This window comes from Bowmanella pacifica, from assembly GCF_014645355.1.
Classification (GTDB): Bacteria; Pseudomonadota; Gammaproteobacteria; order Enterobacterales; family Alteromonadaceae; genus Bowmanella; species Bowmanella pacifica.
In genome coordinates this window covers 747,707-805,377 of record NZ_BMLS01000002.1, presented here as the reverse complement: position 1 = coordinate 805,377, position 57,671 = coordinate 747,707, and the positions used below count along the sequence as shown (strand labels likewise).

At 49.3% G+C, this 57,671-nt stretch carries 52 protein-coding genes (1 of these 52 cut by a window edge); 25 read left to right on the top strand and 27 right to left on the bottom strand.

Annotated features, from left to right (window positions below):
• Positions 1-616, bottom strand: the 5' portion of a protein-coding gene (locus IEX02_RS09705) for a glutamate synthase small subunit GltD family protein (protein WP_188693838.1). The gene continues 800 nt to the left of window position 1, outside the view; 616 of the gene's 1,416 nt are visible here — the first part of the coding sequence; it begins with the start codon at positions 614-616; its stop codon lies off the left edge, out of view.
• A 15-nt stretch (positions 617-631) separates the two neighbouring features.
• On the bottom strand, positions 632-5,098 hold the full coding sequence (gltB, locus tag IEX02_RS09700; RefSeq protein ID WP_188693835.1) for a glutamate synthase large subunit: 4,467 nt from the start codon (positions 5,096-5,098) through the stop codon (positions 632-634).
• Positions 5,099-5,809: 711 nt separating this feature from the next.
• Between gltB and arcB the strand changes: the two genes are divergently transcribed.
• The 3 genes from arcB (at position 5,810) to IEX02_RS09685 (ending at position 11,966) form a co-directional block, all read left to right on the top strand.
• The gene (gene arcB, locus IEX02_RS09695; protein ID WP_188693833.1) at positions 5,810-8,158 is read left to right on the top strand and encodes an aerobic respiration two-component sensor histidine kinase ArcB; all 2,349 of its coding nucleotides are present in this window, start codon (positions 5,810-5,812) and stop codon (positions 8,156-8,158) included.
• A 384-nt stretch (positions 8,159-8,542) separates the two neighbouring features.
• Entirely contained in the window at positions 8,543-10,852 is a 2,310-nt protein-coding gene (locus IEX02_RS09690; protein WP_188693830.1) for a TonB-dependent receptor, read from the top strand.
• Positions 10,853-10,946: 94 nt separating this feature from the next.
• The gene (locus tag IEX02_RS09685; protein ID WP_188693827.1) at positions 10,947-11,966 is read left to right on the top strand and encodes a LacI family DNA-binding transcriptional regulator; all 1,020 of its coding nucleotides are present in this window, start codon (positions 10,947-10,949) and stop codon (positions 11,964-11,966) included.
• Positions 11,967-12,011: 45 nt separating this feature from the next.
• Here IEX02_RS09685 and pgmB read toward each other — a convergent pair whose 3' ends face one another.
• Both pgmB and IEX02_RS09675 read right to left on the bottom strand, forming a co-directional pair.
• Positions 12,012-12,668, bottom strand: a complete 657-nt coding sequence (gene pgmB / locus IEX02_RS09680) for a beta-phosphoglucomutase (RefSeq protein ID WP_188693824.1) — start codon at positions 12,666-12,668, stop codon at positions 12,012-12,014.
• Positions 12,665-15,001, bottom strand: a complete 2,337-nt coding sequence (locus IEX02_RS09675) for a glycoside hydrolase family 65 protein (RefSeq protein ID WP_188693822.1) — start codon at positions 14,999-15,001, stop codon at positions 12,665-12,667. The genes pgmB and IEX02_RS09675 overlap by 4 nt, the downstream gene beginning before the upstream one ends.
• 142 nt (positions 15,002-15,143) lie before the next feature.
• Here IEX02_RS09675 and IEX02_RS09670 point away from each other — a divergent pair, with 142 nt between their 5' ends.
• Positions 15,144-16,379, top strand: coding sequence for an MFS transporter (locus IEX02_RS09670; protein WP_188693820.1), 1,236 nt, complete (start codon positions 15,144-15,146; stop codon positions 16,377-16,379).
• Positions 16,380-16,386: 7 nt separating this feature from the next.
• Here the strand turns inward: IEX02_RS09670 and IEX02_RS09665 are convergent, their stop codons facing one another.
• The 3 genes from IEX02_RS09665 to IEX02_RS09655 form a co-directional block, all read right to left on the bottom strand.
• A complete protein-coding gene (locus IEX02_RS09665) occupies positions 16,387-18,369 on the bottom strand; it encodes a methyl-accepting chemotaxis protein (RefSeq protein WP_188693817.1) in 1,983 nt (660 codons plus the stop codon).
• 127 nt (positions 18,370-18,496) lie between these two features.
• Positions 18,497-19,858: a magnesium transporter gene (gene mgtE / locus IEX02_RS09660; RefSeq protein WP_188693814.1), complete on the bottom strand. Its 1,362-nt coding sequence runs from the start codon at positions 19,856-19,858 to the stop codon at positions 18,497-18,499.
• Positions 19,859-19,967: 109 nt separating this feature from the next.
• Positions 19,968-20,819, bottom strand: coding sequence for a carboxylate/amino acid/amine transporter (locus IEX02_RS09655; protein WP_188693811.1), 852 nt, complete (start codon positions 20,817-20,819; stop codon positions 19,968-19,970).
• Positions 20,820-21,028: 209 nt separating this feature from the next.
• Between IEX02_RS09655 and IEX02_RS09650 the strand changes: the two genes are divergently transcribed.
• The 5 genes from IEX02_RS09650 to rluF all read left to right on the top strand — a co-directional run bounded on the left by IEX02_RS09650 (position 21,029) and on the right by rluF (position 24,973).
• On the top strand, positions 21,029-21,940 hold the full coding sequence (locus IEX02_RS09650) for an AEC family transporter (protein ID WP_188693807.1): 912 nt from the start codon (positions 21,029-21,031) through the stop codon (positions 21,938-21,940).
• A gap of 38 nt (positions 21,941-21,978) precedes the next feature.
• Entirely contained in the window at positions 21,979-22,461 is a 483-nt protein-coding gene (locus IEX02_RS09645) for a GNAT family N-acetyltransferase (RefSeq protein WP_188693804.1), read from the top strand.
• Between the two features lie 128 nt (positions 22,462-22,589).
• Positions 22,590-23,495 carry a hypothetical protein gene (locus IEX02_RS09640; RefSeq protein ID WP_188693801.1) on the top strand — a complete coding sequence of 302 codons (906 nt, stop codon included), beginning with the start codon at positions 22,590-22,592 and terminating at the stop codon, positions 23,493-23,495.
• 7 nt (positions 23,496-23,502) lie between these two features.
• Positions 23,503-23,817 (top strand): cupin domain-containing protein, encoded by a 315-nt coding sequence (locus IEX02_RS09635; RefSeq protein ID WP_188693798.1) that lies wholly within the window; start codon positions 23,503-23,505, stop codon positions 23,815-23,817.
• Positions 23,818-24,235: 418 nt separating this feature from the next.
• Positions 24,236-24,973 (top strand): 23S rRNA pseudouridine(2604) synthase RluF, encoded by a 738-nt coding sequence (rluF, locus tag IEX02_RS09630; protein ID WP_188693795.1) that lies wholly within the window; start codon positions 24,236-24,238, stop codon positions 24,971-24,973.
• Positions 24,974-24,983: 10 nt separating this feature from the next.
• Here rluF and IEX02_RS09625 read toward each other — a convergent pair whose 3' ends face one another.
• The 10 genes from IEX02_RS09625 to IEX02_RS09580 form a co-directional block, all read right to left on the bottom strand.
• On the bottom strand, positions 24,984-25,256 hold the full coding sequence (locus IEX02_RS09625; RefSeq protein WP_188693793.1) for an HPr family phosphocarrier protein: 273 nt from the start codon (positions 25,254-25,256) through the stop codon (positions 24,984-24,986).
• Positions 25,253-26,101: an RNase adapter RapZ gene (rapZ, locus tag IEX02_RS09620; RefSeq protein ID WP_188693790.1), complete on the bottom strand. Its 849-nt coding sequence runs from the start codon at positions 26,099-26,101 to the stop codon at positions 25,253-25,255. The genes IEX02_RS09625 and rapZ overlap by 4 nt, the downstream gene beginning before the upstream one ends.
• Positions 26,098-26,541, bottom strand: a complete 444-nt coding sequence (gene ptsN / locus IEX02_RS09615) for a PTS IIA-like nitrogen regulatory protein PtsN (RefSeq protein WP_188693788.1) — start codon at positions 26,539-26,541, stop codon at positions 26,098-26,100. The genes rapZ and ptsN overlap by 4 nt, the downstream gene beginning before the upstream one ends.
• 60 nt (positions 26,542-26,601) lie before the next feature.
• Positions 26,602-26,889 (bottom strand): ribosome hibernation promoting factor, encoded by a 288-nt coding sequence (gene hpf, locus IEX02_RS09610; RefSeq protein WP_188693785.1) that lies wholly within the window; start codon positions 26,887-26,889, stop codon positions 26,602-26,604.
• Positions 26,890-26,916: 27 nt separating this feature from the next.
• Entirely contained in the window at positions 26,917-28,392 is a 1,476-nt protein-coding gene (locus tag IEX02_RS09605; protein ID WP_188693782.1) for an RNA polymerase factor sigma-54, read from the bottom strand.
• Between the two features lie 89 nt (positions 28,393-28,481).
• Positions 28,482-29,207: an LPS export ABC transporter ATP-binding protein gene (gene lptB, locus IEX02_RS09600; RefSeq protein ID WP_188693779.1), complete on the bottom strand. Its 726-nt coding sequence runs from the start codon at positions 29,205-29,207 to the stop codon at positions 28,482-28,484.
• 4 nt (positions 29,208-29,211) lie between these two features.
• Positions 29,212-29,730 (bottom strand): lipopolysaccharide transport periplasmic protein LptA, encoded by a 519-nt coding sequence (lptA, locus tag IEX02_RS09595; RefSeq protein WP_188693775.1) that lies wholly within the window; start codon positions 29,728-29,730, stop codon positions 29,212-29,214.
• Entirely contained in the window at positions 29,714-30,277 is a 564-nt protein-coding gene (lptC, locus tag IEX02_RS09590; RefSeq protein ID WP_188693772.1) for an LPS export ABC transporter periplasmic protein LptC, read from the bottom strand. The genes lptA and lptC overlap by 17 nt, the downstream gene beginning before the upstream one ends.
• Positions 30,274-30,828 carry a 3-deoxy-manno-octulosonate-8-phosphatase KdsC gene (gene kdsC, locus IEX02_RS09585; RefSeq protein ID WP_188694173.1) on the bottom strand — a complete coding sequence of 185 codons (555 nt, stop codon included), beginning with the start codon at positions 30,826-30,828 and terminating at the stop codon, positions 30,274-30,276. Before kdsC ends, lptC begins: the two co-directional genes overlap by 4 nt.
• Before the next feature lie 22 nt (positions 30,829-30,850).
• Positions 30,851-31,807 (bottom strand): calcium/sodium antiporter, encoded by a 957-nt coding sequence (locus IEX02_RS09580; protein WP_188693770.1) that lies wholly within the window; start codon positions 31,805-31,807, stop codon positions 30,851-30,853.
• A gap of 281 nt (positions 31,808-32,088) precedes the next feature.
• On the opposite strand from IEX02_RS09580, the gene mlaF reads away from it, so the two are divergent.
• From mlaF to murA, 7 genes are read left to right on the top strand one after another with little or no spacing between them, the layout of a single operon-like run.
• Complete coding sequence (gene mlaF, locus IEX02_RS09575; protein ID WP_188693764.1) at positions 32,089-32,886, top strand: phospholipid ABC transporter ATP-binding protein MlaF; 798 nt, start codon at positions 32,089-32,091, stop codon at positions 32,884-32,886.
• The gene (mlaE, locus tag IEX02_RS09570) at positions 32,886-33,662 is read left to right on the top strand and encodes a lipid asymmetry maintenance ABC transporter permease subunit MlaE (protein WP_188693762.1); all 777 of its coding nucleotides are present in this window, start codon (positions 32,886-32,888) and stop codon (positions 33,660-33,662) included. The genes mlaF and mlaE overlap by 1 nt, the downstream gene beginning before the upstream one ends.
• Before the next feature lie 13 nt (positions 33,663-33,675).
• The gene (gene mlaD / locus IEX02_RS09565; RefSeq protein ID WP_188693759.1) at positions 33,676-34,143 is read left to right on the top strand and encodes an outer membrane lipid asymmetry maintenance protein MlaD; all 468 of its coding nucleotides are present in this window, start codon (positions 33,676-33,678) and stop codon (positions 34,141-34,143) included.
• A gap of 40 nt (positions 34,144-34,183) precedes the next feature.
• Complete coding sequence (locus IEX02_RS09560) at positions 34,184-34,831, top strand: ABC transporter substrate-binding protein (RefSeq protein ID WP_373284984.1); 648 nt, start codon at positions 34,184-34,186, stop codon at positions 34,829-34,831.
• Positions 34,828-35,127, top strand: a complete 300-nt coding sequence (locus IEX02_RS09555) for an STAS domain-containing protein (RefSeq protein WP_188693753.1) — start codon at positions 34,828-34,830, stop codon at positions 35,125-35,127. The genes IEX02_RS09560 and IEX02_RS09555 overlap by 4 nt, the downstream gene beginning before the upstream one ends.
• 30 nt (positions 35,128-35,157) lie before the next feature.
• Positions 35,158-35,415 carry a BolA family protein gene (locus tag IEX02_RS09550; RefSeq protein WP_188693751.1) on the top strand — a complete coding sequence of 86 codons (258 nt, stop codon included), beginning with the start codon at positions 35,158-35,160 and terminating at the stop codon, positions 35,413-35,415.
• Between the two features lie 3 nt (positions 35,416-35,418).
• On the top strand, positions 35,419-36,675 hold the full coding sequence (gene murA / locus IEX02_RS09545; protein WP_188693748.1) for a UDP-N-acetylglucosamine 1-carboxyvinyltransferase: 1,257 nt from the start codon (positions 35,419-35,421) through the stop codon (positions 36,673-36,675).
• Positions 36,676-36,722: 47 nt separating this feature from the next.
• Here murA and IEX02_RS09540 read toward each other — a convergent pair whose 3' ends face one another.
• From IEX02_RS09540 to IEX02_RS09530, 3 genes are all read right to left on the bottom strand, one after another.
• Positions 36,723-37,814: a trypsin-like peptidase domain-containing protein gene (locus IEX02_RS09540; protein ID WP_188693745.1), complete on the bottom strand. Its 1,092-nt coding sequence runs from the start codon at positions 37,812-37,814 to the stop codon at positions 36,723-36,725.
• 147 nt (positions 37,815-37,961) lie between these two features.
• Positions 37,962-39,335: a DegQ family serine endoprotease gene (locus IEX02_RS09535; protein ID WP_188693742.1), complete on the bottom strand. Its 1,374-nt coding sequence runs from the start codon at positions 39,333-39,335 to the stop codon at positions 37,962-37,964.
• An 81-nt stretch (positions 39,336-39,416) separates the two neighbouring features.
• Positions 39,417-39,854 (bottom strand): ZapG family protein, encoded by a 438-nt coding sequence (locus tag IEX02_RS09530; protein ID WP_188693739.1) that lies wholly within the window; start codon positions 39,852-39,854, stop codon positions 39,417-39,419.
• A 233-nt stretch (positions 39,855-40,087) separates the two neighbouring features.
• On the opposite strand from IEX02_RS09530, the gene zapE reads away from it, so the two are divergent.
• The 8 genes from zapE (at position 40,088) to IEX02_RS09490 (ending at position 46,341) form a co-directional block, all read left to right on the top strand.
• The gene (zapE, locus tag IEX02_RS09525; RefSeq protein ID WP_268237406.1) at positions 40,088-41,191 is read left to right on the top strand and encodes a cell division protein ZapE; all 1,104 of its coding nucleotides are present in this window, start codon (positions 40,088-40,090) and stop codon (positions 41,189-41,191) included.
• 274 nt (positions 41,192-41,465) lie between these two features.
• Positions 41,466-41,894 carry a 50S ribosomal protein L13 gene (rplM, locus tag IEX02_RS09520; RefSeq protein WP_188693734.1) on the top strand — a complete coding sequence of 143 codons (429 nt, stop codon included), beginning with the start codon at positions 41,466-41,468 and terminating at the stop codon, positions 41,892-41,894.
• Between the two features lie 13 nt (positions 41,895-41,907).
• Positions 41,908-42,300, top strand: coding sequence for a 30S ribosomal protein S9 (rpsI, locus tag IEX02_RS09515; RefSeq protein ID WP_188693731.1), 393 nt, complete (start codon positions 41,908-41,910; stop codon positions 42,298-42,300).
• Between the two features lie 242 nt (positions 42,301-42,542).
• Positions 42,543-43,136, top strand: a complete 594-nt coding sequence (gene petA, locus IEX02_RS09510; RefSeq protein WP_188693728.1) for a ubiquinol-cytochrome c reductase iron-sulfur subunit — start codon at positions 42,543-42,545, stop codon at positions 43,134-43,136.
• A 1-nt stretch (position 43,137) separates the two neighbouring features.
• Positions 43,138-44,403, top strand: coding sequence for a cytochrome b (locus tag IEX02_RS09505; protein ID WP_188693725.1), 1,266 nt, complete (start codon positions 43,138-43,140; stop codon positions 44,401-44,403).
• Positions 44,403-45,140: a cytochrome c1 gene (locus IEX02_RS09500; protein WP_188693722.1), complete on the top strand. Its 738-nt coding sequence runs from the start codon at positions 44,403-44,405 to the stop codon at positions 45,138-45,140. Before IEX02_RS09505 ends, IEX02_RS09500 begins: the two co-directional genes overlap by 1 nt.
• A 158-nt stretch (positions 45,141-45,298) precedes the next feature.
• Entirely contained in the window at positions 45,299-45,931 is a 633-nt protein-coding gene (gene sspA, locus IEX02_RS09495) for a stringent starvation protein SspA (protein ID WP_188693719.1), read from the top strand.
• Between the two features lie 20 nt (positions 45,932-45,951).
• Complete coding sequence (locus IEX02_RS09490; RefSeq protein ID WP_188693716.1) at positions 45,952-46,341, top strand: ClpXP protease specificity-enhancing factor; 390 nt, start codon at positions 45,952-45,954, stop codon at positions 46,339-46,341.
• A gap of 172 nt (positions 46,342-46,513) precedes the next feature.
• Here IEX02_RS09490 and IEX02_RS09485 read toward each other — a convergent pair whose 3' ends face one another.
• The 6 genes from IEX02_RS09485 to IEX02_RS09460 all read right to left on the bottom strand — a co-directional run bounded on the left by IEX02_RS09485 (position 46,514) and on the right by IEX02_RS09460 (position 55,166).
• Positions 46,514-48,472, bottom strand: coding sequence for a S9 family peptidase (locus IEX02_RS09485; RefSeq protein WP_188693713.1), 1,959 nt, complete (start codon positions 48,470-48,472; stop codon positions 46,514-46,516).
• Positions 48,473-48,555: 83 nt separating this feature from the next.
• A complete protein-coding gene (locus tag IEX02_RS09480; RefSeq protein ID WP_188693710.1) occupies positions 48,556-51,549 on the bottom strand; it encodes a TonB-dependent receptor domain-containing protein in 2,994 nt (997 codons plus the stop codon).
• A 309-nt stretch (positions 51,550-51,858) separates the two neighbouring features.
• Entirely contained in the window at positions 51,859-52,437 is a 579-nt protein-coding gene (locus IEX02_RS09475; RefSeq protein WP_373284983.1) for a BON domain-containing protein, read from the bottom strand.
• A gap of 5 nt (positions 52,438-52,442) precedes the next feature.
• Positions 52,443-53,036: a phosphoheptose isomerase gene (locus tag IEX02_RS09470; protein WP_188693705.1), complete on the bottom strand. Its 594-nt coding sequence runs from the start codon at positions 53,034-53,036 to the stop codon at positions 52,443-52,445.
• Positions 53,033-53,392, bottom strand: coding sequence for a YraN family protein (locus tag IEX02_RS09465; RefSeq protein ID WP_188693702.1), 360 nt, complete (start codon positions 53,390-53,392; stop codon positions 53,033-53,035). Before IEX02_RS09465 ends, IEX02_RS09470 begins: the two co-directional genes overlap by 4 nt.
• A complete protein-coding gene (locus IEX02_RS09460; RefSeq protein ID WP_188693700.1) occupies positions 53,379-55,166 on the bottom strand; it encodes a penicillin-binding protein activator in 1,788 nt (595 codons plus the stop codon). The genes IEX02_RS09465 and IEX02_RS09460 overlap by 14 nt, the downstream gene beginning before the upstream one ends.
• Positions 55,167-55,292: 126 nt before the next feature.
• On the opposite strand from IEX02_RS09460, the gene rsmI reads away from it, so the two are divergent.
• Entirely contained in the window at positions 55,293-56,144 is an 852-nt protein-coding gene (rsmI, locus tag IEX02_RS09455; protein ID WP_188693697.1) for a 16S rRNA (cytidine(1402)-2'-O)-methyltransferase, read from the top strand.
• Here the strand turns inward: rsmI and IEX02_RS09450 are convergent.
• Complete coding sequence (locus tag IEX02_RS09450; protein WP_188693695.1) at positions 56,141-57,595, bottom strand: hypothetical protein; 1,455 nt, start codon at positions 57,593-57,595, stop codon at positions 56,141-56,143. The two genes, rsmI and IEX02_RS09450, sit on opposite strands and share 4 nt — an antisense overlap.
• Positions 57,596-57,671 lie beyond the last annotated feature (76 nt).

Here is a 57,671-nt window from a genome sequence, read left to right as displayed (position 1 = left end):
AGATTTCACGGCGTAGCTGAATGACGTCTTTTTCCAGCTTAAAGGCAGGGATGCCGAAGGTCAGCAGCCCCCCGATTTCCGGATACTTATCGAATACCACCGGAGTGACACCGTTACGCACCAAAATATCGGCGCAGGCCAGACCGGCTGGACCAGCCCCGACAATGGCCACCCTTTTGGTGGTTTTGACCACGCCGGACATATCCGGTCGCCAGCCCATTTTAAATGCGGTGTCGGTAATAAATTTTTCGATGGAGCCGATGGTTACTGCACCAAAGTCGTCACTTAAGGTACAGGCACCTTCGCACAGGCGGTCCTGTGGGCAGACTCGACCACAGACTTCCGGCAAGCTGTTGGTTTTATGTGACAACTCGGCGGCTTCCAGAATCCGGCCTTCATTGGCCAGCTTCAACCACTGTGGAATATAGTTGTGCACTGGGCACTTCCATTCACAGTAAGGGTTCCCGCAATCCAGACAACGGTCAGCCTGACCGGCTGCCTGAGAATCGCTCATCGGCTGATAGATCTCGGCAAACTCGCTGCGACGGGTCGCCGCTGGCTTCTTGGGAGGATCGATACGCTCGACATCGACAAACTGATATACGTTTTTTGCCATAGTGTTTCTTCCTCCTTACTGGGCCTGAACGCGCAACTCTGCGCTGGACCGGCTGATATGACCCAGCAGATTCTTCACATCGCTGGTCTTAGGTTTAACCAAGCGGAACTGCTTTAAGTACTGACTGAACTGACTGAGGATCTCCAGCGAGTGTTCGCTGCCAGTTTCTTCATAGTGCTGGTTGATAAGACCACGCAGGTGTTCGGCCAGAATCGGCTTATCGTCGATGCTCAGCACCTCCACCAAATCGCCGTTAACGCGTCGGTCAAAGTCATTGGCCTGATCCAGTACATAAGCAAAACCCCCTGTCATGCCGGCACCAAAATTAACGCCGGTCTGGCCCAGTATGGCAACGATACCGCCGGTCATATATTCACAGGCGTTGTCACCTGTGCCTTCTACAACGGCCACTGCACCAGAGTTACGTACCGCAAAACGTTCACCGGCACGGCCCGCAGCAAACAGCTTGCCGCCGGTAGCGCCGTACAAACAGGTGTTACCCATAATGGCGCTGTCGCGGGTGGCGTAATGGACGCCTACTGGCGGGTGAATAGTGATCTTACCGCCCGTCATGCCTTTGCCTACATAATCGTTGGCATCGCCAATCAGATGCAGCTCCAAACCACCGGCGTTCCACACGCCGAAACTTTGTCCTGCGGTGCCGGTCAGAGTGACGCGCAAAGGATAGTCGGCCATCCCTTGGTTGCCATGCTGCTCAGCAATATAGCCGGAGATACGGGCTCCTACGGAACGGTCGGTATTGCGAATACTGTAACGCCAGTTGCCACCGCTTTTGTTTTCCACAGCCTGGCGAACGTCATCCAAGATCTGCTGGTTCAGCTCTCCTTTGTCCAGTGGTGCGTTAGTGACCTCTGAGCAGAACAATTTGGTGTGTGCGGCGGCTTGGGGTTTGGCCAGAATTGGCGACAAATCTAAGCGCTGCTGACGGGCACTGAAGCCGTCGATAACCTCAAGCAGTTCGGTGCGTCCAATCAGCTCTTCGAGCTTACGCACGCCTAGCGCGGCCATGAGCTCGCGTACTTCACGGGCAATAAACTTGAAGTAGTTCATGACCATGTCAGGCAAACCGATAAAGTAATTGTCACGCAGGTTCTTATCCTGAGTGGCAACACCTGTGGCACAGTTGTTTAAGTGACAGATGCGCAGATATTTACAACCCAGCGCCACCATAGGCCCTGTGCCAAAACCGAAACTCTCGGCACCGAGAATTGCAGCCTTGATTACGTCCAGGCCGGTTTTCAGACCGCCGTCGGTTTGTACTCTTACCTTATGGCGCAAACCATTTTCTACCAGGGCCTGCTGGCTCTCCGCCAAACCCAGCTCCCAGGGACTGCCTGCGTATTTTACCGAGGTGAGCGGGCTGGCACCGGTACCACCGTCATAACCGGAAACCGTAATCAGATCCGCATAGGCTTTGGCTACACCGGTAGCGACAGTGCCGACACCAGGCTCAGATACCAGTTTGACCGAAATCAGCGCCTTAGGGTTTACCTGTTTCAGGTCGAAAATTAGCTGAGCCAAGTCTTCGATAGAATAGATATCGTGATGCGGCGGCGGTGAAATCAGGGTAACACCCGGTACGGAGAAGCGTAGCTCGGCGATATACTTATTCACCTTGTCTCCGGGCAACTGACCGCCCTCACCAGGTTTGGCACCTTGTGCTACCTTAATCTGCAGCACATCGGCGTTGACCAGATAGTGCGGAGTAACGCCGAAGCGTCCGGAAGCAATTTGTTTGATGCGCGAGTTCTTTTCGGTACCAAAGCGAGCAGGATCTTCACCACCTTCCCCTGAGTTGGACTGACCGCCCAAACGGTTCATCGCGATGGCCAATGCTTCATGAGCTTCGGGACTCAGTGCACCGATACTCATGGCGGCGGTATCGAAACGTGGATACAAGGCTTCTGCAGGCTCTACCTCATTAATATCCACCGCCTGTTGACTGAACTTCAGCTTGAGCAGATCACGGATATGGGCCACCGGACGCTCATTAACCAGTGCAGCAAATTGCTGATAGTCGCTGTATTCACCGCTGACCACGGCTTTTTGCAAGGTGCTGACCACGTCCGGGTTGTAGGCATGGTATTCACCGTCGTGCACATATTTAAGTAAGCCACCGTGGCTGATGGTTTTACGTTTTACCCAGGCAATACGGTTGAGGTTTTGAATATCCTGCTCAAAATCGTCGAAGTTGGCACCCTGGATACGGCTTGGTACGCCTTGGAAGCACAGCTTCATCACATCCTGGTGGATACCTATGGCTTCAAACAACTTGGCGCAGCGGTAGCTGGCGACAGTGCTGATGCCCATTTTCGACATGATCTTATACAGACCCTTATTAATGCCTTTACGGTAATTAAGGATGGCGTCCATCACCGGAATATCCAGCTCACCCTTATCACCCATTTGCTCGATAACTTCATAGGCCAGGAAGGGGTAGACCGCAGTCGCACCCAAACCAATGAGTACCGCAAAGTGATGTGGATCGCGTGCTGACGCGGTTTCTATCACGATGTTGGCGTCGCAGCGCAGGGCTTTTTCCACCAAACGGCGTTGTACTGCGCCCACAGCCATAGGTGCAGGAATCGGCAGGCGATTCGTCTTAATTTTGCGATCCGAGAGGATAACGAAGGCCGCTTTTTTCTGTTTTACCAGGTACTCGGCTTCATCACAGATCCTTTTAAGGGCGGCTTTCAGGCCTTCTTCCGGCGCATAGTTAAGATCGACCACTTCGGAGTAGTAGTACTCAGGGGCAAACTCTCTCAGTTGTTTGAGATCCGTGTACAGCATGATCGGCGACTCAAACAATACCCGGTTGGCGTAGCCCGAGGTTTCGCTGAAGACGTTCTGCTCTCGACCTATACAGGTGGCCAATGACATTACATGGTTTTCCCGCAGCGGGTCGATAGGGGGATTCGTCACCTGAGCAAACTGCTGACGGAAGTAGTCGTAAATGGTGCGGTGTTTGCCAGACAAAACAGCCATCGGGGTGTCATCACCCATGGAGCCAACCGCTTCCTGACCATCATTGGCCAGCACCTTGATTACCTGCTGAATTTCTTCATAGCTGTAATTAAACTGCTTGTAGTAGGTGTTCATCATGTCATCGTCGAACAGACGCACACCAATCTGGCTGGCATCACACTGCTGGATAGGGAGTAAGCGGCTAATGTGTTTGTCCAGCCATTCGCGGTAAGGATGGCGGCTTTTCAGATCTTCATCAATCTCGCTGGAGTGCAGTACCTTACCTGTGTAAGTGTCTACCGCCAGCATTTCACCTGGGCCGACACGACCTTTTTCGAGCACATCTTCGGGCTGGTAATCCCAAATACCGATTTCAGAGGCCAGGGTAATCAGACCGTCTTTGGTGATCACATAGCGGGCCGGACGCAGACCGTTTCTGTCTAGGTTGCATGCCACATGACGACCATTGGTCATGACGATACCTGCCGGGCCGTCCCAAGGCTCCATATGCATGGAGTTAAATTCGTAAAAGGCCTTAAGAGCCGGGTCCATGGTGTCATTATTCTGATACGCAGGTGGCACCAATAAACGCATGGCACGGAACAAATCCATGCCCCCTGCCAGGAACAATTCCAGCATGTTATCCAGTGACGAGGAATCCGAGCCTTCAAAATTGACAAAAGGCGCGGCGTCATGCAGATCAGGCAGCAGTGGCGTGCGGAACTTATAAGTACGGGCTTCGGCCCATTCGCGGTTACCGCGGATGGTATTAATTTCACCATTGTGTGCCAGGAAACGGAATGGCTGTGCTAACGGCCATCTTGGCAGCGTATTGGTGGAGAAACGCTGGTGGAACACGCATATAGCGGATTGCATGCGTTCATCGGCCAAATCCAGATAGAAATTCGGCAGATCTTTGGGCATCACCAGGCCCTTATAAATGGTCACCAGATTCGACAAGCAGGCGATATAAAAATCCGTGTCGTGGGCCAGGCGCTTTTCTGTTCGACGGCGGGCCATAAACAAGCGACGCTCGACGTCTTTCTTGCGCCAACCTGGAGGGGCGTTGACAAATACCTGTTCAATTTGTGGTAAACCGGTCAGGGCTAACTCACCCAGTAACTCAGGGTTAGTGGGCACAACACGCCAGCCCTGGACGTCCAGGGTTTCTTTTTGCAATTCTTCGTTGAGGATATCCCGAGCTTGCTGGGCTAATACCGGGTCCTGGCTGAGGAACACCATGCCAACACCGTATTTTTTGGCCAGTTTCCAGCCTTTTTCCTCACCAATAGCGCGGAAAAAAGCATCGGGTTTTTGCAGCAGCAAACCACAACCGTCGCCCGTTTTACCATCTGCGGCAATCCCGCCTCTGTGTTGCATACGATCCAGTGCATGGATGGCGGTTTTTACCAGACTGTGGCTGGGCTGCCCTTGCGTGTGGGCAATTAAGCCAAAACCACAGTTATCCCGAGAATCGTTCGGGTTATATAGTCTCATTACTCATGACTCCTTCAACCGTTCGACTGGGCAGGGTGATGTTTTTATTCAGGGACGGCATGTGCTGGACTCTTAGTGGTCCGTTATTTCATGCGCCTGTGTCGTTAGGATGACCTGTGACAGGTTCTATTTTTATCGGGGTTACCAGTCTTTTTGTTTGAACCAGGCAGTTTATTCCGTTCTGTCTTGGTTCATATCGAGTCGGATTTCACCAACATCGACGCCTTTTGGCCAATGGCCGATTCCGCATTCCTATTTAGTTATTGGTCAGCCTCAAGCCTGCTCAGACCAATAACGAATCTTTATGCACCCATAAAGAGCGGTTAATGAAAATACCACAATGCTTCCACAAATCAATTCCCCCAGCGTAATAAGCGTGAAATGTATATGGTTATTTTTTTAGTAAATTAGGATGAAAGTTGCGTATGGGTTGGCTTTTGAGCATTTTTTGCGTTTTGGTTTTTAGCTTATAACCAAAAGTATCAGCCTATAGGAGATATCTGAAGCTGGTTGGGTTTGGATAAAAAGAAGGCAGTCGGATACCAATGTTCAGTGAATTTATATTCATGTTATGTGAATATAAATGTTAATTAAGTGTTGCTGGGAAATACTGGTTTTAGTGTATTGAGGGGGACAAATTAAAATCAGCTTGGGCATTGTTGTCGGCTCTTGCTAGGATGCCGACAATTGTCGTCAGCGGAAATTTTCCCTATGCAACCATCGCCTTCCAGCCAAAATGAATCCTGGGCTATCCGTTTTGCCCAATTTGTTGACCGTTTCGGCACCCTGCGTATCAGCATTTTGTTTGTGATACTGACCCTGATATTTACCATCGCGGGTTCATACTTTATTCGTCTGTATATGACAGGTGACGTGCAGGTAGAGGACTTTGCGTCTGCCATTATGCTGACGTTGCTCAGCGCCCCCTGGGTTTTGTACTTTTTCAGCGAACTGGTCAGGCAATTAGAAATTAGCCGTCATAATCTGAAAGATGTGGTAGCGCAGTTGGAAAGCTTGCGTGAAGAAGACGTGCTACTAAACCGCGAACTGCAGAATAATATTCGTCAGTTAAATATCGAGATTGAAGAGCGGCGCAAGGCACAGGAAGACAGGGAAAAAGTCTTTGCTGAGCTGGAACTGGAGATTAATGAGAAGTCGGAAAAAGAACAGCATGCATTAAGGCTGTTTTCATTGCTGCGCTCCATTATCGATGCCAGCCCGGATTTAATTTATTTCCGCAACGAAGAAGGGCGCTTTGCCGGTTGTAACAGGGTTGCCGAGCAAATGACGGGCAAAACCGAAGCCGAGTTGATGGGCCTGACACCTCATGAAGTGTATGACGAGGATCTGGCCAATCAGGTGGTGGCCAGTGACCACGAAGTACTGGAAAACAATGTGGGCATCACCGACGAGCTATGGCTACGCTTTGCCGATGGTAGCAAGCGCTATTATGAAATGCGCAAGGTGCCGTTTTTTGACAAAGAAGGTAACCGCCTGGGCTTATTGGCATTTGGCCGAGACATTACCGAGCGTAAGCACTCACAGGTCGCGCTGGAGAAAGCCAGTCGGGATAAAACCGCCTTTATCGCCACCATCAGTCATGAACTGCGTACCCCGTTAAATGGCATTGTGGGCTTAAGTCGTATGCTCCGAGACACTAAGCTGACCGACGAGCAATATGCCTGGGTCAGCACCATTTACGCCAGTGCCATTACCCTGGGTAATATTTTTAACGACATCATCGACATTGATAAACTGGGGCGTGACAAGCTGGAGCTGGCGCTTAAGACCGTCAGTCTCAAAGATTTCTTTTCCGAGCTGTCCAGTATCATTCAATTGTTGGTGGCTGATAAAAATCTCAATTTCCAGACGCAGATGATAGAGCCTCTGCCCGACTTTGTTGAAGCTGACGGAACCCGCTTACGTCAGGTGCTATGGAACCTGCTGTTCAATGCGGTGAAGTTTACTCAGCAAGGTTCGGTGAGTTTCACCCTGTCAGCTGAGGCACCAAAAAACGGTATTTGTAATGTAGTGTTTAAGGTGGCTGATACGGGGGTCGGTATTCCCGAAGAGGAACTGCCTAAGATTTTTGCCATGTACTATCAGGTTAAACATCCTGACCACCAAAGTGCCACAGGAACAGGTATTGGTTTGGCCATCTGTAAGAAGATGGTTGAACTGATGGAGGGGGATATCCGGGTCAGTAGTGAAGTGGGTAAGGGAACCTGTTTTACCGTTGAACTGCCGTTGGCCATCAGTACACGTCCGGCGCAACTGGCTGAAATAAGGATCACTGGCTTGAAGATACTGCTGGTGGAGGATATTGAGCTGAATGTAATAGTGGCCAAAGCGCTACTTGAAAAGCTTGGTCAGACTGTCGAGGTGGCGATGACCGGGCGTCAGGCGCTGGATATGGCGCGGGCCAATCATTACGACCTGATCCTGCTGGATATTCAACTGCCGGATATGAACGGTTTTGAAGTGGTTAGTCGGATGCATGAAGAAGAGCTGGTATTAGGCACGCCCGTGGTGGCTCTGACCGCCAATGTGATTAAAACCCGCCAGGAATACCTGGACCAAGGCATGGATGATGTTATCTCCAAGCCGATTAAGAAAAGTCGGGTTGTGGAAGTATTCAATCAACTGTTCTGTGATGCCTCTGAATTGCCGAGCTTGCCGGAGACAAACGCGGCAAGTAAGAACGAGTCGGTGCTGGATTTGGATATGCTGCAGATGCTGGTAGATACCATAGGGGCTGAAATGCTCAGTACCAGTGTCAACGTGTTTAATCAGAGCATTCCTCAGTATATGGAAATTCTGCTGACCAACTTAAGCGCCAAAGATAAAGATGAAGTCTGTGCCCAGGCACATAAGATCAAAGGCGCTGCGGGGTCGGTGGGACTGTCCAGGGTACAGAAAATCGCTAACCAGATTCAGCAGGGCGACCATCCAGCCTGGTGGCAGAACGTCTATGATTGGGTTGAAGAGCTTCAGGATGCACTCAAACTGGATATGCAATCACTCAACAACTGGTTGTCTGATCAAACTATCGATGACTGATCTTTGTCTCTTGGGCTGGATTTGAACGAAATCTAAACTCGAAAGATAAACAACCCCTGGCACGTTGTCTGGCTGTTAAAGAGCCTGACAGCGTGCTATCACTCTTTATGCAATCGTTTCCAATTTAACTTTTCTAATAATCGGCTGGCAAGGGTCTGCATCAGCAACTTGTTAACACATTTATACGCCAAAACCCCCATCTAGATTGGATTTAACATTTATTGTACATTTTGTTTCTATATCAATTGCAATCGATTGCAATTCGGTCTATTTTTAACCTGCCTTAACAAACACAGTGGTAAGTCGACGATTGATTAAATCCTCCTTTGACCGCTTTAATTAAAATTAAGTTAGTAAAATCATAGATATAACTGGGGACCAGCAATGAAAAGCAACAAACTTATCCTGGCCATCGCCATTTCGACAGCATTGAGTAATGCCTGGGCACAGGAAACGCCAGATGACCAAGAGCAAGCCAAGGATTTTGAGCAGATTGTAGTAACAGGCACACCCACAGGTACGGCGGTACGTAAGGTTGATGCAAGCTTTGCGATTACAAACTTGTCTGCCGAGGCGATTAGGAAGCTGGCCCCCAAGAGCACTGCGGATTTGTTTAAAGCCGTTCCGGGAGTATGGTCAGAGAGCTCTGGCGGGGTGGCTGGGGCTAATGTGTTTGTGCGCGGTTTTCCTGGAACTGGAGATGCCCCGTTTTTGACCGTACAAATGGAAGGCGCCCCGCTTTTCCAGCCCCCAACCTTGTCTTTTTTGGAAAACTCCACCTTATTCCGCATGGATGAAACCGTGGCGTATATGGAGGCACTGCGTGGCGGTACCAACCCGGTGATTTCCAATGGACAGCCGGGCCTGACAACTAACTTTTTGCTAAAAGAAGGCTCAGAGGTAACCGAAGGGGTATTTAAATACACCACTTCTGACTACGATTTGCAGCGGGTGGATGCCATGGTCAGTGGCGCACTGGCCGATGACCTTTACTATATGATTGGTGGCTATGTATCCAGCTCGCCAGGTATTCGTGATGCCGGTTTTAACTCTGAAAAGGGACACCAGTTTACCCTCAATATCACCAAAGAACTGGATAATGGCAAAATGAACTTTTATACCAGAGTGACCGATGATCATGGTGTCTGGTATCTGCCCACACCGCTGGTCAGTGGGGTGGACAACGAGTACACCCAAATCGGTACCCTGAATCGCCAGGCCAGCATTCAATATGGCCCTGATGGCACCAGCCAGACTTTTGATTTTGGCAATGGCCGAGGCTGGGATGGTTCAGTCTCCGGCGGTAAGATTCAGTTAGAGTTTGCCGATGGCTGGCAATTCTCTGACCGTTTTAATTACACCAAAGGGGACGCCAATACTTATGGCATGGTACCAGACGGCGCGCCTTTAATGATTTCTGAACTGGCAAACTTGACGGATGCTGAGGGTAAAAACCTGAATCTGAGGAACATTGATCCTGTTAGCGGCGACTTTGTTCCCGTGAAGGGAGCAGTGAGCGGAAAAAATTATTCTGAAGCTACTCTAGTACAGCAGGTAGGACGTTGGGTGGTATTAAAGGAAATAGAGTCCTTTACCAATGACCTGTCGCTGACCAAGCAACTTGATGCACTGAAGGTGACACTGGGACTCTATACTTCAAACTTTGAAGCTAAAGACTGGTGGTCTTTGGGTAATCAGTCTTACCATGTGGTGGCGCCGGGTGGCGAAAACCTAACGGAAATCTCCTGTAATGACAACAAGGATAGCTGCGGCTGGAACTATGACCTTAGTTCCACCGGTGATGGCTCTACCCGCGCGTTTTATACCGCCCTGGAATACAAAGCTACTGATGACCTGACCTTGGATCTTGGTGTTCGCCGCGAGAATCATCAGATTAACTACAGCGTGGATGAAGACCTGGATGGCACTATCAACAAGCCGGTGCAATACGATGAAGACACCACCTCCTGGACGGCCGGCGCTAACTATATGCTGACCGATAATTCCGGGGTTTTCGTCAGAGTGAATGATGGCAGCAAAATGCCGTATTTCGACGATTTTCGTGACAACTATTCTCAATACGAAGCCGGAAATGACCTTATCTTTGATGTTCAGCAATACGAACTGGGATATAAGTTAGCGGCAGACAATTACAGTTTGTATGCTACGGCCTATTTTAACGAAGTAGAAAGCAGTACGGTGGCTTTGCCCGGCCAACCGGCCACGCTGTCGGTTACCGAAGCCAAGGGGATTGAGCTGGATGGTAACTACAGCTTTGACTTCGGTTTGAACCTGAATTTGAACGCGACAATTCAGGATACCGAGATCACAAAAAGCAGTAATCCCCACCTTGTTGGCAATGAGTCCCAGCGCCAGCCTGGCTGGCAAATGCGCCTGACGCCAAGCTATGAGATTGAACTGGCGGGCGGTAACTTTGTGACCTTGTACGGCACGCTGACGTCGGTTGACGACCGTTGGATCAGTGATGACAACCTGGGTGAGTTGAAAGGCTACACTAAGGTCGATTTGGGTGCCTACTGGGAAATTACCGACCAGTTGAATGTGCGCTTGTCGGTAGATAACCTGACAGATAAAGAAGGGCTTACCGAGGGTGACCCACGTAATCCCACGGCACCTAACGGCCGTTATATTATGCCAAGGTCAATGCGCCTGAGCATAGGTTACAACTTCTAAGCAAATTAAAGGTGGCCAGTGGCCACCTTAGCCTTTTCTCTGGGCGGCGCAATTTGATAACCTTGCCCTAACCAGTAATAACAGAAGCAGATTCATGACTCGCGCCAAAAGCATTGCCGATATTGCCAAACTCCTTGGTGTTTCCGAGTCCACCGTATCCCGTGCCCTGAATGACAATCCGCTGATCGCGGAGAAGACCCGTCGTCGTATTCAGGACGTTGCCCGTGAACATAACTTCAAGATTAATGCTAAAGCGCGCGCTCTGCGTACCCAGAAAACCATGGTGATTGCGGTGGTGGTGCTATTTAAGGAGCGCACCGAACAGGGGATCTCCGATCCCTGGCTGCTGGATATGCTCGGTGCTATTGCCGATGAGCTGACTCGCCATGGCTACGATATGTTGTTGTCTAATACCCGCACCGCTTCTGATGACTGGCGGGACTATTACTTTGACTCCAAACGAGCTGATGGCTTGATCGTCATAGGGCAGGGCGAACATGACGCGCGTATTGACCGACTCGCCCAGCAAGATTGCCCTTTTGTGGTATGGGGAGCGGCATTGCCAGACAGCCACTACTGCACTGTGGGTAGCGATAATAAAATGGGCGCTTATCTGGCGGTAAATCATCTGCTTAACCAGGGCTGTAAGCGCATCGCGTTTTTTGGCGACACCAGTCACAGTGAAATGGAACAGCGCTGGCAAGGCTACTGTTTGGCTTTGCAGCAGGCAGATATTGAGATAGATGAGAAGCTAAGCTTTGAAACCGACTTTACCAGTGAGTCCGGCTATCGTAGCGCCTCGCAGTTGCTGGAGAATGGGCCGGCTGATGTGGATAGTATTTTTGCTGTCAGCGATGTGATAGCCCTAGGCGCACTTAAAAAGCTGATGGACGCGGGTAAACAAATACCTGATGACCTTGCGTTGGTGGGCTTTGATGATGTGGCGCTGTCCATGTTTTGCCATCCTTCGCTGACCACCATACGTCAACAAACACTGGAAGGCGGAAAGCTATTGGTTAACAAGCTGATGGATAAACTGGCGGGGAAAACCGTGCGCTCACAAGTGCTGGATGTGCAACTGGTGGTGCGCGAGTCGAGCCGAAAGTCGCACTAAACCACAGAAGGGCCACGCCGTTGTGGCCCTGGGTTGGGGTTGTGTCTATTTGTTTGCTTGCTCCAATACTCTTGGCAGAGATAAATCCTTGATATGGGGATAAACCCACTGGGCTTGTTGAAGTACTTTGGCATCTCCAATACCTACGGACTGCATTCCTGCGTCAATAATGCTTTGCAGGCCAGCCAGCGAATCTTCCACGCCCACACATTGAGCAGGTTTTACCCCCAGAGTTTGTGCGACAGTCAGAAAGATTTCCGGATGTGGTTTTCCTTGCTTAATTTTTGCGGCATCTGCCACGTAGTCAAAGGCCTGATTGATCCCCAGCCTGTTAATCACCATGGCGGCATTTTTACTGGCCGAGGCCAGGCCTATGGCAATATCGGCTTGTTTTAGTTGGGCGAATAAGTCATGTACACCTGCAAATAAATCGGCTTCGCTCATATGCTCTATTAATTGCTGATAGTGGTGATTCTTCTGATTGGCAAAGGCGTGTTTCTGATTATCGCTAAGTTGCAGCCCGCCTTTATCCAAAATAAATTGCAGCGAGCCCATACGGTCAACCCCCTTGAGCTGCTCGTTATCCTGTCGGTTAAAAGCAATACCCAACTGCTTGGCCAGGGCGGCCCACGCCTGATAGTGGTACTCGGCGGTATCGGTTAACACCCCGTCCAGATCAAAGATAAAAGCGCGGATGCTCATGATAAACTCCTGGAAATAACCTGCCATTGTCCTTCGATAAGGTGAACCTGTTGTGCGCCTTGTTTGATACTCAGATTGTCACCCGCTTTGAGTAAGTAACTGACCTTGTCTTGACTGACTTTTATCTGTATCTGCCGGCCCTGATATTGCAAGTTGAAGGTGTAGCCTTGCCAGTGCTGTGGCAGATGTGGGTTAACCACTAGCCCATCTGCGCGCATCCGCACACCGGCAAAGCCGTGTACTATGCTCATCCAGGAACCGGCCATACAGGCCGTATGGACACCATATTCGGTATTGCCATGGCGGTTATCTATGTCCATGCGCACGGTGTCGTGGAAAAAACCATAAGCGCGCTGATAATCACCGGTTTCAGCAAATTCTATGCTGTGTATACAGCTGGACAGGGTGGAGTCGTGAGTGGTCAGCGGTTCATAGTAGGCCAGATTACGGGCCTTTTGCGCCTGATCAAAGGCATCATCCAGCAGATACATGGCCAGCACCACATCGGCCTGCTTGAGTACCTGATGGCGATAGATCACCAGCGGATGATAATGCAGCAGCAGGGGATATTTATCTGCCGGCGTGTTGGCAAAATCCCAGGGTTGTTTGTCCAGAAAACTATCATCCTGAGCGTGGATGCCGAGGGTTTTATCAAAGGGCAAATACATCTTCTCAGCGGCTTGCTCCCAAGTAGCAATTTCCGCATCACTCAAATTTAGCTTGTGGCAAAGCAGCTTATAGGCTGCTGAATCGCTATCACGAAATTTTGCTGCAATCTGCACCGCAAAGCGCAGATGCGCTTTGGCCATGGCATTGGTATAGAAATTGTTGCTGACGATAGCAGTGTATTCATCCGGGCCGGTGACGCCGTCAATACAGAATTGGCCGTCGCGTCTGGGATTGAAGTGCCCAAGACTGAGCCACAGCCTGGCGGTTTCAAACAGCATTTGTGCGCCCATCTGCTGCATAAATTGCCAGTCTGAGGTGGCGGTGTAATAGCTGCGCAGCGCGTGCGCAATAGCGGCATTAATATGATACTGCGCAGTACCGGCCGGAAAAAATGCCGAGCACTCATCACCCCCTATAGTGCGCCATGGGTACAGCGCACCCGTTGAGTGTGACATTTGACGGGCACGTCGGCGTGCGCCATCCAGAGTCCGGTAACGGTATTCCAGGCAGCGTCTGGCCAGCTCCGGATTGGTGGCGGTCATCACCGACAAAATATAGATTTCGGTATCCCAGAAGTAATGACCGTCATAGCCATGACCGGTCAGGCCCTTGGCACCCATATTGCTCAATCCATCTTTGCCGATAGACATAAACAAATGCAGCAGATTGAATCGGATACCTTGCTGCAGTGCAGGATCGCCGTCTATTTGCACATCGGTGTTTTGCCAGAATGCGCTCGCAACCTGTTGGTGCTGGGCGTGCAACGCTACCCATCCCAGCGTCTTGGCGTTTTGTAACTTTTGATGCACCTCATTGAGTAGGGCATCAAATGTCATCTCCTTACTATGCTGATAGCAGATGTATTTTTCCACTATCACTGGCTTCCCTTGCTTGAGCGGTAGTTGCCATTGTTGACCTAGCTGTTTTTTCTCTGCCACCTGACGGGTATGGATGGGGTGGACAGAGCAGGTCAACGTGCTGGCCGAGGCAATTTTGACATCGCTGTCTTTGACCTGATGCAGCATCCAGGTATCGTTATCCCCAGCGTGCTGCTGATAAAGGGTCAGGCTGTCATCCAGACTCAGCACACCCACCCTGGGGTCGTCTTTGTTTGGTGAGAATTGGTACCCCGCGTCTAGCAAGGCACTAAGTTCAATGTCGCCACTGAAGTTCTCGGCCAAGATCTCCATGCGTAAACAAAGGAGGTTTGGATGGCTTAGGGAGGCAAAGCGGTGAGTGGTCAGGCTCAGTTGCTGACCGCTGGTACTTTGCCAGCGTATCTGTCTGTGCAGGGTGGCGGTGCGAAAGTCCAGCCAGCGCTTTACTTCCGAGGCGTCGGTTTGGCTAACAAGTTGGTTATCCAGCTTGAGCCGCATAATCTTGCCGTTGGGAACCTGCTGCATCTTCTGGTTGTGGCTGGCATAGCCATATGCCACTTCACCATAAGTGATTTTCTCACTGTGATAGACGCCATTTAGATAAGTGCCTTCACAGCTTTGTACGTTTGCGGGCGCTTCTTCTTCCATTGTACCGCGGGTGCCAAAGTAACCGTTGGCCAGGGCAAACAGGGTTTCTTCCAGCATGTTTTGCCCTGAGCTCAACCCAATGCTCTCTAGTTGCCAAGGGTAGGGCGTGAAAAGTAAATCTTTGGGCAATACATTCATAGGTTGAAACCTTGGAGTGGACTTTGACTAACGGCAAGATTAGCTGTTTTTGCAATCGATTGCAATTGTGTTAAATTTAGGTAAACTCGACTTGCTTGATATAAGGCAATTACGCCATAAACTGCCGTATGCGGAGAACCAAATGATCACTAACAGAGTTCAGGTCAAATATTCACTGATGTTGACCTATTTCCTGTTTGCCATATTGCTGAACAGTGTCGGTACCGTGATATTGCAGGTCATCAATAGTTATGGCGTTAGTAAAGAAGCGGCCAGTGTGCTCGAAGGGTTTAAAGACTTACCCATTGCCTTAGTGTCTTTTATGTTTGCTGCTTATCTACCACGGCTGGGGTACCGCAATGCCATGCTACTGGGCACTCTGCTGGTGACAGGAAGCTGTTTGTTGATGCCGCTGATCCCCGAGTTCTGGATGACCAAGGTGTTGTTTTTCTGTGTGGGCAGCGCTTTTGGTCTGGTGAAAGTTTCCTTGTATTCCACTATTGGTTTAATCAGTGATAACAAGCAACAGCATGCGTCGGTGATGAATACCATTGAGGGGATCTTTATGGTGGGGGTGCTGTCGGGATATTGGCTGTTTGGTGCCTTTATTGATGGGCAGAACCCGGCGTCCAGTGGTTGGCTAAATGTATATTGGTCTCTGGCGTTACTGGCCGGGCTGAATGTGCTGCTGCTCTGGCGTACCCCATTTGCTAATCCCGTCCCAGCGCAGGGAACGCCCCCTGCCGAAGAGTTTCTGGCCATGCTTAAGCTGGCGTATAAGCCTCTGGTGTTGGTTTTTATTTTGTCGGCGTTTTTATATGTGCTTATCGAGCAAGGGTTGGGAACCTGGTTGCCGACCTTTAATAATCAAGTGTTGCATCTTCCGGCGGATATGAGTGTTCAGGCCACCAGTATATTTGCGGCCTGCCTGGCGATTGGCAGACTGGGGGCCGGGGTGCTGATGCAGCTCATAAACTGGTACTTGTTGCTGAATATTTGTCTGCTGGCCATGGCCTTGCTGATAGTGGTTTCCATGCCCCTGGCGAATCTGGCGCAACCTCAGCAGGATATGAGCTGGACCAGCGCGCCTGTGGCGGCCTTTGTTTTCCCGCTTATCGGGTTGTTTATGGCGCCTATTTACCCGGCAATAAACTCAATTATGTTGTCTTCGTTACCCAGATCACAGCACTCTGGTATGACGGGGTTGATTGTGATTTTTTCGGCCCTGGGAGGCACCACAGGTTCGCTGATTACCGGCTTTGTATTTGGTAGCTTTAGTGGTCAGACGGCCTTTTACCTGTCGCTGCTGCCTATTGCCGCGATACTGGTTAGCTTGTTTTATTTCCGCCAGGGTACCCTGGCGGCAGGTCGGGCCTAAGGCTGGGTTAGGGATGACTGAGTTCATACAGCCTGTTTGAAAGGGCTGATGAGGAACGGCTCAGGTCATTCAGGGCGTTGGCGTCCCGGGAATTAAGTTCATTACTTTCGCGGATTCCTTCGGCCAGCCTGTGGATCTCATTGGCGACTTTGGCTTGTTCACCGGCGGCTGTGGCAATCTGCGAAGTACTGTCACTGATACCGCCGAAGGCATCAACAATTTCATTAAAACCGGCAATGACCTTATTGGAGCGCTCGACCGTCTGTTCGGACAAAGATTGAGAACTGATGATAATATCGACCCCTTGTTTGGCTGAACTTTGCAACTGGGCAATCATATTTTCAATTTCATTGGCCGATGACTGAGAGCGCCCCGCCAGGGTACGTACTTCATCGGCTACCACGGCAAATCCCCTGCCTTGTTCACCGGCCCTGGCCGCCTCAATCGCGGCATTCAAAGCCAGCAAGTTGGTCTGTTCGGATATGCCTTTAATCACATCGAGTACCGCGCCCATCTGCTGGGCATCACCAGAAAGCCGGTTAATAATGTCAGCGGTTTGCTGTAAAACTCCTGACAGCTCTTCATTGGCCTGATTGTTCGCTACTACATCCTGCAAACGCCGCTTAACCAGGCCCTGAGAATCGTCAACCGTGCCTGAGGTAGAGTGGGTGTTATGGGCCACTTCCTCTGCGCTACTGGCCATTTGGGTAATAGCCGCGGCCAGCATATTGTTTTCGCTAAGCTGGTGCTCAGCACGCTCTTTGAGTTCCAGCGCCATAGCGCTTAACTCTTCTGCACACTGTTTGGACTCGGTTGCCTCGGCAGCGATTTGACGTAACAGTCCATTAAGATGCTCGCCGTAATTGTTTACCGCCTGTTTAAGCAGGCCAATTTCATCATGCTTGGCGATATGCAGCGTAGCTGACGCCCCGCCGCGGATCAGGCGCTGGATTTGGGCGGTTGTTTCGTTTACCCAACCCAGTACTTTGTTGGTGTAGAAAATCAGTAATCCTACAAAAAATGCGATAAGGGGGAGCAGCGTGCCGTACAGGCTATAGCTTAACTGGTTTACCGGCCCCTGAACCACCTGGCTGGGTAATACCAGCCCCAGTTTCATCCCCTCAAGTGGCAGAGATTGTAACGCCAGCAGGCTGCTGTCCCCTTTGACCACGCCATCCGGTAGTGGGCTAATGTTCTTTCCCTGATTAATGGCTTGCAGCAATGGCCGCAGGCTGCTATCCCGGTTGGCGATGTCGTCAAGGCGCTGCATATCCAGGCGCTCACTGCGAATATCCGGGAAGCTGATCACCTGATTGTTCTTACCTAATAGGAAAAGATAACCCCCGGAGGCCTTGTTCTGATCACGGAATAAATCGGCCAGCCCCGCCAAACGTAAGTCTATGGTAGCAACCCCCCAGAACTTACCCTGACGTTTAATTGCTACAGTACAGGTCACCATAGCCACGCCGCTGGCACCGTCTTCATAGGCTTCAGACCAGCCGCATTGGCCTGCGCTTAATTGTCTGCCTGCCTGATACCAGCTTTCATTGTGATAGCCACTGCCCGCAGGATCATTGTAGTCGTTGGATTTGACCAGGTTGCCACTGCTATCTCTGGCCCAGAAAAACGAATAACGCGCTTGGTTACCGGCAAACGCATTGGGTTCTGGCCAGATCCCGCCCCCGGCAATATTGGCGTTACCAAACTGGTTGATAAGCACAGGCATCAGGCTGTTAAACTGGTCTTCCTGTAAAGGCAGATGTTGTGCCAGTGCGGCCAGGTTCTGGGTGAGAATTGCGCCCTGGGTTAATTCGGTGCGGAGTTGCGCGGCGCTGTCTGATACTCTGACCAGGGCTTGCTGTTCAACCTCCTGTTGAATAGTGGGCAACGCCAGGGTTTGCATTACCAGATAAATGACCACTACTGCAGCCACTAGTAAACCAGCGCTCAGATAACGGGCTTTGGTCTTTATCAAGAGATCTTTTGCCATGGGTCTGTCCCGCCTTTGTTGTAAGGAAGTTAGCGTTCATAGCATAGATCAAGTCACCTCAGAAAAGCCTCACATTTCTAAAAAATAGTTTGCCTTTCATAAGCTTCCGTTACGAAAAACGAGTTTTTCAGGGCATCATCAGCAGTGTGGCCGTGCCCAGAAAGGCAAAGATGCCCACCACGTCGGTAATAGTGGTGAGAATGACCGAACCGGCGAGGGCAGGGTCGATTTTGAGTTTTTTCATGAGCAGCGGCAGGGTGGCTCCGGCGAGACCGGCCGCTAGCATATTGACCATCATGGCAAAGGCGATAATAGCGCCAAGCATCAGATCCTGTTTCCAGATGGCCACCACTCCGGCAATCAGCACGGCCCAAATCACGCCGTTTAGTGCGCCGATGGCCAGTTCTTTGCTGACCAGCCAGCGGCTGTTACTGGGGCTGACATGACCAAGGGCCATACCACGAATTACCAGCGTTAAGGTTTGATTACCTGCCACACCGCCCATGCTGGGTACTATGGTATTGAGAATGGCCAGCACTGCCAGTTGGCTTAAGGTGGCTTCAAATAAATCACTGACCATCGCTGCCAGTAGCGCCGTAACCAGGTTTACCCCCAGCCAGATGGAGCGTCGTCCGGTACTTTTCATTACTGGCGCGAAGGTATCTTCTTCGTCATCCAGACCGGCCATACTCATCATGCTGTGCTCGGCTTCTTCGCGGATAATATCTACCACATCGTCGATGGTGATCCGCCCGAGTAGGCGATCTTCACTGTCCACCACGGGGGCGGAAATCCAGTTGTAGCGTTCAAACAGCTTGGCCACTTCACTTTCCGGCATGTCCACCGGAATGGTTTCGGCGTCTTCATCCATTAGCTCTTCCACCGTCATATCAGAGGTGGAGGTCAGTAATCGGATGACCGGCACTATACCTATCAGCTTATCGTGGCGGTTAACCACATAGAATGCGTCGGTATCTTCCGGTACTTCACCTTTAAGACGCAGATAACGCAAAATAACGTCTACCGTGACTTCCGGACGCAGTGTAATAGTGTCGGTATTCATGATTGAGCCGGCGGTACCTTCGCCGAAAGACAGTGCCTGTTCAGCCCTTACCCTGTCTTGCTCATCCATGGAATGTAATACCTGCTGGAAGATCGTATCCGGCAGGCCGCGCAGCAGCTCGGCCAGATCGTCGGTATCCATGTCTTCCAGGGCATCGGCGAGTTTTTCCGGCACCATCTGGCGGATAATGCCGTTGCGCACATCTTCCGATAGTTCTTCAAGCACATCACCGTGAAATTCGGGGTCAATCAGTTGCCATAATACTGCGCGACTTTTGGCTGGGGTGGATTCCAGCAAAAACGCCACATCAGGTGCCGGCATATGGTGGAGCATCTTACGCACATGCACATACATGCCGCTGGACAGGGCATCATTTATGGCCTGTAGCTGCTGGTATGAGGATTGCGATTCGAAGGTCTCTGCCATAAAAGGGGCAACTTATTGATTTTCTGCCGTTAGTTTAGAGGAAGAGGGCGGCCAGGTCAGCAGGAATCTTGGTCCGATTTGCTGGCCTGGGCTTTAGGAGCGAAATGGGTCAAGCCTGCTTTCGCAATAGCCAGTGATTCAGGGGCAGTGCTAACAGTATTACTGCGCCACCTGACGCCAGCCGCAATAGATCAGCATCATGGTTCCAAATCAATAGGTTAACCATAATACCGGCCGGGATAAGCAGATTATTCATTATTGCCAGGGTGCCCACATCCACCTGTGTCGCGCCTTTATTCCAGGCAAAGAAGCCCAGTCCAGAGGCCACCACTCCCAGGTAAATCAGAATACCCCACTGCAGTGAAGTGGTGGGCAGCTTTTCAAGGTTGCCAAATAGCGCGAAGCTAACGCTTGCCACCAGGCTGGCGCCAATGAAAAACCAGCCAAACACCTGATGTTGCGGCAAGCTGAACTGACTGGCAGCGCGTTTATACAGTACCTGACCGGTGGCAAAACATAAATTGGCAGCCTGAACAATCAGAAAGCCGCGTATAAAGCCGCTATCAATGCCATCGTAACGAATCGCTGCGGCGCCTGCGGTAGCAACCAGGGCGCAGATAAGAAAGTTAGCGCGAAAACGCCGGTCTAACAGGTCATTGACCAGGGTCACATACAAGGGAGTCATCACGGTAAACAGCAGTACTTCTGGAACCGACAGGTACAGGAAGGCATGGTAATAAAAGCCATACATTATCCCCAGTTGGATAGCACCAATCAGCATCAGGCGAAAGGTGGTGGCCGGTGCAACACCGCGAAAGGTTAAAAATGGTAAAAAGACCAGGGCAGCAAGTAAAACTCGCAGCAAAACCGAAAACCAGGGGTCGACCTGACCGGCCAGGTAAACACCGATCAGGCTGAAAGAAAATGCCCATAATAAGGTGATAGCGACAAGAAAAGTCACAACGGCTATCCATTAATTTGCTCGGCGGGCATGGTACATCATGCATGTTATTGATGTAAGTCGATGGGCAATGAAGATGCACACCGGCGTTATCCTTACTGACGCTAATGCGGTGAACTGTCCGGTTTAAGACAAAAGTGCCATGGCGCTGAACGCCCACAGGCGATAAAGTCATAGCCACTGCTGCATAATTGAGGTCATAAGAGCGGATGGAAAACTTTGTACTGGTGCTGGTGTATATATTTATCGGTACGCAGCTTAGACGTCTGCCCCAATTCCCTGCCGAGACAGGGATGGTACTTAATCAATACGTGCTGTACGTCGCGTTGCCAGCGCTGGTAATGCAAAAAATCCCACTGATGAATTTCTCTGCCGAATTATGGCAACCTGCGGTATTACCCTGGGCTATCTTACTACTGGTCGTGGCGGTGGTGTTGCTGGCCGGGCGCTTGTTTGCCTGGGATAAAAATCTGGTGGCGGCTTTGCTGGTTGTACTGCCTTTGGGGAACACATCATTTCTGGGTTTTCCGTTGGTGGAAGCCTTTTATGGTGAGCAGGCTATGCCCTACGCCATTATCTATGATCAACTCGGCTCATTTTTAGCACTGGCGACCTACGCCACCATCATTTGTGCTTGGTATAACCCCAATATCGAGACGCCTTCTCCTGCACATATGGCTAAACGTGTGCTGCTTTTTCCCTCGTTTATCTCACTGATTTTGGCCATTTGTCTAAAGGGCTGGCCTTATCCGTCGCTGATGGAATCTTTGCTGGATAGCCTCGCGGCCACGCTGGTGCCGGTGATTATGGTCGCGGTTGGTTTTCAGTTTCGTTTGCGACTGGATGGAAAAGAGGCTTGGCCATTGGTGTTTGCCTTGGGGGTTAAACTGCTCCTGATGCCGATTTTTGCGCTTGCGCTACTGTGGCCTTTGCATCCACAACCCCTATTGCTCCAAGTGGGGGTTTTTCAGGCAGCGATGCCGCCCATGGTGTCTGCTGGGGCGCTGGCTATCGGTGCCTCTCTGGCACCGCGTTTGGTGGCGGCGCTGGTGGGATTAGGCTTGATTCTAAGCTTTATTACATTACCCATTTGGTACTGGTTATTGCAGCAGTTGGTCTAATATTCCGTTTCTATACTTCTTTGTGAAATGGTTGGCGTATGTCCATCATCTTGCGTGCAGCTAAGCCCCAAGACGCTGCTTTATTGTCTTCGTTGGCTTTACGGGCCAAGGCGCATTGGGCCTATTCAGCAGATTTTATGGCCAGCGTTGAAGCCGAATTAACGGTATCTTCAGCACAATTAGCAAACTCTGACTGGTTATGTCAGGTAGCGATATGTCGAGGGGATATCGTAGGTTATGCCCTGCTTGATACTAAAAACCCTGTGCGATGGATTCTGGACGCCATGTTTGTGGAGCCCAAAATGATGGGACACGGGGTTGGGAGACGGCTTATGGCATGGGTGAAAACAAGCATGCAGCAGAAGCAGTGCCTTGAATTATTGATTGCCAGCGATCCGAACGCGGAAAGCTTCTATTTGCGAATGGGAGCCGAAAGAATAGGGGAAACGCCGTCGGACAGTATTGCCGGTCGCGTTTTACCGCTATTGAGGATAAAGGAGGCAGCGGATGCCGTTGAATAAATGATAAAGTCGCTTTGATCTTCTTACTTTTGTCAAAAACATCGGCGAAAATACGAGTTCATATGCATTTTAGGAGTCGTCTTTTGCACAAATTGATTCTGGCCGCGTGTCTCGTCTGTAGTCCCGCTATGGCATCTCCCACTTTTATTTTGTTACAGGACTTGCCTTATACCGACACGCAAGAATATGTGTATAAGAACATCATCAGACCTGCGATTCTCAATTCCAATGCAGACTTTGTTATCCATGGTGGTGATATGCAAGGCAGCAAAGCCATATGTAGCCGCGACGGACTTAAGATGCTGCGTGATGATTTGTATAGTCTGATGCCTGAGCGGGTGTTTCTGACACCGGGCGATAACGACTGGACAGATTGCGACAGACCCAGCAACTCCAAACCCGTCAGTGAGTATAAGGCACTTAGCTGGTTGCGGGAGCTGTTTTATAGCCCCGGGCCTGCAGGAAAACCCGAATGGCAGTTAGCCAGACAGGAAGGTTTCCCTGAGAATGCCCGTTGGCTGGTGGACAACAGCCTGTTTGTCACTTTACATATTCTGGGTACCGTAAATGGTCGGCAGCAAGTCTATCTGGATGCACCCGATTATGCCCTTGAGCAGGTTGAGGCGCGGGATAGCGCCAATTATTCCTGGTTGCAGGATGCGTTGACCTTTGCCAGCGAACATGGCGCTTCGCACCTGGTGGTGGCGGCTCATGCAGATATCACAGTCGGTGAAGGAAAGCCGGCATGTACTCGCAGTCAAACTAGAGATTGCGATCCCTATCAGGTTTATCGTCAGCAGTTGCGGGAAGCCGCCACTGAATTTGGTAAGCCTATGTTGTTTATTCACGGTGATACCGAACCATTTTGTCTGGACAAAGGCTACGGTGGAACAAAGGCCCCGAATCTCTGGCGCTTAAACGGTGCTGGCGACTATAACCTGATAGACGCGTTACGGGTTGATGTCCGTGACAGTGAGACCGAACCATTCAGCATCAAGGCGCTAACCGGGGACGCGGTGCCCTCTAAGTGTTAATTCAAATATGACCACTATTATTCGTAGTAAAGACTTTACCGCCTCTCGTCCTTGGGGGGCATTAGATATTGCTTGCATGCAAGGCATCAGCACGCGTTTGCATTGGACTGATAAAGCTTATCACTGGCATGTTAACGACGGCGAAGAAGTCTTTGTGGTGTTGGATGGGCAGGTGGAAATGAAGTACCGCGATGCCAATGGAGAGACATCCACTCTGTTATCTTGTGGCGATATATTCTTTGCCTCAACGGGGACAGAGCACTGTGCTCATCCTGTTGGTGAAGCAAGGATTCTGGTGATAGAAAAGCACGGAAGTGTTTAGAGCGTGTTGACCTTTTGGGTATGATTTTGCAGCAGTTTGTGGGCCCTTTATACAAGGCAGAGCGAACGTGGTGTAGTTATTCTACATGAGTGAGTGACAAGTTCGTATGGAACGGACTTGAACAGCTTTGCTGGCCTTCGGCGAAATACAAGGAGGTATTTCGTAAAACGCCGTAGAAAGGGCCCACAAGCGCTGCCCTGAGGGTTCAACCCAGCCCCTCCTGCTCTGTGTTGCCGGGCTTTGACTTAGGCCCACTAGGCCTGCAGCCCGGCGTCGTGACCAGAAGGGACTGGATTTGAACAACATCTATACTTAAAAAGTCAACACGCTCTAGGCCAATATGCCTTGGCTGGGTTTTTCAGTGATTTGAGTGACAGCTTGTACTAAAATCCCCTCGCGCACTGGCGCTGGAGGATATATGAGTGAAAACGGCGCCATCAGGCTTAATAAATTTATCAGCGATTCCGGTTATTGTTCGCGTCGTGAGGCGGATAAGTTAATCGAACAGGGTAGGGTAACTATCAACGGCCAGACTCCGCAACTAGGCACCAAAGTTATGCCTGGTGACCAGGTGGCTGTGGATGGTAAGGTCGTTGGTGCCAGCGCCAGCGATAAGTCTGATCGTGTTTACATCGCCTACAACAAACCGGTTGGAATTACCTGCACCACAGAGCGCAGCGTGCGCGGCAATATAGTTGATGCCATTCGTCACCCTGAACGTATTTTCCCCATTGGTCGTTTGGATAAAGATTCTGAAGGACTGATTTTTCTGACCACTGATGGTGATATCGTTAATAAGATCTTGCGGGCAGGCAATGAACACGAGAAAGAGTACGTGGTCACGGTCAATCAGCCTGTCAGCGAACGATTTATCCGTCAGATGAGTCAGGGCGTGCCGATTCTAGGCACAGTAACCAAGCCCTGTAAGCTTAAAGCGACCGGACGTTTTTCTTTTCGTATTATCCTAACGCAGGGATTAAACCGACAGATCCGTCGCATGTGTGAGTTTCTTGGCTATGAGGTGGTGAGCTTAAAACGGGTTCGTATTATGAATGTGGAGTTAACCGGACTGCGGCCCGGCCAATGGCGTAATTTGTCAGACAGTGAAATGGCAGAAATAAACCAAGCCATTGCCCATTCAAAGAAAATAGCCTGACGAAGCGGCATTATTCCGCTTCGTTGAATTTCTGCTGGATTAGTTGTTCTACTGCAGACAGGGCTGCCTGGGCGTCCTGCCCTTCGCTGATCACCAGCACTTCCTTGCCCATGCTGCTTTCCAGCATCATCAGGCCCAGCACGCTGGTGGCAGAGGCCGACTTATCACCTTGCACTAAGGTTACTTGTGCATCGAACTGAATTGCCAGCTTGGCCAATTGCGTGGCAGCCCTGGCATGTAAGCCCAGCTTGTTTTGAATGAGCAGGGTCTTTTCCAACTTCATTTGCGTGATAACTCTCTGTGTCTGATTTGTACGTCGGGATGCACCGCTCTGAAGGTTTTTGCCAGGCTCTCTGCGACGAAGACGGAACGGTGCTGACCACCGGTGCACCCTATGGCAATAGTGACATAACTGCGGTTATTGCGCTCCAAATGGGGAAGCCAAGTAGAAATCAGATTTTGAATTTGCCAGATAAACTTGGTCACTATAGCTTGAGAGCCAAGAAAGGCCTCCACTTGTGGATCCAGACCGGTCAGGTTTTTCAGTTCCGGCTCCCAATGGGGGTTAGGTAAAAAGCGGGCATCAAACACATAGTCGGCATCTTTGGGAATACCGTGTTTGAAACCGAAAGATTCAAAAATCAAAACCAAGCGTGAACTTTTCTTACCCAGAATACGTTCACGGACTAATTCCGCCAGTTGATGAACAGATAACTCACCTGTGTCGATATACAAATCTGCCCGCTCGATAATAGGCCCCAGTAGCACAGATTCTGATTGAATAGCGTCGGTCAGTGACTTGCTGTGCTTGGACAGGGGGTGCAGACGGCGGGTTTCACTAAAACGCTTGATCAATACATCATCGCTGGCATCCAGGTATAGAATGGTCAGCTCCCAGGTGGAGGGCAGGTAGTCTAGGATCTCGACTAGTTCCTCCGGATCCTTGGGCAGATTGCGCACATCGATACTGACCGCAACCAGTTCGTATTCATCAACGACGGTATGGGTCAAGGTTGGTAACAAATTGACCGGAATATTGTCCACACAATAATATCCGAGGTCTTCCAGGGCTCTCAATACAATAGATTTGCCGGAGCCTGAACGGCCGCTGATGATAATGAGTTTCACACTATAGCCTTAAATAATTCCTGATCTGATTGAGCATGACGGAGTTTTTTTACCGTTTCCTTGTCATTTAATTTGGCTGCAATGGTTGCCAGGGTTTGCAGATGCCCCTGGGCTTGGTCTTCTGGAACCAAAATGGCGAAAAAGATATCCACTGGTTGGTTATCTATGGCTTCAAACGCCACGCTGGGTTGACTGGTGACCAAGATAGCGGTGACGTTATTCAGGCCTGCCAGACGCCCATGAGGGATGGCAATACCGCAGCCTATGCCTGTACTGCCCATTTTTTCCCGATTGAGCAAACTAGTAAGAATCGCGTCCTGATCAATATCTGATAGATGCTGGGCAGCGATTTCACTGATGGATTCCAGGATGCGCTTTTTGCTGGTGCCTTGTACTGCACACACTGTGCAGTCAGGAGTGAGGATGTCTTTGATTTCCATTTTGAATTTTTTGTCTATGTGGCCATAAACAGGCAGAGCCTGTTTATGGCGGCAATGAGCCTAGTGGCGTTTCATCTTTTCCTTATGCTTGAGCACTTGGCGATCAAGCTTATCGATAAGGCTATCAATGGCGGCATACATATCGGTATGCTCGGAAGTGGCAAAAACTTCGGTACCGTTCAAATGTAATGTAGCCTCCGCTTTTTGATTCAGCTTTTCGACATTCAGAATGACATGAACATTGTTAATGTGATCGAAGTGTCTCTCCAACTTGGTGAATTTACTATCAACGTAGGTGCGAAGAGAATCGGTGATTTCAACGTGATGACCAGTAAGGTTGATTTGCATAGTGCCTCTTCCTTTTGTTGGCGAGTCTTACAGCAGACTCTTGCGTTGGTTAGATGGGGGAATCGATAACGATTCCCGGTACTTGGCGATTGTTCGCCGGGCAACCATAATGCCTTGGTCGGCTAACAACTGCGCAATTTTGCTATCACTAAGTGGCTTGGCAGGTTTTTCTGCTGCCACCAGTTTCTTAATCAGAGCTCGAATAGCGGTAGATGAACATTCTCCACCGCTTTCTGTCGCCACGTGGCTGGAGAAGAAATACTTCAGCTCGTAGATACCACGCGGGGTATGCATATATTTTTGTGTGGTCACCCTGGAGATGGTGGATTCATGCATGTCTACCATCTCTGCCACATCATTCAGCACCATTGGCTTCATGGCCTCTGGTCCATACTCAAAGAAGCCTTGCTGCTGCTGAACGATACAGTTGGCAACTTTAAGTAAGGTCTCATTGCGACTTTCCAGGCTCTTAATAAACCATTTTGCTTCTTGCATATGGGAGCGAATAAACTGGCTGTCACTGGAATTTCTGGCATTGCGACTCATGGCCGCATATTGCTGATTAATACTTAGCTTAGGCAAGCTGTCTGGATTTAGTTCAACCATCCAGCGGCCATTTTTTTTCGCCACTGAGACATCGGGAATAACATACTCAGGTTCACTGGTAACGATAGCGCTACCTGGTCGGGGATTGAGCGTTTGCAGTAGGCGCAATGCTTCGCGCAGCTCTTCTTCTTTCAGGCGCGCCTTGCGCATCAGGGTGCGATAATCTTTGGCGGCTAACAAGTCACTGTATTCCACAATCAGTGCTTTGGCTTCTTCCAGCCAAGGTGTATCGGCAGCAAACTGGCGCAATTGTACCAACAGGCATTCCTGCACTGAGCGTGAACCTACACCGACCGGGTCGAACATCTGAATGCGCTTGAGTACGCATTCCACTTCGTCCAGCTCTACTTCTTCGTCTTCAATATCCAGGCTTTGCAGAATATCTTCGGTGCTGACCGTCAGGTAGCCGGACTCATCAATACTATCAATGATGGCAATGGCGATAGCAGCATCGGTTTCACTAAAGGGGGTAAGACGCATCTGCCATAGCAGGTGATCCTGAATATTATCTGAGGTTTCGCCCTGATAAACCGAGTCGTCATCACTCCCTGCGGAAGATGACGCGGGGGCTGAGGATGCGCTGTAGTACTCATCCCAGGTGGTATCAACAGGCAACTCATCAGGGAGCTCCTGTTTTTCTAATGCATCGCCGGCTTCCAGATTTTCGCTATGATCATTGCTGGACGGCGTTTCATTGTCCTGGCTATTTAAATCCTGAACGTCGCCGGCAGCAAAGTCCTGACCGTCATCCGCTTCCAACAAGGGGTTAGAGTCCAGCGCTTCCTGGATTTCCTGTTGTAGATCCAGCGTAGACAGCTGAAGCAGGCGAATGGCCTGTTGCAGTTGCGGCGTCATGGTGAGCTGCTGGCTGAATTTTAGTTGTAATGCGGGCTTCATCTACTTCTTATTATCTTCCAATGGCCTTTCAAGGTATTGATATGGGCGTTTAAAGCAAAGGTCAAGGTGTACTGCGACGTACGACTTAACTATAGCTTGAATTGCTCTCCCAGGTATACATCTCTAACCTGCTTGTCATTCAGTACCTGCTCTGCACTTCCTTCTGCAATCAGCTCTCCGTGACTGACGATATAGGCTTTTTCACAAACATCCAGGGTCTCTCTGACATTATGGTCAGTGATCAGTACCCCGATTCCTCTGTCTTTTAGGTGATGAATAATCTTCTTGATGTCACTGACCGAGATAGGATCAACGCCCGCAAAGGGTTCATCTAACAAGATAAAGCGCGGATTGGCAGATAAGGCCCTGGCGATTTCCACGCGGCGTCGCTCTCCCCCAGACAAGCTCATGCCGGTACTATGACGGATATGATTGATGTTAAATTCATCCAGCAGCGCGTCAGCTTCCAGCTCGCGTTGTTCCTGGTTTAACTCTTTGCGCGTTTCCAGTATGGCCATCAGGTTTTGATAAACCGTCAGCTTACGAAAAATAGACGATTCCTGTGGTAAGTAGCCAATTCCCCGACGGGCACGGACATGCATTGGTTCGTGACTAAGCTCTTCATTGTCAATAAAGATCTGGCCTTTATCCATAGGGACCAGTCCAACAATCATATAAAAAGAGGTGGTTTTGCCTGCGCCATTAGGACCAAGCAGACCAACGATTTGCCCGGCACTGACCTGTAGGCTCACGTCGCGCACGACCTGACGGTTTTTATAACTTTTGGCCAGGTGCGAGGCCTTCAAGGTTGGCATGGGACTACTTCTCCTGCACAGGTTTCTTTTTCGGCTCGGGCTGGAAAATGGTTTCAACACGGCCATCGCCGTCATCCGAGCCCTGTGCGACTAACTGTTCTTTTTCCATATTGAATTCAATCTTATCACCGCTGACGCTGCTGCTATTTTGATGTAGCTCAGCATTTCCGCTTAGGGTCAGGGTACGCTTTTCTACTTGATATTCAATATGATTAGCCAGGGCGCGAATGCGACTGCCATCTGCCATGGTTTGCTGATATTCAGCGGGGTTACCCCGGGCGATAAATATTTCCCTGCCTTTACCCTGTTCGGCGTTCACTTCAACTTCACTGGCTTCTATGCTCAGCGAGCCTTGGGTAATTTTTACATCTTCACGAAAGATGGACACTTTATTGATACCGTCACCAGACTGGAACTTAGAGGCTACCCGGATGGGTTCATTAAAGTCCTGATTGATGGCATTAGCTGATGCGCTCAGCAGCAGGGCGGCCAGCAGCAGGTTGAATTTAGTTGTCTTTGCCATAGATGGTCTCTACATGATCCAGTAATTCAAATTGTTTGCTATTCATATCAGCACTAAAACCATTGCCGCGAATGGTGTAATTAACCCCTAAGATGGTAACGGGTTGGTCTGAATGCATGGTTTTGTTGTTCAGATCGATTTCAATAAAGCTGGTATTGATGGTTTGCCATACACCGTCTTCACTGAGACTGCGGATCTCAACATTGGTTTCCAGTTGAATGCGGTTGTCTTCATACAAGGTGCCTTCCTGAGCGGTAATTTCCCAGGGGGGTTCATCTGCCTGCACAAATACGCTGTATTGGGGTTGCTGGAACAGGGTAAAGCCCAAGGCTTCATAATGTTCCATCACGGCGGCGTGAATGCTATGAGTTAGCACACCTTCCTCGTTGAACAGGTTGGTCTGCATATTACGCGCCTGGTAGTTAGGCTGCCATACATCTTCCCTTTGCTTATTTACTTGGGGCTGCTCGCTGTCCTGCCACCAGTTGTAGTTGGTGGCCAGAATCAACAGAAACAGCAGGAGTATGCTGAGGGTCAGGCGACTCATGTGCTACTGCCATGACTAATACTGAGTTGGTCGTGCGCTTGCAGTAGCAGGTCGCAGACTTCACGCACTGCACCAAAGCCGCCAGCGCAGTATGTGACATAGTCAGCTTGCTGCTGGATAAAAGGATGACCATCAGGCACTGAGATACTGAGGGCCGAGAGTTCAAACATGCCCAAATCCGGCATATCGTCACCCATGGCAGCCACTTGCTGAGTGTTTAATGCCAGTGTTGCCATTAAATTCTGCAAAGCATGGCCTTTGTTTTCCTCTCCCTGAATAATGTGCCTGACGCCCAGGGCGCGCATTCTGTCTTCTACTATGCGCGATCTACGTCCGGTAATTACGGCCACTTCCACTCCAATCTTCATCAGGGCTTTTACCCCATAACCATCTCGGGTGTGGAAAGCTTTTAGCTCCTCGCCAGCATTGCCCAGGTAGATTCGTCCGTCAGAGAATATGCCGTCAACATCACACACGAGTAAACGTATTGTTTTGCAGCGCTCAAACAGGCGGCTGTCTATGTTGCCGTAAAGGGTCGAAACTGAGCTCATCATTAAATGTACTTTGCGTGTTCTATGGTTGAAACAGACTGGTTTGGTACGCCAGGTAACAAGCCAGTAGTAATCCGCCTTGCCAGCGTTCTATACGCCGACGTTCCTTTATGGCGAAACAAAACAGTATCAGTAGCAGGGTCAATACCAGCATCACTGGCATGTCGCGCTGCATGGCCTGAGGATCTATGTTACCTGGGGCCAGTAATCCTGGCACGGATAACACGGCCAGTATATTAAAAATATTGGAGCCCAGAATATTGCCCAGGGCCAAATCATCTTCTTTCTTGAGTATTCCGCTGATACTCGCTGCCAATTCCGGCAAGCTGGTACCTATGGCAACAATAGTCAAACCGATAACCAAATCGCTGATGCCAAAGTATCTGGCAATATGTGTGGCGGAATCTACCATCATATGGGCACTGAGTGGAAGCAACAGCATTCCCATTAGCAACCACAACAAGGCTTTTGTGACCGGTATGTTCGGTAATTCAGCCCTAAGTTCTTTACTTAGTGGGTCACTTTTTTCACTTCGCAAGGCAAGCCAGGCCAATAAGCCGATAACTAAAAAGAATAACACCAGCAGTAGCAAACCTTCCCGATGGCCAAGGCGACCATCCCACATCAGATAAGCCGCAAGCAATGAGACCAGTAAAACCATTGGCATTTCCCGGCGCAGTGTTCCCGAAGCAACTTGCAAAGGTTTTAGCAGGGCTACTGCACCTAACACTAAGCCTATATTGGCAATATTGGAACCAATGGCATTACCGACCGCTGTATCCCGGTTGCCCGCTAGCGCAGCACTGATTGACACCATAATCTCCGGCGCGGAAGAGCCCATGGCGACAATGGTTAAGCCGATAAATAGAGGAGGAACGCCAAAATAGCCTGATATTGCCGAGGCGCCCTGAATAAAGCGGTCGGCACTCCAACTTAGGACGATCAAACCGGCCAAGAAGATTAAGCATTGGGTAATCACGGCTTATCTCAATCTGTCCATGTCGATAGGCATTGCGGAATTGTCGCAAAAACAGAGGGATTTTCCTATCAATAGGAATCATTCATTGCGTAAGTAAACACTTGCGTTTACAATTTGCCTTCGGCCGGTCTAGCTTATTTCCTGCTTGATAGGCGGTTCTACGATTTTCGAACATTTAGAACACAACTTATTACTTTTTAACTTTGTTTCAGTTTGATGAAACACATTACAATGCCCCGAATTTGGCTATTTGGGCCATAACCCGGTAAATGGATGAGCAGATGGAAGACTTAGTAAGTGTAAATAACCTGACTTTTTCCCGCGGTCAGCGGGTCATTTATCAGGATATTTCGCTGCGTCTGGCAAAAGGTAAAACCACTGCCATTATGGGACCCAGTGGTATAGGTAAGACTACGCTGCTCAAATTGATTGGCGGGCAATTGCGCCCGGACAGTGGTGATATCGTTTTTAAGGGCGAGTCCATTCCCAAGATGCGCAGGTCGCGTCTGTTTGAAGTTCGTCGTCATATGAGCATGCTGTTTCAAAGCGGTGCGCTGTTTACCGATATGACGGTATTTGACAATGTGGCCTTCCCCTTGCGAGAACATACCCGGCTGTCTGAAGAATTAATTCGTTTGTTGGTGTTGATGAAATTGCAGGCCGTGGGCTTACGTGGGGCGGCAGATATGCTACCTAGTGAGCTGTCCGGCGGTATGGCCAGACGTGCTGCGCTGGCGCGAGCTATTGCATTGGATCCCGAGCTTATCATGTATGACGAGCCATTTGCCGGACAAGACCCTATTTCGATGGGGGTGTTGGTTAAACTGATTAAAGAATTGAATAACGCCCTGAATCTGACCAGTGTGGTGGTGACGCATGATGTCACCGAAGTCATGTCCATCGCTGACTATGTGTATATTCTGGCGGATAAAAAAATCATCGGAGAAGGTACGCCGGAGCAAATTCGGGCCCATGAATCTCCTATGGTGCAGCAGTTTTTATTGGGACGTGCCGATGGGCCGGTGCCTTTTCATTTTCCAGCGCAGAATCTGGAACAGCAGTTATTGGAGAGACGTTGATGGAATGGTTTGCACGCCTGGGCAGGTCTACATTAGAGATCTCGGCAGGTCTTGGGCGGGCGGCGTATCTCTTGGTTGGGGCGCTGTTTGCTAAGCCGCAATTAAAGAATATCCCACTGACCATAAAGCAAATTTATGTGGTTGGGGTGCAGTCGCTGCTGATCATTGTTGTCTCAGGTGCTTTTATCGGCATGGTGATGGCCTTGCAAGGGTATACCGTATTAGTGGATTACGGTGCGGAAGAAAGCCTTGGGCCCATGGTCGCGCTATCTTTATTACGTGAGTTAGGCCCGGTGGTGACCGCATTGTTGTTTGCCGGTCGGGCGGGGTCAGCATTGACCGCTGAAATCGGTTTAATGAAAGCAACCGAGCAATTGAGCAGCCTTGAGATGATGGCTGTTGACCCACTGCGCAGAGTTATTGCGCCCAGATTGTGGGCGGGCATTATTGCCATGCCGATGTTGGCTGTTATTTTTAGCGCGGTCGGTATTTTAGGCGGTCAAGCTGTTGGGGTTGATTGGTTGGGTGTTGATGCCGGCAGTTATTGGTCAGTGATGCAAGCCTCCGTGGAGTTTGAGAAGGATGTGGGTAACGGCATCATTAAGAGCTTGGTTTTTGCCTTTATCGTCACCTGGATTGCGGTATATAAGGGCTATGACTCCATCCCGACGTCGGAAGGCATTAGCAAAGCAACAACCGAGACCGTGGTTTATTCTTCCCTGGCCGTGCTGGGAGTGGATTTCGTTTTAACAGCATTAATGTTTGGTACGCATTAACAGGGGATTGGCAATGAATTCTAGAAAAGTTGAAGTATTGGTTGGGATGTTTGTCGCCTTGGCTGCCGCCGCCCTTATCATGCTGGCCCTTAAAGTGGCAGACAGAGGCATCAGTGGCAATGGTGAAACCTATGTGCTGAAAGCCAAGTTTGACAACATCGGTGGGCTGAAGGTGCGTTCACCCATTAAGGTTGGTGGCGTCGTAGTTGGCCGCGTTGGCAGCATCAGTCTTGACGAAGATGATTTTAGCCCAGTAGTGACCTTGGTAATTGGTAAGGAATTTGACAAGTTTCCCAGTACCAGTTCGGTGTCTATTCTTACCTCAGGACTATTGGGCGAGCAATATATTGGGCTGCAACCGGGTTTTATGTTGGAAGACGATGACATCCTTAAACCCGGACAATTTATCGAAGATACCAAATCGGCGCTGGTACTGGAGGATTTGATCGGCCAGTTTCTGTTTAGCCGGGGTAACGATTAAGCCGCAGAATTTTTAGTTAGCGTGGAGTGTATATATGTTAGTGAAGAAGCTGATGAGTTGGGTTGCCATGGCAACCTTGGTTCTGTCCAGCCAAGTCATGGCGCAGGATCAAGAGGATCCTTATCAGTTGTTGTCATCGGTCGCCACTAAGACCTTTGATCGGATAAAGAGTGAAAGGGTAGAGATTAAAGCTAATCCCGAAATTTTGCGTGACATCATGGAGCAAGAGTTGCTGCCTTATATTGACTATAAGTTTGCTGCACTGAAAGTTCTGGGTAAGCATTTTAAATCTGTTCCCAGAGAGCGTATTCCTGAGTATGTGCAGGTGTTTCGTGATTACCTGGTAACCACTTACGCACTGGCTATGGCTCAATATGATAACCAGACGGTCGAGTTTGAGCCCAACCGTGGTGAGGTTGAGGAAGAGCGGGTCGTGACAGTTCGAGCTTTGGTTAAAGAGGCCGGCAGACCTGATATCAAGTTGGCGTTTAAGGTTCGTAAAAGTAATAACACGGATCAATGGAAAGCCTACGATATGGTGGCAGAGGGAATCAGCATGTTGTCCAGTAAGCAGAGTGAACTGGAAGGCATTATTCGTCAGGACGGCATTGATGCTGTTATTAAACTGATGAAAGAGAAGAATGCCCAGCCAATCTCACTGCAAAAGAACACCGAGGAAAGTGCATGAGTGCACTGAGCCTGGAGATTGGCAATCCAGCAGGCGTCTGTCGTCTGCTGGGTTCGCTGACGCTCGATTATGTTATGGATTTGGAATCCGAACTGGGCAAGCTTTGGCAGCACAAGCAACTGAAACTTGATTTGGGCGGACTGGAGCAATCCGATATGGCCGGTTTGGCGTGGTTAGTCCGCCTGCTGGGAGACGCTAAACAACGTGGCGTTGCGATACATCTCACCAATCTGCCAGATACTTTACTCAAGTTGGCAAAAATCAGCGACGTAGACAAGCTTTTACCGTTAGAATAACCAGCCTGTACCACAGGCTGGAAGTTTCTTATGCCAATCAATCAAATCGAACAGTTACTCAGGGATGCCCTGGAACTTAGCGAACTGTACGTCAAGGGAGAAGGCTCCCATTTTCAGGTTATTGCCGTATCCACCCAATTCGACGGGGCCAGCCGGGTCAAAAAGCAACAGATGGTCTATGCCCCTTTGTCTGCATTGATTGCTGACGGCACTGTCCACGCGTTATCGATTAAAGCCTTCACGCCCGAAGAATGGCAGCGTGAACGTAAATTCCTGATGCCGGAGTAAGCAATGGATAAGCTACTGATTAAGGGAAACGGACCGTTAAAAGGAACGGTTAGGATTTCAGGTGCCAAGAATGCGGCTCTGCCATTGTTGATGGCGGGGTTGCTGACCGATAAACCTAGCGTGTTTACTAATGTACCCGCCCTTCGCGATGTTAAAACTACCCTGGCGTTACTGGGACAACTGGGGGCGAGGGTGAGCGTAGAGGATGACAAGGTCAATATAGATGCCAGTGAGATCACTAATCTTATAGCACCGTATGAGCTGGTGAAGACCATGCGGGCCTCCATTCTGGTGCTAGGGCCGTTGCTGGCAAAGTTTGGGCGTGCTCAAGTGTCTCTACCTGGTGGCTGTGCGATAGGTGCCAGACCGGTGAATTTGCATTTAAGTGGTCTGGAGCAAATGGGCGCCAAGATCGAGGTGGAAGCCGGTTATATTACGGCGCACGTTGAGGGACGTTTGCAAGGTGCCAATATCTTTATGGACATGGTCAGCGTTGGCGCAACCGAAAACCTGATGATGGCAGCGGTGTTGGCTAACGGAACCACGATTCTGGAGAATGCGGCCCGGGAGCCTGAAATTGTTGATCTAGCTAATTGCCTCAATAGTATGGGGGCAAAAGTGTCTGGAGCGGGCACTGATAAGATTCAGATCCAGGGCGTTGAGAAATTGCATGGCTGTCATCACAGCGTGCTTCCTGACCGCATTGAAACCGGTACTTTTCTGGTGGCCGCTGCCGCAACCGGTGGCAAAGTGCGTTGTGAGCACGCAGCGCCAGAAACCCTGGATGCCGTGATTAGCAAATTAAAAGAGGCGGGCGCTAAGGTTACTCTGGGTGACGATTGGATTGAGTTGGATATGCAAGGGCAACTGCCTAAAAGTGTCAATATCAAAACCGCCCCGCACCCCGGTTTCCCCACTGATATGCAGGCCCAGTTTGTCGCGCTCAACTGTGTGGCCTCGGGAACGGGGGTCGTAACAGAAACCATCTTTGAAAACCGCTTTATGCATGTACCTGAATTGCAGCGCATGGGCGCCAATATAGACTTGGAAGCCAACAGTGCAGTTTGCCGCGGGGGATCCCAGTTAAAAGGTGCACAAGTGATGGCGACTGACTTACGTGCTTCAGCCAGCCTGGTAATAGCCGGTCTGGTTGCAGAAGGTGAGACCCTGGTTGACCGAATCTATCACCTGGACCGTGGCTACGAGCAAATCGAAGTTAAACTGGGTGGGCTTGGCGCTAAGATTCAACGGGTACAGTGAGTCACCTATTTGATTGAAAAAAGCCGCATGTTGATGCGGCTTTTTTATTAGTTACTGGTCAGCTCGGAGATGGTGACGCTGACGGTCATGCGCTCTCTGCTTTCGCCCCGCAATAGTTCGAAACTCAGGTTTGAGCCAGGTGGGGTCTCGGCTACCTGATCCAGTGTTTTGAACGTGCCCTCAATGGGTTTGCCGTCTATTTTTATCAGCATATCACCGGCTTTTATACCAGCCCGCGCTGCCGGTCCCAGTGGATCAACACCAGTGACCAGAATACCGGATTCACCCAAAAACTCTGTGCCGCTGATACCCAGGTACCCGCGGATGACACGGCCATGGGCGATAATATCGTCCATCACCCGCTTAGCCAGAGCATAGGGCACGGCAAAGAAGATGCCAGCGACATCCTTAATCCTGCGGTTGCGATCAAGGGTCTTAAAATTAGCGTTGTTGATACCCACTAAAGTGCCGTTACTGTCTACCAATGCGCCCCCTGAATTCCCCTCATTCAAGACGGCATCCATTTGAATAAAATCAGCATAATTTGCGTTACTGACATAATTACTCAAGCCGCTTCGGCCCGTGGCACTAATAATGCCTTGCGTTGTGGTTTGTCCCAAATTATATGGATTACCAATAGCCAAGACTAAGTCCCCCACCTGGGTTTTATATTCTCCGCTTTGGGGGATCACCGGCAAGTTTTCATCGTTTACCTTTAACACCGCCAGGTCGGTGTGAGGGTCTTGCCCAACCAGCATGGCTTCAAGAATGCGTCCATCTTGCAGTACTACGTTGATACGCTCGGAATCTTTGATGACATGATAACAAGTCAAAATATGGCCGTTAGCGGTCATTAGTACGCCTGAACCGAGGCTAGTTCGTTCCACGGGTTGACGGCGATACAGCAGGGGACGACTGTCATAACTGGTACTGTATATATTGACCACAGCTGGAGCAGCTTTATTTATTGCATTACTGAAACTTAATGGTGCGGTATTAAAACCCTGGCGCTGAAAGAGGCTCAAGGACAGCGAAGTGCCGTTGCGTAATTCGGGAAGAAGCACGAGCAGTATGCCAGCCACAAACACGCCCAGCAGGATAGATTTTGTCAGGAACTTTAGCCAGCTAGTCTGTTTCACAAATGGGGTAGGTCGGTCAGAATTTTCCTGAGGATAGCACTGTCATCGGTCTGATGACAGCCTGTTTACCTTCTATAAGGTGACACAAGATATTGTAATGCATAAAAAAGGCTGCCTTGAGGCAGCCTTTTAGATAATCCGAGATATTTAGCGGATAACCAAGTACAAGGAGGCTTTACCACGCTTGATATTCAGGGCGATAACCCCTTCATTGTCGCGCAGATAATTACGTAGCTCGCTGACATTTTGAATGCGTTGGCGGTTGATACCGACAATCACATCGCCATCCTGCAATCCTAAGCGTTCAGCCGGTGAGCGCTTGGCAATATCAGAAACCAATACGCCGCTAATACCGTCTTCAGACTTACCATCAGACAGATTGGCACCTTCTAAAACCGGATGGATTTCGCTGGCAGATATATTTTCACTGCTATAGTCCCCAAGGGTGACTTCAACATTTTTACGCTTACCTTCACGTAACAGCCCCAGTTTAATTTTGGTGCCTGCTCCCAAGGTGCCGACTTTGGCGCGCAACTCGGTGAAACTGCGAATATCTTTGCCATCAATAGACAGAATGATATCACCGGGTTGAATACCGCCTTTCTCTGCTGCTGAGCCACTATTTACTTCACGGACAAAGGCGCCTTGATGTACATCCAGCCCCATGGCTTTAGCCAGCTCTGAGTCCAAGTCCCCGCCGATGATGCCGAGTAAACCGCGGCGAATCTCACCGAATTCAATCAATTGATCGGAAAGATTTTTCATCATGTTGGACGGAATGGCAAAGCCGATACCCACGTTTCCGCCATTGGGTCCGTAAATAGCGGTATTAATACCAACCAGTTCGCCACGCAGGTTAACCAGAGCACCACCGGAATTCCCGCGGTTAATGGCAGCATCGGTTTGTATGAAGTCTTCATAGCCTTCAATATTCAGGCCACTGCGCCCTAGCGCGCTGACTATGCCTGAGGTAACAGTTTGCGATAGTCCAAAAGGGTTGCCGATGGCGACCACAAAGTCACCGACGCGAAGCTTATCGGAATCTGCGATAGGGACAGCGTGAAGGTTATCGGCTTTGACTTGCAGCAAGGCAATATCGCTTTGTTCATCAGAGCCTATTTTCTTGGCTTCCAATTCACGGCCATCAACCAAGGTCACGGTGATTTTGTCGGCTTGGTCGATTACGTGATTGTTGGTGATGATATAGCCCTTCTTGGCATCAATAATGACACCCGAGCCCAGGCCCTTGAATGGGCGTTCCTGAACTTGCTCATTCGGCGCGTTAGGACCGAAAAAGAAGCGGAACATCTCCGGAACCCGCTGCCGGGATACCTGAGTGCCCGCAACAGATATACTGACTACGGCAGGTTTTACCTCTTCCAGCATGGGTGCCAGAGATGGCACCTCGTCGTCATCGCCAAAAAATGGAATGGCTGCACTGGTGGTAAAAGACGTGCTGGCCAATGCCAGCGCACTAATGGCAAATACCTTGGTAAAGTTTCGTCCAAAGGCTGTTTTCATTGCTGCTATTTCTCCAGGCTAATTCAAGGACAAAAGTAATCAACAGACACAGTGGGCGGGCATAAAGTTCAACCTGAGAAGCTATTCAGCCGCAGAAGATGAGCTTTTTGCTGTGCCTTTAAACAATCCGGTTCCTGCTTTGGCGTAATCCCTTGGCTGGTAATCTGTGGTCTGAGTTACCGGTCGCTGGCTTTGACTTTGGTTACGCAGATAAGCGGCAGCCTGTTCGCCAAAATAGTTCATTTGGGGCTGCTCTGGGTCATGGCTCGTCTGAGTCAGTAAGGATTCATAATTCTCCAACTGCTCTTTTAGCAACTGACTTTGCTGTTCAATGGTGGCCAGAAGCTGGCGACTTTCACTGATGTGGATTGCCGCTTGCTCAGACATTAAACGCTTGATGTCTTGCTCAAGAGCCAGTCCGGATTGCTTATCTGAAGACGCTCTTTGACTGAACTTGGCAGCAAAAAAACCTATCACAGCGCCGCACACCAGCAACAATAACCCTACAATCCAGTCCATAACTTCTCCTAACACGAATCAGTAGTAACAGGTACGTGCAGTACCGGCCTTGTGTTAACGGTAAATCGCCTGCTCAGCGCATAAAGGCGAAGAGTGGCAGATTTTTCCAACAACACGCTTTACTTAATAATACCCGCTACGCAAACTATGCGGCCAGTTTATTTTAATTCAAGCCTTCGCAGGCCGCTAAGTGCAGCGGTGTTAATGAAGGATTTTTAGACGGATTGAGTAGCATGTTATCTATGACGCCATGGCAAAAATATCAGAACGATCTGGAATCCCCAGATTTTTTTGCTGATGCGGCGCAGGAGAATGCCGTCAGGCATTTGCAGGTTCTGTATGACAATCTTCTTGCCTGCAAGCCCAAGCGAGGCTTGGCCGGACGACTATCCAGCATGCTGGGTAAGGCGAAGCAGGAGCCTATTCAAGGCTTGTACTTTTGGGGTGGAGTAGGGCGCGGCAAGACCTACTTAGTGGATACATTTTTTGAGTGTCTGCCATTTGAACAAAAGATGCGTATTCACTTTCATCGCTTCATGCATAAGGTTCATCATGAACTAAAAGGGCTGGCGGGACAGTCGGATCCGTTGAAGACAGTGGCCAGGCGCTTTGCGCAAGAAGCTAAAGTGATCTGCTTTGATGAGTTCTTTGTGTCGGATATTACCGATGCCATGATCTTGGGCACCTTGATGCAGGAGCTTTTCAGTCATGGCATTGTGCTGGTCGCCACCTCGAATATCGTGCCTGATGAGTTGTACCGTAACGGCTTACAACGGGCGCGTTTTTTACCAGCCATAGCCCTGATAAAGCAACACTGCCTGGTGGTGAACGTGGACAGTGGAACCGACTACCGGTTACGGGCGTTGGAACAAGCAGAAATTTATCATTTCCCGCTCGACCAAGCGGCGACAGAAAATTTGAATACCTACTTCGTGCAACTGGCACCCGAAGAAGGCTCCCAGAATTTGTCCATTGAAGTGGAAGGGCGCCAGATTAAAAGCCTGCGGGAAGCTGACGGTGTGCTGATGATAGAGTTCAGGGCATTATGTGATGGTCCTCGCAGCCAAGCTGATTATATGGAACTCAGTCGTTGCTATCATACCGTGCTGCTGGCAAATGTTGAGCAAATGGGGCAGTCCACAGATGATATTGCCCGGCGCTTTATTGCTATGGTAGATGAATTTTATGAGCGTAACGTAAAGCTCATTATGTCTGCGGCTGTGCCTTTGGAAAACTTGTATACAGAAGGACGACTCAGCTTCGAATTCAAACGTTGTTTGAGCCGCTTAAAAGAGATGCAATCTCATGAGTATCTGGCGCTGCAGCATTTACCCTAAAGGATAGGGTGAAATGCAGGTGTCGAATACTTGCTACGCACCCGGCGAGTATTGATTAGCAGGCACTTTTTCGCTGGGTTGTTTGCCTAAAATTTACCCTCGCCTTTTGCTATAACTTCTGTATAATGCGCGCCCTGCCCAGTTACAACTGCCGCCTTGGGAAGGCGGGACAACCGGCTTGCTCGAAGGGGCAAATCCACCGGTTTAGCAGCTTACTGGCAGCGCAGCTGCTGGTCAGCGCAAGTAACTAATTGAATCTTTTGGGTAAGTTAAAATGAAAACTTTTGTTGCTAAGCCAGAGACGGTAAAACGTGACTGGTTCGTGGTTGATGCCACAGACAAGACTCTTGGACGTCTGGCGACTGAAATCGCTCGTCGTCTGCGCGGTAAGCACAAGCCTGAGTACACGCCTCACGTGGACACAGGTGACTACATTGTGGTTATCAACGCTGATAAAGTACGTGTAACTGGTAATAAGACCAAGGACAAAATGTACTATTCCTACACTGGCTACGTTGGTGGTCTGAAGGAAACCACTTTCGAAAAGCTGCAAGCCCACAAGCCTGAGCTGATCATCGAAAGAGCGGTTAAAGGTATGTTGCCTAAAGGTCCTCTGGGCCGTGCGATGTTCCGCAAAATGAAGGTCTACGCTGGTTCTGAGCATGCACATGCGGCTCAGCAGCCACAGGTTCTGGATATTTAAGGAGCATTGAGTTATGGCAGATAATCAATATTACGGTACTGGCCGTCGTAAAAGCTCCACTGCTCGCGTATTTATTCGCCCAGGCAGTGGTAACATCACCATCAACAAGCGCACTATCGAAGAGTTCTTCGGTCGTGAAACCGCTCGTATGGTAGTACGTCAGCCTCTTGAACTGTTGGAAATGACCGACAAGTTTGACCTGTACATCACCGTTACTGGTGGTGGTATCAGCGGTCAAGCCGGCGCTATCCGTCACGGTATCACTCGTGCTCTGATGGAATATGACGAAGCACTGCGTCCGACCCTGCGTAAAGCTGGTTTCGTGACTCGTGATGCTCGTGAAGTTGAGCGTAAAAAGGTCGGTTTGCACAAAGCGCGCAGACGTCCTCAGTTCTCCAAGCGTTAATTTTTTACGCAACGAGATACAAAAAACCCGGCTTTTGCCGGGTTTTTCTTTTTTTTACTGACCTACTGCGTTTTAAACCAACTAATCCCCTGTTTTACCCATCATTTCCTTGTGTTTTGAAGGGGTTTTCTTTTATCATTTCCCGCTAAAATATAACCCCCTAACATTTCCTGTAACATTCGCAGAGCCAAGAAGACGAATGGTCAGGAAATACACTAAATCCAACCTTTGGAGAAAAGTGGATGAGCAATGCGCCAGTAGATAACAGCAGGCGCCGATTCCTGACGATTGCCACCTCAGTGGTGGGCGGCGTTGGGGTGGCGGGCGTAGCTGTGCCATTTATCGCTTCCTGGAATCCCAGCGCCAAAGCCAAGGCGGCCGGAGCTGATGTGGAAGTGGATATCAGCAAAGTTGAACCAGGTCAGTTACTTCGTGTCGAGTGGCGCAGTAAACCGGTTTGGATCGTTCGCCGTACTCCAGAACTGTTGGCGGAGCTGGGCAAGCACGAAGAGCTTCTAAAAGATCCGGCTTCTGATGAACCTCAACAACCAGAGTTTGCGAAGAATCAATATCGTTCCCTAAAAGAGGAATATCTGGTTCTGGTCGGGATCTGTACTCACCTTGGATGTTCTCCCCAGCACCTTAAAGATGGTGCATTCGAAGAACAGGTCGAAGGTGTACCAGAAGGTTTCTTCTGCCCATGTCATGGTTCTAAGTTCGATATGGCCGGCCGCGTATTTTCGGGAGTTCCAGCTCCACTGAACTTGGTTGTGCCCCCATACATGTACATTGATGACAATACCATCCTGATTGGTACTCAAGAGGGAGCGGCATAATATGTGGAAAAATCTACTCGACTGGATTGAATACCGTATTCCCATGATGCGCGTGGCGAAAATGCACGCCATGGAATACCCCGCACCTAAAAACATGAACTTCTGGTACGTGTTTGGCTTTTTGGCCACTATTGTACTGGTAAACCAAATTGTCACTGGCATTTGGTTGACCATGAGCTTTGAGCCTTCAGCAGAACGCGCCTTTGCTTCTGTTGAGTACATCATGCGTGAAGTGGATTATGGCTACATCATCCGCTATATGCACAGCACTGGCGCTTCCGCGTTTTTCATTGTGGTCTACCTGCACATGTTCCGCGGTATGCTCTACGGTTCCTATCAGAAACCACGCGAATTGCTGTGGTTGTTCGGTATGTTTATCTATCTGGCACTAATGGCTGAGGCCTTTATGGGCTATGTATTGCCTTGGGGTCAGATGTCTTACTGGGGGGCGCAGGTAATCGTATCGCTGTTTGGCGCTATTCCGGTAATAGGTGAAGACCTGACGGTATGGATCCAAGGTGACTACGTGATTTCAGGCGCAACCCTGAACCGCTTCTTTGCACTGCATGTAATCGCATTGCCTTTGGTGATAGTCATTCTAGTGTTCCTGCATATTGTTGCCTTGCACGAAGTGGGTTCTAACAACCCTGATGGCGTGGAAGTGAAGCGTAAGAAAGGCTCTTTGAAAGAAGAAGAGAAAACCAAGTTCAAAATGCATGAGTACTACACTAACAAGTACGACATCATTGATGACGTGGTGCCTTTCTTCCCGCACATTGTATTGAAAGACCTGGTTGCCTTCAGTGTATTCCTGCTTGGCTTCTGTTATGTGTTGTTCTTCAAACCCGAGATGGGTGGTTACTTCCTGGAAGCGCCTAACTTTGAAATTGCTAACCCGCTGAAAACCCCTGAACATATTTTCCCTGTTTGGTACTTCACGCCGTTCTATGCGATTTTGAAAGCCGTACCTGACAAGTTGCTCGGTGTTATTGCCATGTTTGCAGCCATTGTTATGCTGGCCCTGTTGCCTTGGATTGACCGTGGTAAAGTAAAATCCTGGCGCTATCGTAGTGGTATCCATAAATACAATCTGATTGTGTTTGCCATTGTCTTCGTGTTCCTTGGTTATTTGGGCGGTACTCCGCAAGAAGCTTGGAAAGTGACTGCGTCTCAGATCGCGACATTCCTGTACTTCGCCTTCTTCGGTCTGCTGTGGTTGTACAGCAAGAACGAGAAAACTAAGCCACTGCCAGAGAGGATAGGTTAATGAAGAAACTTGTTGTTCTGTTTGGTCTGTTGGTGCCATCTCTTGTCTTGGCCGCCGGCGGCAGCAATGTTCACCTGGACAAAGCGGATATTGACCGTACCGACCAGCCGTCGCTGCAACGTGGTGCACAGTTGTTTATGAACTACTGCCTGGGGTGTCACCAGACACAGTACCAGCGTTATCAGCGTACCTTCGAAGATATAGGTGTACCCTTGGATCTTGGCCAGGAGAATCTTCAGTTGACCGGTGAAAAGGTCGGCGATTATATGAAGAGCGCTATCCCTAAAGAAGCCGCTGCTAAGTGGTTCGGTGCGCCTCCTCCTGATTTGACCTTGGTAGCCCGTGTTCGCGGTGCTGACTGGCTATATACCTATCTGAGAAGCTTTTATGTGGATCCAAACCGTCCGTTTGGCGTAAACAACAAGGTTTTTCCTGATGTAGGTATGCCTCATGTTCTGCAGGAGCTGCAAGGCGTTCCTTATGATCAACACGAAGAGCGTATGATTGATGGCCAAATGCAGTCTGTTTACGTTGGTATAAAAGCCGATGGAACAGGCATGCTGAGTGCCGATGAATATGACGCTGCCGTATTGGATTTGGTTAACTATCTGGTTTACCTGGGTGAACCCGCCAGATTGGAAGCTGAAAGCATCGGTCGTTGGGTATTAGTGTTTATCCTGGTGTTGTTCGTCTTTGTTTACCTATTGAAGAAAGATTATTGGCGTGATGTGCACTAATTAGGCACAGAATCCTGTATAATGGCAAAGGGCAGTGCGGTGAATCGCACTGCCCTTTTTTAACGTTCTCAGATATGCCAATTTTATTAGCTAAATCATTAGGTTGTGATTTAGCTAATAAAATTGGCGTTGGACTTTTGGTTTTTGGAGGAGTGTGAATGGCCTTAGCCGCGAACAAACGTTCGATAATGACTTTATTCTCGGATACGTTGGACATCTATAGTCATCAGGTGCGCATCGTGTTGGCTGAAAAAGGTGTGGGCGTAGAAATTTGCTACGTTGACCCAACAAATCAACCCGAAGACCTGATTGATTTGAACCCATACGGAACGCTGCCTACTTTGGTAGATCGCGAACTGGTGTTGTACCGCTCTCATATCATTATGGAGTATCTGGATGAGCGTTTTCCTCATCCGCCACTGATGCCTGTTTACCCGGTATCCCGTGGTCAAAGCCGACTGATGATGCATCGTATCGAGCAAGACTGGTACAGCATTGCGGAGAAGATTCTAAAAGGCGCAGGCGATATCGCTGCTGCGCGTCAGGAGCTGCGTGAGAACATTCTGGCGTTAGCCCCGCTGTTTGCTGATAATCCTTTCTTTATGAGTGAAGAATTCAGCTTGGTGGATTGTTACCTGGCGCCGCTGCTGTGGCGTTTGCCGGCATTGGGCATTGAATTGTCCGGCGCGGGTGCAAAAGAGGTCAAAGCCTATATGAACCGCATTTTTGAACGCAGTTCATTCAAGGCTTCTTTGACTGATCAGGAACGCGAAATTCACAATCCTCTGTAAGTATGGACGCAACTATACCTATGACATCAAATAAGCCCTATTTGCTTAGGGCTTTTTATGAGTGGATTGTGGACAATGACCTGACTCCACATTTGGTCGTTGACGCTATGGTGCCCGGTACGTTGGTGCCGCAAGAGCATGTGCGTGATGGGCAGATAGTCCTGAACATTTCTCCCAGCGCTTGTGGCAAGCTGCAATTGGGTAATGTGGATGTGACGTTCGAGGCTCGTTTTGGCGGTGTAGCACGTCGCCTGGAGGTGCCTATTCAGGCGGTGTTGGCTATCTACGCCAGAGAAAATGGCGCAGGTACTATTTTCACTCAGGAAGAGGGAGCGGATGATGTACCACCGGAACCCACTCCGCCGCCACAGCCCGCTAAGGGCAGACCACAACTGAAAGTGGTTAAGTAATAAGGTCACCTTAAGTGGTGACCTATTCTCTTTATTCCGTCTTAGTATCTGTTGATACTATCTGAGATTGTAGCTTTCCGTTCGAACGCAGCCCAAAAAACTTGTAATGAGTCGCAGAAAAACAGCGCAACCAAAAAATGGATGCGCCGTCAGACTACTTGGATATGAGCTGTTAATTTATATGCTTATCAATAAAAGCTAACATTTTCTTCCAGCGCTCAATATTGTTTTCTGGTTTGTAAAAGCCGTGTCCTTCCCCTTCTTTGAATAACCACTCATATGTATGGTTACGCTCTTTTAGGGCGTCGCGTAAGCGATAGGCATGCTCTGGAGGTACCCTTACATCTTTACCGCCTTGGATAATAAAGACCGGCACTTTTAGTTTATCTAACTGATGCAGGGGGGATTGGGCTTCACGTTCATTTTTCTCTGTCGGCAGCACCGAAGTTAAATAGTTAATGCCCGCTGAAGCTTCTGATATATCGCCTTCTTCAAACATTAGGTTCAGATCATAAACTCCTACAAAGCCTATACTGCATTTATAGAGGTCAGGCTCGCGTATAACGCTCATCAGTGCTGCATAACCGCCGTAAGATGCACCGTATACGCACATGCGTTGTTTATCTGCGATACCCTGTTCAATTAAGTGATTTACCCCATCGGTCATATCATTAATCATCGCCGTCCCCCATTTTTTATAGCCGGCTTCGAGAAACTTACGTCCATAGCCACCGGAACCCCGGAAATTAGGTTGTAAAACCGCATACCCGTGCTCTGCCAATACTTTTGCGTCGGCATCGAGTTGAGTAAGGGTATCTCGTATACCGTGAGGACCGCCATGAGGCAGCAAGATAAGGGGAAGATTTTTGGCTTCCTTATTGGGCGGAAGCGTCAGGAGTCCCTTGATAACCAGACCATCCCTCGACTTATAACTGATGATCTGTGTTTTGGGCAGTGCTTCCTTTTTTAGCCACGGCTTACTATTGGTAATTAATGACAAAGATTTTTTCTTTGCATCAAACATGTAGAATTCCGCGGGGACATTGGCGGATGATACGGAAAACACCATCTTTGAATTATCCCTGGTCGTTGAACTAACAGTTACTTGGGTATCCGGAAACATCTTCATGATACTTTGCAGTGTCCTTGAGGTTGTAACATCATCTACATCCTCAAAAAAGGCTCTATCAATCTGATCATACTCATAGGCAGCGCCAATGATTTCGTGAAAGCGGCCTTCCTTAAAACCTAGAATAGGCGTCAGGTCTGTAGTGGGGTGCTCTGCCATAACACTGATGTCTCCGGTATCAAGATTCATCAAGGAAATGGCTTGTGTATCTGAACTGATATCACTAAGGCCGACGACGGTTTGGTTGTCTGATAAAATATCTATTGGCGTGAATCCCCCTTCATTGCTATCGAACCTTACCACTTCCTTCCATTCAGAGTTAGCGGCAGGACGAGTCACAATAAGCGTTTCATTATTGTTTTTGGGGTCTACACCTGCAGCCAGACGTGTAATTCCTTTGTCATCAAGTAAGATTTGTACATTAGTACTTTTATACTGTCGCAATGGGATCTTACCTTCCGCGCGAACACGTCCGGTGTCTGTTTTCAGCCGGTAAACTTCAATAAAGGGTTCAGACGCATTATTCTGGCTTGAATAAATCATAACCTGATTGGGTTCTTCAGGTAGCAGGTCTACAATTCTTGCCCATTGTTTCAAGCCATCAGAGCGCCAACCTGTCAGTATCTTTTGTTTGCCCCCGTCTGCATCCATGGCGAAGATTTCCCCGGTGGGGAAGGGCATATCATAAGAACCTACCTCGCGCGCCATGGTCATGATAAGGCGGTCATCACTTACCCAGTTAAAGGTATTGATGGAATCATCTCCCCGCCCTTGAGTCTGTGACAAGACGGCCATATTTTTGATATCTAAAACGGTCAGTATTACGTTGCCGTCTTCGGTGCGGGAGGTGGCAGCTAGATACTTACCTTTAGGCGAGATTTTTATGTTTTGAAATTGTGCGTGTTTGGCGTAGTCGCTTAATACATTTTCCTTAACGGTTGTTGCCATTGCCTGGCCGAACAGCAACAAACCGGCAAGTATAGGAAAAGAAAGTTTCTTCATAACATCCCCAACTAGAAAATTCCTTAAGAAAAAAGCCCTCTTTTAAGAGGGCTTTAAATCACATCATACTATCTAACTAAAAGTTAGAAATTGTAACTCAGGTTAGCGAATGCACGTCGACCAAGGTGGTCATATTGTGATGCGATAACAGCATTACCGGTGAAGTTTACACCATCAGCATTGGTAGATACTCTGGGTGGCTCTTTATCGAACAGGTTAGCAATACCGACAGTAACGTCTACGCCATCCATGAGTTCGAAGTTACCTGACAGCGTGTGGTAGACAGTAGTCGGCGCATCATTAACAAACTGATAGGTCTCGCCACGGTAGCCTACCTCATTAGAGCCATCATGAAAATAATCGTAATTATTAACGCTATCTACATAACGCATGGTCCAGGTGATGCTCCAGTCATCACGAGAGAAAGTGGTAAACAACTGGCCAACATGCTTAGGATCACCAATCTCACCAATATAGTGACGCACTTCACTATCTGCAAACAGCTGATAGTCACGTGCGATCTGATTAGTGTGCTCTAAAGACACACGCAGAGAACCAAAATCAAAATCATCCTGATAGGTGAAGTTGATATCAACCCCTTTGGCTTCTTGCTGGGCTACGTTGACATAACCAGCATTAACCACATCAATACCCCAATCGCCATTGGTGCCGTTGTTTCTGGTGAACAGGCTACACAGTGGGTCGTTAGGGAAGTCTGCGGAACGATAACAGCTGCCAACTATGTCTGCGGCTCTTAGCTTGGCTACTTCACCATCAATTGTGACATTATAGTAATCAATTGACGCAGCAAAAGTGCCCTCAGGGCTGGTCCAGATCAGACCAATGTTTTCCGCCACTGAAGTTTCGGCTTTCAGGGTATCACCACCGCCGCTGGTAACTTCATTTACGGAACTGGTGCCCGCGCCTGTGTAGTCTAAAGGTACACCGGCCGCTTGACAGTTGGCATATACACGGTCTGTTACATTGCCTGCTTCATACTCAGCACCGTAGTCATAGCAAGGGTCAACGCTTCGCTGACTTGGGAAGCCAGTTTGACCTGCTAAGTACAGCTCGAACAAGGCCGGTGAACGGAATGAAGTACCACGTGATGCACGCACGCGCCACTGGTCATTGATCTGCCAATTCAGGGCAAGTTTGAAGGTTGAATCGCTGCCATAAGTGGACACGTCGGTCCAGCGTGCGGAACCGGTTACGTCTAGTTGCTGGGCAAAGGCCTTATCAGCTAACAAGGGAACGCGTACTTCACCAAAGACTGCTTTTGAATTTTGGGCACCAGCGGTACGGCTGGCGCTGGACAAGCCCCATGAGTTACCTGTTGCGCTGGCTTCTCCAGGAGTGTCGTCAATTTCATCACGTTGATAAGACAAACCTACAGCAACAGCTACTGCACCAGCAGGTAGTTCATAAGCGTCACCTGTGATGTACGCCTCGAAGGTTTGCTGCTTGTATATGGTTTCGCCCACTTCTTCGCCGAACAAGAAGTTTCTAACATGCTCAGGTGTGTTACCAGCGATTTGTTGTGGATCGGCAAAGTTAACATCCACACAGGTTCTGCCAGAAAACTCTGTCACTTCACCGTTACAGCTTGTGCCACTAACCAAATGGTCTTGAGCCATCAGCATAGCATCGCGGTAAATTACTTTGTTACCGTAGGTGCCTTTGTTGTAACTGTTCTGGTAGGAAACATCCCAGTCCCAGAAGCCGATACTGCCTTCTACGCCCGCAACAAAACGGGTGTAGTCAACCTCAACATCTGCGCCGTAGTGGTCGGTCAGCGCCACAGGCATGAATAGTGCATCACCTTCAAAACCAAGCAAAGAGGCATCTACAGCGCCTACATCTGCGGTCCAGAATTGTCTGTAACCTTGAGTGGTTGTTTCACGCGAGCTGTGCAGCAATTCACCGTAAGCAGAAATGGTATCTGTCAGCGCATAGTCACCTGATACAAAGAATGACAGGGTTTCTGTCTTCGGTAGCATGGTCTCTCTGTCGCGCAGTGGTGAGTTTTTGTCCCACAGCACATCAGTTTCGCGATCATAGGCACCGATATACCAGCCATCTGGGCCACGTAAGTCGCCGGCCGCTGACCATGTATCATTCAGGCTATCGTAGCCATTATTTGCCAGCCAGCCATCATAGTCATAAAACACTTTGGCGCCGCCTGGAACGTTGCCCGCGCCAGCGTTGTAGGCCCACAGGCCATAGCCGGTGTCATTACAGTGATAGCTGCCAGTTTTAGGGTCAATCGGGTCGCCGCGGGTGCCATCTTGATTGTACAAAATGCGTTCGCTACAGGCATAGAAGTCACGATCGCCACGCAGCACTTCTTTACTAACGTTGTAGTCAGCTACGACACGAACGTTGCCTTTGCCAAAGGTCTCGCCCCAGGATGCGTTAATACGTCGGCGCTCACCGCCTGAATCGAATGGCTGAGAAAAATCGACAGAGATGTTCTTAGAGTCGTCGGTTTTAGTGATAATGTTAATTACACCGGCAACCGCATCTGAACCATAAAGTGAAGAGGCGCCGTCTTTTAGTACTTCAACACGCTCAATGGCAGAGATTGGCAGGGCGTTCATATCAAATGAAGATACCGCACCACGAGTACCGGCAGGTCCTGCGCGGCGGCCGTTCAACAATACCAGGGTACGGTTAGCCCCTAAACCACGCAATGAAATGGTCTCTGCGCCTGCACCACCGTTAATAACGAAACCTGTTGCAAAAGCAGAAGTTATCTGGCTTGAACCTGCAGCGGCAGTACTGGTTCTTAGTAGTTCACCAATAGAAGTGATACCTTGCTTGTCGGCTTCATCGATAGAGATAATATCGGTAGGTATTTCGTTAGCGAATGAGTCGGTGCGAAGACGAGAACCGGTAACTTGAATTCGTTCCGTTCTCTCTGTCTTGACTTCTGAAGTGGTTGATTCATTGGTCGTCTGCACGCCCTGAACTTCAACGTCCTGAGCAAAGGCTGGTGCACCAAATAAAATCGCCGAGCCTGTTCCTGCCATCAAAATTGATTTGATGGAACGAGTCAGTAGCAATTGTCTTGTCATGTTTGTTTCCCTATTTCTGACGCCGAGCATAACTAAGTCGGGTTCAGATTTTTGAATTTTATATATGTAACCTAGTACTATCGTCCTTCCAGTTAACAAAAGTTAAAAGTGGACAATAGGATTAGGTGTTTTATTACGAGAAAAAGACAATTGCAACAATATGTGTCATTTGATGCGATGAATGCCAGAAAATGTCCAATAATCGACCGTATGTTGCTGAAATGTTAGCGATTATTGCGGTGGGCGAATGATATTATTGCCCACCGCGGAAAGATAATGGAAATAAAATTTTACAGATGGATAGGGCACTTACAGGTATTCAAATGCCTTTATGACTTTTACCACGCCGTTAATATTTCTGACGATATCTACTGCGATATTGGCTTCTTGTTGGTTGACAAGTCCCATCAGAAAGACCTCTGAGTCTTCGACTATAACCTCAATATGTAAACCATCTACACGCTTGTCGGCGACTAGGTTTGATTTCACCTTAGTGGCAAGCCATACATCATGTGTTCGCACTGACGCTTGTGTTGGACTGCCCAGACGCAACTGATTGTGTAGGCGAGTCACTTGCGGCAGGCTCTCTGCCAATCGCTGTGCTTCGCGCTTTAGCTGTTCGTTAGGTACCTGGCCGACCAATAGCGCTACACCGTTAAACACTTCAACATTGATATGTGCCTGTCCTTTTAGCTGCTCGTTAGTGCTCAGTTTGCTGGAGATGCGTGACGCCAAGGTCGCATCATCTAACTGTGTACCTACCGTTCTTCTGTCGTGGGCCACCGAGGCTGCACCCACTCCGGCGCCGACAATAGCGACAGCACACCCGGTTAACTGAGTGGTTGCTAACAGCAGCGTGGCAACTAGATATCCTTTTGTCATCTTCATCATCTTTACTCTCCACTATGGTCGGGGAACAGACAGTCATCAATCGCACAGCATAAAGCGTGGATGATCAATAAATGCACTTCCTGAATTCTGGGGGTTTTATTGGAAGGAACCCGAATTTCCACATCATTCGGCCCCAAAAGGCCAGCCATTTCTCCACCATCTTTGCCGGTCAGGGCAATAATGGTCATATCACGGCTTAACGCTGCCTCCATGGCCATGATGACGTTACGTGAATTACCACTGGTTGAAATGGCCAACAGAATATCGCCACTTTGCCCTAAGGCTCTCACTTGCTTGGAAAAGATTTCATCATAGCTGTAATCGTTGGCAACCGAAGTAATAGTCGCACTGTCGCAGGTTAGCGCTAAGGCTGGCAGACTAGGTCTGTCTCGGTCGTAACGATTAAGCAGTTGGGATGCAAAATGTTGCGCGTCACCAGCTGAGCCGCCATTGCCGCAGCACAGTATCTTATTGCCAGCAATTAACGCCTGAACCATCATATAGGTGGCGCGCTCTATCATATCCGGCAATATTTCAATGGCGGCAATCTTGGTTTGAATGCTCTCGGTGAAGTTGGCTTTAATGCTCTCAATCATATGTACTTAATCCACTGGATATGCTGCCCGTCTATTGCTACCAAATCAATTCGATGAGCGATGTTGGCGGGGTTTAACTGGTTAGCGATGAGGTAGTGATGCAGTGCCGATTCAAACTTTCGCCTTTTGTGTCGGTTAAAATACTCTGCGGCTGCGCCATGGGATTGTCGGGTTCGATATTTTACTTCCACAAACACCAACTCTTGCTGATCCCGCATGATCAAATCTATTTCGCCTACCTTACAGCGATAGTTTGCTTGTATATAACTCAGCCCCTGTTCTTCAAGGTATTGACGGGCCAGGCGCTCTGCGTCCCGGCCCAGTATTCCTGATAGTCGCTGTTTAATCCATTGCAATACGGATAACCCTTTCCTGTTCCACTTTCCCTAGTGGCAGGCTGCGTCGTAGCTGATTAAACTCATCCATTCTCAGCTCCCCGGTCAGTCCCTGTTTGGTCATCTGTGGCACGGTGGCCATTTGTAAGAGGGCGGGCAGTATGTTGTATGCGTCATGACCCATGGCGAACAATCTGTTTTGACCATCGTTACGTTGAGGCCAGAGTTGTTTATTAAGGGTTTTTAGCTGGCTATCTTCGCCCGGTAGCATCCAAGGCATGTCTAAAAAGGTCATATGACGCAGGTCGCGAAAACTATTGCCTCCCAGCTCCTGACTAAAACTGCGAGATGAAGCATAAACCGGCACCAGCTCGGCAAAAGGACTGATACTGGACTCGATAATGGGGTTAAGCAATTCGGTCTGCGCTGCGCTGGCAAACACGACTATAGCGTCTATATCCCGTCGGTTGCGCGCAAAGGAATGGATTTCTTCCTTGGCCAGCTTTTCCACTTGTTTGATGCGTTGTTTGCTGTGTCCAACATCTAACAATCCTTCCATTGCGCTGCGCATGGACTTGTTGTCGGTAAAGGAGACTTGCCTGGGTTCTGGATTGCCCTTGCTCTGCCACATTTTTGTGAAACTTGTGGCCATTCGTTGAAACACGGCTCTATCTGCATTGACAACTAATGGGGCTTGATAACCTTTGGCATTGAGCAGTTGCGCCAATTGTTCGGCTTCGTCTTCTGGTGCCAGCGCATAGAAGTAGCGGTCAGTTTGTTTGCTTGGTTGGTCGAGACGATTTAATGCCAACACCGGTAAATTTTCTGGCAGCTTGGGCAGGATCGCATCCAGATCCTCCTTCAAGAGTGGGCCAATAACAAAATCGTATTGCTGGCTTAGGTCAGCCGCCGCTTGCTCACTGAGTGAAACCGTATCGATAAAACTCATCTGCGGCTTGCTGTCTTTTTGGTCGGCAAAATAGGCTGCTAAAATTCCCTCTTTCAGCGCTTCTCCCTGGCTGGCCAGTCGACCTGATAGAGGAAGTATCACAGCGATGCGTTGCGGCTGTATCGAACCCGATTGCAATAAAGATTGTAAATCTGTTGGCAAGGCTAAACTATGGCGTACCTGCCATTCATGTAGTTGCTCAACTAGGGCCTCTGCGCTAGCCGTTCGGGTGATTCGGGCAAGTTGCAGCCAGGGGGCAAGCGCTCCTTGGGTATTGCGTTGGGGGGCCAATACTGTCTCTGGTGTTTGTTGTATTAAATGCCAGATTTTTCCCTGTAATTCAGTCTCTTTATCTGGTTGCAGGGTAGTCAGTTCTGCCAGGCTACTGGCGGCCGTTAACATGTCGCCGCGCTGTTCAGCTAATTCGGCACTTAAGGCCAAGCGCTTAGGTAGTAGCGGCAGGCGCTGGCTTACTTTCTGTAGGTTTTGCTGAGCAAGTTGCCAATGACCAAGGTTGGCAAGGCAGCGAGCCTTCAGCAGGTTGGCTCGGTCTTGTTGCTCATATTCATCAAGCGCTGCCTGGAGTGGTTTCAGGAGTTTCAGGCTGCTGTTACAGTCCCCTTCTTTTATAAAGGCGTCTGCTGCATTCAGCAATAAATTCTTTTGTTGCTCTGCACTGGCTTTTCTGGCTTGTTGCAGGTATTGCTGCGCACTCAATGAGACTGGCGTTTGCTCCTCAACTGGTTGCGTTCGGGGAGCATCGCTTTGACGAACATTGGGTGCAGAACTACAGGCGCACAAAACTGTTATAGCAATACCGTATGTAAGCGTTCGGATGCGAGACATCAGTGTTCCTGCACTCTAGATATGGACTTGCGGGCAATTCTACCTCAGCTTCGGTGGAAATCACACGTATGCAAACGTCGTTGAGCAGGTAGAATAGAGGCCTGGCTTATTTAATTAGTGTCCGTTATGCAACAATCCTCTCCTCAAACAGGCTGCCTCTATATTGTGGCAACGCCTATTGGCAACCTTCAGGATATCAGTCAACGTGCTTTACAGGTGTTGGCTGATGTGGACTTGATTGCTGCGGAGGACACCCGGCATAGCCAGAAACTGCTTAGTCATTACCAAATTAATACCCGCCTGTATGCGTTGCATGATCACAATGAGAAGCAGCGTGCAGAGCAATTGTTATCCAGACTGGAGCAAGGAATGACCATGGCCTTGATCAGTGATGCGGGTACGCCGCTTATCAGTGATCCTGGCTATGCGTTGGTGAGTTTGTGTCGCAATGCAGGCATTCAGGTGGTGCCCTTACCTGGACCTTGTGCGGCTATTACGGCTTTATGCGCGGCGGGTTTGCCTACCGACAAATTTATGTTTGCTGGTTTTCTGCCGGTAAAACAAGTGGCCAGGCGTGAGGCGCTTGAAGGTTTGCGTGGCACCGATATGACTACTGTATTCTACGAGTCTCCCAGAAGGGTAGCAGAAACCCTGGCGATGCTGGTTGATGTGCTGGGAGTCGACAGACCTGTGGTTTTGGCTAAAGAGCTGACGAAAACCTTTGAGACATTTTGCAGTGGTAGTGCCGAACATGTACTTGCCTGGTTAAATCAGGATCCGGTGCATCAAAAAGGTGAATTTGTTCTGATGGTGTCGCCATCTGAACAAGCGGTCAGTGAAGTGCCTGCGGAAGCTGCGTCTTTGTTGGCGTTACTTATGCAGGAGCTACCGCTGAAAAAAGCGGCGGCCCTGACAGCTAAACATTATGACTTAAAGAAAAATGAGCTTTATCAATTAGGTTTAACCCTGTCTTCCTAGTTAGCAAAGCGGTTGGTTTTATTCCATAGATTCTGATGTTTCGCATAGGAAAAGAATGTGTAGGGATGCCAACAGTTAGGGATTAAGGCAAGCTCTTTTCGCTCTTCAAAGTTGGACACCAGCTTGCTGAGGATCTCCAGTAAACGTTCCTTGCTCATTACTTCCAATTTTTTTCTGGCTTGTGAGTAGTAAAGGTTGTTGTCCGTTCCAATCAAAAGGTCATGGCCTAACCCTGTGAACTCCAGGTTTTTCGTTGCCGATCTGCAGATAGGAATGGATGGATTTTCGGGGTACAAGCCATTAACAATGGCATACTCATAGCGGTCTAGATCCCGCCGGTCAGAATCCTTGGGGATATAAGTAATGCCGAAGCCTTGGGGAAAGTGTCCGACCACACTGATAAAACTCTGTACGGCCTTGCTGTTAAGGGCATCTTTTTCCGCCGCCTTCTGCAGTACGAGTGTTGCCTTAGGCAAGGTATCATAAGACTGCCCCGGTTTGGTTGAGAGGACAACTGAGGTATATACCTGCGGGATCTTTAGCAGATTTCCAATCGTTTGACGTGGGTCCAGGGACGATTTAATCAGGGTCATCACGAACTTGAGTTTGTCTTTCTCTGCTTCATTAAACAGTTCTCGCTCTGCTTTGGAGTTTCCCACGTAACTCCCGCAACCAACGCCGTCTTTTAAGTAATTAATGGTGTGCTGATAGCTAAGCTTGAGCATCTGTTGGCGCTCGTCTTTATCCAGAGTGCGAAATTCATCCCCACTTCCATCTGTCCCCCTTAGTATGGCTTGTACTTCTGGGTGGTTCTGACCAACATCCTGAAGTAAAGCGGTCATCAATAAAGGGACTTTTACGTACAAACGGTAAGGGCATTGATTGGCTTCGTCCTTACTCTTGGCATTGACAACCCTATTCTCAAAATGTCTGAGTACGTATGGGTTACTGATCTGTTTATCCGCCAGCATCACATCCAGCAATAACAAGCATAATGTTGCTTTGTATAGGTGTTTGCTCTTTTGGTTAAATTGCACAACCTTACGGTGTTCTGTCTGGGTGGTCAGTAGAATAGTGCCCAGCAAACGGGCAAAGTTGCGGGCGCTCTCTTCCTGGGAGGCCGCGTCGGTCAAATCCAGGATCTGTTCACAAACCTGATGCAATTCTTTGTAGCGTTGTAAGCGGCTTTCTTCGTTTTGCTGCTGGAACTGCTTGAGTTTACTTTGGGCATTTTTACGCCGCGTTTCTCCGCGGCTGCCGGTTAAGTCTTTACTGTTGAAGACTTGCTGCTTCAGATCATGCAGTTGTTCCCCTTGACCATTGAGGGAAGCAAAATAGTCAGTGGCCTGCTCATAGAGAGAATCCTTGATAGGGGACAGATCATGCACTTTCTTTATCAGATTGCGCACGCTCTTTGTGTAGTGACTTTCACCTATCAAGGCTTTGTTCATGGTCTTGGGTATGCTGCAGACATCGGGACTTGCACTTTAGCAGAAATTGCAAGTTGTTGCTTAATCAATAGAATTC

Bases quoted from the DNA above. Each gene is read 5' to 3' on its own strand.
- IEX02_RS09550 (WP_188693751.1), top strand. From the start codon at position 35,158: ATGCCAATCAATCAAATCGAACAGTTACTCAGGGATGCCCTGGAACTT.
- arcB (WP_188693833.1), top strand. From the start codon at position 5,810: ATGCAACCATCGCCTTCCAGCCAAAATGAATCCTGGGCTATCCGTTTT.
- IEX02_RS09480 (WP_188693710.1), bottom strand. From the start codon at position 51,549: ATGACAAGACAATTGCTACTGACTCGTTCCATCAAATCAATTTTGATG.
- sspA (WP_188693719.1), top strand. From the start codon at position 45,299: ATGGCCTTAGCCGCGAACAAACGTTCGATAATGACTTTATTCTCGGAT.
- IEX02_RS09500 (WP_188693722.1), top strand. From the start codon at position 44,403: ATGAAGAAACTTGTTGTTCTGTTTGGTCTGTTGGTGCCATCTCTTGTC.
- IEX02_RS09450 (WP_188693695.1), bottom strand. From the start codon at position 57,595: ATGAACAAAGCCTTGATAGGTGAAAGTCACTACACAAAGAGCGTGCGC.
- IEX02_RS09665 (WP_188693817.1), bottom strand. From the start codon at position 18,369: ATGGCAAAAGATCTCTTGATAAAGACCAAAGCCCGTTATCTGAGCGCT.
- lptC (WP_188693772.1), bottom strand. From the start codon at position 30,277: ATGAGTCGCCTGACCCTCAGCATACTCCTGCTGTTTCTGTTGATTCTG.
- petA (WP_188693728.1), top strand. From the start codon at position 42,543: ATGAGCAATGCGCCAGTAGATAACAGCAGGCGCCGATTCCTGACGATT.
- IEX02_RS09490 (WP_188693716.1), top strand. From the start codon at position 45,952: ATGACATCAAATAAGCCCTATTTGCTTAGGGCTTTTTATGAGTGGATT.
- mgtE (WP_188693814.1), bottom strand. From the start codon at position 19,858: ATGGCAGAGACCTTCGAATCGCAATCCTCATACCAGCAGCTACAGGCC.
- mlaE (WP_188693762.1), top strand. From the start codon at position 32,886: ATGGAATGGTTTGCACGCCTGGGCAGGTCTACATTAGAGATCTCGGCA.
- IEX02_RS09475 (WP_373284983.1), bottom strand. From the start codon at position 52,437: ATGAAGATGACAAAAGGATATCTAGTTGCCACGCTGCTGTTAGCAACC.
- rsmI (WP_188693697.1), top strand. From the start codon at position 55,293: ATGCAACAATCCTCTCCTCAAACAGGCTGCCTCTATATTGTGGCAACG.
- hpf (WP_188693785.1), bottom strand. From the start codon at position 26,889: ATGCAAATCAACCTTACTGGTCATCACGTTGAAATCACCGATTCTCTT.
- murA (WP_188693748.1), top strand. From the start codon at position 35,419: ATGGATAAGCTACTGATTAAGGGAAACGGACCGTTAAAAGGAACGGTT.
- IEX02_RS09640 (WP_188693801.1), top strand. From the start codon at position 22,590: ATGGCATCTCCCACTTTTATTTTGTTACAGGACTTGCCTTATACCGAC.
- IEX02_RS09485 (WP_188693713.1), bottom strand. From the start codon at position 48,472: ATGAAGAAACTTTCTTTTCCTATACTTGCCGGTTTGTTGCTGTTCGGC.
- rplM (WP_188693734.1), top strand. From the start codon at position 41,466: ATGAAAACTTTTGTTGCTAAGCCAGAGACGGTAAAACGTGACTGGTTC.
- IEX02_RS09535 (WP_188693742.1), bottom strand. From the start codon at position 39,335: ATGAAAACAGCCTTTGGACGAAACTTTACCAAGGTATTTGCCATTAGT.
- IEX02_RS09685 (WP_188693827.1), top strand. From the start codon at position 10,947: ATGACTCGCGCCAAAAGCATTGCCGATATTGCCAAACTCCTTGGTGTT.
- IEX02_RS09690 (WP_188693830.1), top strand. From the start codon at position 8,543: ATGAAAAGCAACAAACTTATCCTGGCCATCGCCATTTCGACAGCATTG.
- lptB (WP_188693779.1), bottom strand. From the start codon at position 29,207: ATGCCAACCTTGAAGGCCTCGCACCTGGCCAAAAGTTATAAAAACCGT.
- IEX02_RS09650 (WP_188693807.1), top strand. From the start codon at position 21,029: ATGGAAAACTTTGTACTGGTGCTGGTGTATATATTTATCGGTACGCAG.
- IEX02_RS09635 (WP_188693798.1), top strand. From the start codon at position 23,503: ATGACCACTATTATTCGTAGTAAAGACTTTACCGCCTCTCGTCCTTGG.
- IEX02_RS09460 (WP_188693700.1), bottom strand. From the start codon at position 55,166: ATGTCTCGCATCCGAACGCTTACATACGGTATTGCTATAACAGTTTTG.
- pgmB (WP_188693824.1), bottom strand. From the start codon at position 12,668: ATGAGCATCCGCGCTTTTATCTTTGATCTGGACGGGGTGTTAACCGAT.
- kdsC (WP_188694173.1), bottom strand. From the start codon at position 30,828: ATGAGCTCAGTTTCGACCCTTTACGGCAACATAGACAGCCGCCTGTTT.
- IEX02_RS09605 (WP_188693782.1), bottom strand. From the start codon at position 28,392: ATGAAGCCCGCATTACAACTAAAATTCAGCCAGCAGCTCACCATGACG.
- IEX02_RS09530 (WP_188693739.1), bottom strand. From the start codon at position 39,854: ATGGACTGGATTGTAGGGTTATTGTTGCTGGTGTGCGGCGCTGTGATA.
- lptA (WP_188693775.1), bottom strand. From the start codon at position 29,730: ATGGCAAAGACAACTAAATTCAACCTGCTGCTGGCCGCCCTGCTGCTG.
- zapE (WP_268237406.1), top strand. From the start codon at position 40,088: ATGTTATCTATGACGCCATGGCAAAAATATCAGAACGATCTGGAATCC.
- IEX02_RS09470 (WP_188693705.1), bottom strand. From the start codon at position 53,036: ATGATTGAGAGCATTAAAGCCAACTTCACCGAGAGCATTCAAACCAAG.
- IEX02_RS09555 (WP_188693753.1), top strand. From the start codon at position 34,828: ATGAGTGCACTGAGCCTGGAGATTGGCAATCCAGCAGGCGTCTGTCGT.
- mlaF (WP_188693764.1), top strand. From the start codon at position 32,089: ATGGAAGACTTAGTAAGTGTAAATAACCTGACTTTTTCCCGCGGTCAG.
- gltB (WP_188693835.1), bottom strand. From the start codon at position 5,098: ATGAGACTATATAACCCGAACGATTCTCGGGATAACTGTGGTTTTGGC.
- IEX02_RS09675 (WP_188693822.1), bottom strand. From the start codon at position 15,001: ATGAATGTATTGCCCAAAGATTTACTTTTCACGCCCTACCCTTGGCAA.
- IEX02_RS09505 (WP_188693725.1), top strand. From the start codon at position 43,138: ATGTGGAAAAATCTACTCGACTGGATTGAATACCGTATTCCCATGATG.
- rluF (WP_188693795.1), top strand. From the start codon at position 24,236: ATGAGTGAAAACGGCGCCATCAGGCTTAATAAATTTATCAGCGATTCC.
- IEX02_RS09625 (WP_188693793.1), bottom strand. From the start codon at position 25,256: ATGAAGTTGGAAAAGACCCTGCTCATTCAAAACAAGCTGGGCTTACAT.
- IEX02_RS09670 (WP_188693820.1), top strand. From the start codon at position 15,144: ATGATCACTAACAGAGTTCAGGTCAAATATTCACTGATGTTGACCTAT.
- rpsI (WP_188693731.1), top strand. From the start codon at position 41,908: ATGGCAGATAATCAATATTACGGTACTGGCCGTCGTAAAAGCTCCACT.
- IEX02_RS09645 (WP_188693804.1), top strand. From the start codon at position 21,979: ATGTCCATCATCTTGCGTGCAGCTAAGCCCCAAGACGCTGCTTTATTG.
- ptsN (WP_188693788.1), bottom strand. From the start codon at position 26,541: ATGGAAATCAAAGACATCCTCACTCCTGACTGCACAGTGTGTGCAGTA.
- mlaD (WP_188693759.1), top strand. From the start codon at position 33,676: ATGAATTCTAGAAAAGTTGAAGTATTGGTTGGGATGTTTGTCGCCTTG.